Below are 40,634 nucleotides of genomic sequence, written 5' to 3'. Positions count from 1 at the left end.
GTTAATATTTAATTAGATTTTTGTTTGACAGAATAAGACATAAGCGCTACGGCTACTATGTGAACAATAAGAAGCTGCCATCGGCATAAATGATGAAAGGTTTAAAGCATATTCAACACCTGGGAGTAAAGGACGGTTTTCTTTTACCAAATCGATAACATGGTCGGTAATTCTCTGTTCCACGTCTGATTTTGATGCCCCTTGCCAGGGAGAAGCCTGATACCAAAGTTCCACAACTTGGTCAATTCGCAATCCAAGAGTATCTGGTAGTTTTTCTGCTAAAGAGAAATCCAGACCTAATTCACTAAATACTTCTTTTTCTCCTTGGGTCCAATAGGGTTCAGAGTCAATCAGTAAGCCGTCCATATCGAAAATGGCCGCTTTTATTGGTAAATGAAAAGACATTTAAGTATCTCTCTCTGGTCAGACAGTTAGCGAAAGCTGATTGTAACAATCTCAGTAGGTGAAATCTTTTCCTGATCGGGAACATGGTAAGAAATGCTTAGTTAATTAAATATAAAGTTAAATTTGGTGATTGATGGGCTATGATTAGCCGAAAATAAAATCTGCTTATTGTTATGAGGGATATCGATGACTTACCAAAAAGCCGGATACATCGCTATTATTAAGCGAGTTTTAGGTTGGGTGATTTTTGTTCCGGCACTTTTATCGACCACTGTTTCTGTGATTAACCTTGCCTGGCTGCACGGTATTAAGGGTGATGGTATCAATGCTGTTTTGGATGATTTCCTGAAAATGATGGCTGAAATGGTGCGTTTTAATACCCCATTTCTGGATTTCTTCTGGAAAAACTCACCAACACCTGATCGTCTGGCTGGTTTTACCGGATCAACGCTTGGTTTCCTGATTATCTATTTTCTTATTTTTTTCGGCCTTGCTATGAGTGCGTCAGGTCAACGGATATACAGACAAGTGAAGTTTATACGAGAAAACATTGAAGATCAGCTTATTATTGAAAAAGCTAAAGGCAATGATGGCCTGACGAGAGAACAGATTGAATTAAAAATTAAACTTCCTCGTCATACGCTGTTCAGTCAGATTTATACCTTATATATTTCACCGGTAATTATCGGTGCAATTTTTTATTTTCTATTGAAAATCTTAGGCTGGTAGATTCTCCGGTTGTCTATAGCTGCGGAATAAGTATTTTCGCAGCCTGATTACCATCTATTGGCTATTTTCAGTCAAAATATTATCGAGAATATTTTGAACCGCAATAAGATTATCACCACCAAAGAGATTACACCGGTTAAGCAAATAATAGAGCTGATACACAGGCTGCCGTTCAATAAAGTTGGCAGGGAGTGGCCATATGCTCTGATAGCCATCAAAAATTTGCATGGGTAAGTCAGGGTATAACGGTAACATAGCGAAATCACATTCACGATCTCCCCAATAACAGGCTGGGTCGAAGGCAACGGCTTGGTCATCTAGCGAAGCACAATTAGCTGGCCAGAGATCGCCATGTAACAGAGAGGGTTGTGGCTGATGGTGTTGAAGTTTGTTACTTATAGCTTGAACGATATTATCAATATCACCAAATATCATGTTTTTTTCTGCTGCGATTTGTAATTGCCAACCAACCCGCTTTTCCGCATAAAATTGGTGCCAACGTCGTTGCCAGCCATTAGGTTGTGGAGTTGTTGCCAGCATATTGTCAAAGTCAAAGCCGAATTGAGGTTGCTCACTCCATTGATGAAGTTTTGCCAGTTGTTGACCGAAGCAATAGGCACTGTGAGGGTCAAAAGATTTTAAAGGCAGAAATTCAAGCAATAGAAAGCTATGGTCACGGGCATTGCCAATGCCATAAACAGTTGGAACACGGATAGTTTGGCTGCGAGCCAGGAGTTCAAGCTGTTCTGATTCTGCTTTGAAGACAGGGAGCATCTCGCGCAGATTTGATTTGACAAAAACTTGTCGTTTTCCATGAGTGACTCGCCAAGCTTGGTGGATGTCCCCTCCGGCTAACTCAGTTTTATCGTGAATTTCAGCAACACCGAAATGTTCGTTTAACAAACGATTTACTGTTTGCCACATGGTTCACCTCTCTATGTCGTCAATTACTTTATGAACAATTATAGTCAGAGAAAACATATGATCAGGTAAAAAAGATGATTAACAGGGTTATACCCGTCATCTTTCAAGTTGCCTCTTTGTTGGCTGCACTCACTCACCCCGGTCACATCGTTATCTATGCTCCCGGGGATTCGCTCCCTTGCCGTCGCGATCCATCTTGAAATCCATAGGGTATATATTTCAAAACAGATATAACCCTTTTTGTTATTGATTGGGTTCGTTAGAGATTTGTAGGGCTGATTGATATGTTTTACGTTTGGATTTTGTTCTTACAAGTTTTATCTGACTGTAAGTCAGTGCCAGTGTAAAGAAAATAGCCTGAACAATAACAATGCATGGCCCCGTTGCACCATCAATGTGGAAACTGACCAGAGTACCCAGGACACAGGAACTGACTGATGCAATGATAGCGACAATTAACATTCGGTCAAAACTGCGGCATAACATGAAAGCGATGATTCCCGGTGATATCAACATTGCGATAACTAAAATCATTCCCACGGCTTGCAGGGAAGCGACAATGGTCATTGACAATAGACAAAGTAAACCGTAATGCAAAAGCTTAACAGGTAATCCCACTACACGTGCTTGGTTTGGATCGAAGCAGTAAAGCATGAAGTCTTTGCGCTTTAGCAGTACTACCACCATAGTGATACAGGTAATCCATAATGTTTGATTCAACTCATCTTTAGTGATCCCTAGAATATTTCCGAACAAAATATGAGTGAGATGTTGGTCAGTGTCTATTCGGGCAAAAAGAACTAAACCAAAGGCAAACATGCCTGAAAAGACAATTCCCATGACAGTATCTTCTTTTATCCGGCTATGTTCTTTCAGATATCCTGTTGCAAAAGCACAAAAAATACCGGAAAGGAATGCGCCAATAGCCAGCGGTATACCAGCAGCGAAAGCTAGCACAATGCCTGGCAATACAGCGTGAGAGATGGCATCACCCATTAACGACCAGCCCTTAAGAACCAGATAACAAGAGAGTATTGCACATACTGCACCTGTTACAATAGCAGCAAATACCGCCCGTTGCATAAATGGAAACATAAACGGCTCAGTGAGTAATTGTGTCAACTCATTCATAATTGTGTTGTCTCCTGAGCCAAGGCTGAGGATTCTTTTCTGGCACGTATACGTGAAGCGAATAGCCCATGCTTTGGTGCAAAGAAGAATGCGAGTAGGAAAATAACGGTTTGCAGCGTGACAATGACACCACCAGTAGCGCCGTTAAGGAAAAAGCTTAGGTAAGCGCCAAATGCACTGGTCAGGGAACCAATAGTAACGGCAATGATCAGCAGGTGCTTAAAACGATCTGTTAATAAGTAAGCTGTTGCGCCTGGAGTGACAACCATTGCAATCACCAGAATAGCGCCGACAGTTTGTAAGGCTGCGACAGTACAAGCACTCAACAAAGTAAAAAAAATGATTTTCATCCGCAAGGGAGATAAACCGATAGAGCGAGCATGTGTTTCATCAAAAAATACAATTAGCAAATCTTTCCAGATAAACATGAGCACGATAAATGAAATCGCAATAATGATTTCAACTTGGAGAACATCTTCATCAGCGATGCCAAGGATATTGCCGAAAATAATGGTTTGTACGTTAACCGATGTAGGATTGAGGGAAACGATTAATAAGCCGACCGCAAAGAAAGTGGAAAAAATGAACCCGATTACTGCATCTTCACGTAAGCGAGTGATATGACGAACTAAAGTCATAGACAGAGCTGCCAGCATTCCGGTAAAAAAAGCACCACCTGCATAAGGAAGACCCAGCGCATAAGCACCAGCGACGCCAGGCACAACTGAGTGAGAGAGCGCGTCTCCCATCAATGACCAGCCTTTTAACATCAGGTAGGAAGAAAGAAAGGCACAGACAGCACCGACGATGGCGCTAACCCAGATGGCTTTTACCATGTAATTATAGTGAAAAGGTTGCAGCAAAAGCTCTGTCATGATTGACGCTTCTCCTTATGCTGACCCTGCCTTGGCGGAACATGATGATCATGACCATAAAATACGGCTGCGCGTTCATCATCAGTAATAACAGTCAAGGAGCGTGGATCATCATCATCATGTAATTCCGGACCAGATAGATTAATATGACGAAGTACTCCACCAAAAGTCATCTCTAAATTTTTTTGGGTGAACGTTGTTTCTGTTGGGCCACTTGCTAGAACAGTTCGGTTGATTAGGATAACATGATCGCAGAATTCAGGCACGCTACCGAGGTTATGTGTAGAAACCAGAACCAGATGGCCCTCATCACGTAAATCACACAACAGGTCAATGATGGCATTCTCTGTTTTTACATCAACACCAGTAAAAGGTTCATCTAGTAATAGAACTTTACCTTCCTGAGCTAGAGCTCTTGCAAGAAAAACCCGTTTTTTCTGCCCGCCCGAGAGTTCGCCAATCTGTCGGTTGCGTAGGGCCGTTAAGCCGACACGTTCAAGTGCTTTATCAACAGCTTGGTGATCTCTTTTACTTGGGATTCTCAGGAATCCCATTTTCCCATAGCGGCCCATCATAACGACATCAGAAACCAATACTGGAAAGTTCCAGTCGACTTCTTCTGTTTGAGGGACATATGCAATAATATTTTTCTTCAAAGCATTTTTGACTGGCATATCACTCAGAGTTACTTTTCCCTGAGATGGGCTTACCAGTCCCATGATAGTCTTAAACAATGTGGATTTACCGCTACCGTTAATGCCCACCAACGCACAAATAGTTCCACCGGTGATAGAAAAACTTGCATCATAAATAGCTGTGTGACCATTGTTATAAGTCACAGTGGCGTCATCAACGACTAAATGAGGACGTTCAAACAGTATATTGCTATTCATTGATTAAATCCTTTTGCGATTGTATCTACAGTTTTGTTCAGTAAATCAATGTAAGTTGGTACCGGGCCAGTACTGCCGGAGAGTGAATCTACATAAAGAACGCCACCATAACGGGCGTCTGTTTCTTTACTGACTTGTTTAGCGGGTTTATCTGAAATTGTACTTTCGCTAAATACAACTGGGATTTTGTTTGCTCTTACAGTATCAATGACATGACGAACTTGTTGTGGTGAACCTTGTTCTTCCGCATTAATTGGCCATAGATAAACTTCCTTGAATTGGTAATCTTTAGCTAAATAGCTAAAAGCCCCTTCACTGGTGACTAACCAACGTTGATCCTGTGGAATACGGGAAAGACGTTTTCTCAGTGGAGAATCCAGTTGTGCGATTTTTTCAGCATAGGCTTTGGCATTCTTATTATAAATTTCTGTATTTTCAGGATCGTATTTCACAAATGCTTGGCGAATATTCTCAATATAGATTAAAGCATTTGTGGGTGACATCCAAGCATGAGGATTAGGGTTCCCGTTGTAAGGCCCTTCACGGATAGGTAGTGGTTCAATGCCGTCAGTAATGACAACGGCAGGTACATCTTTAAGGTTTTCAAAGAAGCGTTCAAACCAGCGTTCTAGATTTAGCCCATTCCAAAGGATCAAATCAGCATGTTGAGATTTTATAATATCTTTGGGGGTGGGTTGGTAATCATGGATTTCGGCACCAGGTTTAGTAATTGATTCAACAATCGCCGCATCACCTGCTACGTTTTGTGCGATATCTTGGATAATAGTAAAGGTCGTGACAACTTTAAATTGTTTGGCGGCGGATACCTGATGACTAAATAGAATTACAGATAAGAGAATCAACATAATTCCCAGAACAGGAGGAGAAAGTAAAAGCAGAGAAAGTTTTTTCTTCATAAAATTCAAACCTTACTTGTTATAAGTATATGATAACGATTATCAATATCATTTAAGTAAAGTCAAGATGATAAAATTTGGAAATAGCAATTGTTGCAATAGTCATTCCATATGATATGAACACGAATACAGTGAAAAGTTAAGTAAAAATATTTTTAGATTGTAAACGAAATTGTATATGCTGCGCTGTAGCAAAATTTGATCCGGAGGATTATAGGGTGAAATTAAGACTGAGCTTTGTGGCACTGGTCGTGCTGTTAGTCGGTTGTGCTGAGAGAAATGTTCAGCAAACAAATGTTGGTAAACAGTCCGGTCAGCAACGTATGCTTAGCAATACTTCCAACGCAGCTAGAATTTCTTCTTTTCCGCCGACGCCTTTTGATACCTTTATTCAACAGGCATCCAATCGGTACGGCGTTGATGAAACTCTGATCAGAGCGATTATTCAAGTTGAATCCGGTTTTCGTCCTAATGTAGTCAGTAAATCGAATGCAATTGGTCTTATGCAAATTAAAGCATCGACAGCAGGGCGGGATGTGTATCGACAGAAAGGGCGTTCTGGTCAGCCAACAACTCGTGAGTTGAAAGATCCTAAAACTAATATTGATCTTGGCACTGCTTATATCAGTATCCTGAAGGAGCAACATCTGGTAGGTATTGATAACCCTGAGACTCTCTACTACGCCACTATCGTTGCCTACGTAAATGGTGCGGGTGCTCTTTTGCGTACTTTTAATGCAGATCGTCAATTAGCCGTCAATAAAATAAACAGCATGACGCCGGATGAGTTTTATCGGTATGTTCAGGATAATCATCCAGCACCTCAGGCTCCACGCTATTTGTGGAAGGTGAAAAAGGCTTATCGTTAACAACAAGCCGCCCGTGGCAATTTGCGTCGCGAGTTCGCCGGAGCGGATAGCAACCCGCAAATTAGACGGATTCGACTAATAAATGCAAATGATTTTACCCATACTAAACATCGCCGTGACCTGACTGGTTGTTGATGGTATATTTTCGCGGTGTTTCGGTATTGAAGGTAATCACTTTTTACATTGTGTACCAATTTTAGTACCAAACTTTAATGGATTGACGAGATAATAATTTAAATCGTTATTTTAGTTGAATATCAAACTCCTTCAAGTGACCTTTCGTGTGGGTCACCACTGTAGATAAGGATTTTAAATGCCTGTTGTTACTCTTCCTGACGGTAGCCAACGCCAGTTTGACCATGCCGTTTCTGTAATGGATGTTGCCTGTGATATTGGTCCAGGTTTAGCGAAAGCATGTATTGCTGGCCGCGTAAATGGTGAGCTAGTGGATGCTTGTGAATTAATCGATTCAGATGCCAATCTTGCCATCATCACCAGTAAAGATGATGCAGGGCTGGAAATTATCCGCCATTCATGCGCTCATCTGTTAGGCCATGCAATTAAACAATTATGGCCAGATACTAAAATGGCTATCGGTCCAATTATTGATAATGGTTTTTACTATGATGTTGATCTTGGCCGTGCTCTGACGCAGGAAGATATTGAACTGCTTGAAAAGCGGATGTTGGAACTTGCCAAAAAAGACTATGACGTCATCAAGAAAAAAGTGAACTGGCAAGAAGCTCGTGATACCTTCGTTGCTCGTGGTGAGGATTATAAAGTCCAAATTTTGGATGAAAACATCAGTCGAGATGATCGTCCTGGTCTCTATAATCATGAAGAATATATTGACATGTGCCGTGGCCCACATGTGCCAAATATGCGTTTCTGCCATCATTTTAAATTGCAGAAAGTCGCAGGGGCATATTGGCGTGGGGATAGCAACAATAAAATGTTGCAACGAATATACGGTACCGCGTGGGCTGATAAGAAACAGCTCAATACTTATCTGCAACGTTTGGAAGAAGCAGCCAAACGTGACCATCGTAAGATTGGTAAACAATTAGATCTATACCACATGCAGGAAGAAGCTCCAGGTATGGCATTCTGGCATAATGATGGTTGGACTATTTTTCGTGAGCTGGAAACTTTTGTCCGGACCAAACTGAAAGAATATCAATATCAGGAAGTTAAAGGTCCGTTTATGATGGACCGTGTCATGTGGGAAAGAACGGGTCACTGGGAAAACTACGGTGAGCATATGTTTACCACTTCTTCAGAGAACCGTGAATATTGCGTTAAACCGATGAACTGCCCAGGGCATATTCAGATTTTTAACCAAGGCTTAAAATCTTACCGTGATTTACCGTTACGTATGGCTGAATTCGGTAGTTGTCACCGTAATGAACCATCAGGGGCATTACATGGTTTGATGCGGGTTCGTGGTTTTACTCAGGATGATGCTCATATCTTCTGTACAGAAGAGCAAATTCACCGGGAAGTTAGCAATTGCATTAAGATGGTGTATGACGTTTACAGCACTTTTGGTTTTGAAAAGATCATGGTTAAGCTGTCAACCCGCCCGGAAAAGCGCATTGGTACTGAAGAACAATGGAATCAAGCGGAAGAAGCTTTGGCGGCAGCACTACAAGAAAATGGTGTTCAATTTGAATATCAACCAGGTGAAGGTGCCTTCTACGGACCGAAAATTGAATTTACTTTGCATGATTGTTTGGATCGTGCGTGGCAATGTGGTACTGTGCAGCTCGACTTTTCACTACCAGGTCGTTTGAATGCGTCCTACGTAGGTGAAAATAATGAACGTAAGGTTCCTGTAATGATTCACCGTGCGGTTCTGGGTTCACTGGAACGGTTTATCGGTATCCTAACTGAGGAGTATGCGGGTTTCTTCCCAACATGGATTGCTCCACAGCAGATAGTGGTGATGAATATCACCGATAGCCAGGCTGATTATGTACAGGAATTAGTAAAAAAGCTTCAAGATGCTGGCATTCGTGCAAAAGCAGACTTGAGAAACGAGAAGATTGGCTTTAAAATCCGTGAACACACTCTACGTCGTGTTCCCTACATGCTTGTCTGTGGTGAAAAAGAGGTCGAATCAGGGAAAGTTTCCGTTCGTACCCGCCGTGGTAAAGATTTAGGTAGCATTGATGTTAACGAGTTCATCGAAAAACTGCTTGTAGAAATACGCAGTCGTAATCTTCATCAATTGGAGGAATAAGGTATTAAAGGCGGAAAAAGAATTCAAACAGCGCGTCCTAATCGCATTAACGGAGAAATTCGCGCTTCTGAAGTTCGTTTAACAGGTTTAGATGGCGAACAGATTGGCATTGTCAGTCTGAGGGAAGCTCTTGAAAAAGCTGAGGAAGCGGGTGTTGATTTAGTTGAAATCAGCCCGAATGCCGAGCCGCCGGTTTGCCGTATTATGGATTACGGCAAGTTCCTCTATGAGAAGAGTAAGTCGATCAAAGAGCAGAAGAAAAAACAAAAAGTTATTCAGGTTAAGGAAATTAAATTCCGTCCTGGTACAGATGAAGGCGACTATCAGGTCAAACTACGCAACCTGGTTCGTTTTCTGGAAGATGGCGATAAAGCCAAAATCACCCTGCGTTTCCGTGGGCGTGAAATGGCACACCAACAGATTGGTATCGAAATGCTTAACCGCATTCGCGACGATCTGGATGAATTGGCGGTAGTCGAATCCTTCCCTTCGAAGATTGAAGGCCGTCAGATGATAATGGTGCTCGCTCCTAAGAAGAAATAGTTAGGCAATCAAGTAATAAGCTCCAGTCGGTTCATCTGGTTGGGGCTTATTCGCCTGATTAATTCGTTGTAATTCACAATGCGAAGTGGAAATTAAAATGCCAAAGATTAAAACAGTACGCGGCGCCGCTAAACGTTTTAAAAAAACTGCAAGTGGCGGTTTTAAGCGTAAGCGCGCTAACCTTCGTCACATTCTGACTAAGAAATCAACCAAGCGTAAACGTCATTTACGTCCAAAGGGCATGGTCTCCAAAGGTGATCTGGGCCTGGTTGTTGCTTGCTTGCCGTACGCATAAGCAATTTTTAGATTAGAATTCAGAGACGATAGGAGAAGTATATGGCTCGCGTAAAACGTGGTGTTGTCGCCCGTGCACGTCACAAGAAAATTTTAAAGCAAGCGAAAGGTTACTACGGTGCCCGTTCGCGCGTTTACCGTGTTGCCTTCCAGGCAGTAATTAAAGCAGGGCAGTACGCTTACCGTGACCGTCGTCAGCGTAAACGTCAGTTCCGTCAACTGTGGATTGCACGTATCAACGCTGCTGCACGTCAGAATGGTTTGTCTTACAGCCGTTTCATCGATGGTCTGAAAAAAGCCTCTATTGAAATCGACCGTAAGATCCTGGCTGACATCGCTGTGTTTGACAAAGTGGCATTTGCTGCTTTAGTTGAAAAAGCGAAGAGCGCTCTGGCATAAGTTAGGGTAGTAAGAGGGGGGCATGCTCCCTCTTTTACTTTGTTGTCAGATGTAGCTTACGAGAGAGAGTCGTTGTCAAAAAAGAGTTTTACTCTGAGAGAACTAACATTATGTCTTTAGCTTTTTTTCGCATCTTTTTTTACTTTAGCACCTGAATTCAGGGGGCTTTGCGCGTAAGAAAAGAAACGAAAAGTAGCGCCTGAGCCTCCGTTGTGGAGGCTTTTTTGTTTTTATGACAGTAAGGCCGTTAGGCCGAAGGAAGAGGAAAACGATGCCACATCTCGCTGAACTGGTTGCAAACGCAAGAGCAGCCATAGAAGATGCCCAGGATGTTGCTGCGTTGGATTTGGTGCGTGTTGAATATTTAGGCAAAAAAGGCCATTTAACTCTCCAAATGTCATCGCTGCGTGATCTGCCGGTCGAAGAACGTCCAGCAGCAGGGGCGGTTATTAATCAGGTTAAGCAAGAAGTCCAGGAAGCTCTGAATATCCGTAAAGAAAAACTGGAGACTGACCTTTTGAACTTCCGTTTAGCAGCGGAAAAAATTGATGTATCATTGCCGGGTCGCCGTATGGAAAATGGTGGACTACATCCGGTTAACCGCACAATAGAGCGTATTGAGACTTTCTTTGGTGAATTAGGGTTTTCTATAGAATCAGGCCCTGAGATTGAAGATGATTATCATAATTTCGATGCGTTGAATATTCCTGCTCACCATCCTGCACGTGCTGATCATGATACTTTCTGGTTTGATGCCAAACGTCTGTTGCGTACTCAGACTTCAGGTGTTCAGGTTAGAACTATGCACAGTCAACAGCCGCCAATTCGCGTCATTGCACCGGGTCGCGTGTATCGTAATGACTACGATCAGACACACACGCCCATGTTCCATCAGGTAGAAGGTTTGATTATTGATCGTGATATCAGTTTTACCAACCTGAAAGGAACGTTGCACGATTTCCTGACTAACTTTTTTGAAGAAGATTTGCAGGTTCGTTTCCGACCTTCTTACTTTCCATTTACAGAACCTTCGGCGGAAGTTGATGTAATGGGTAAAAACGGCAAATGGCTGGAAGTGTTGGGTTGCGGTATGGTTCATCCTAATGTATTGCATAATGTTGGTCTTGATCCTGAAATTTATTCTGGTTTTGCTTTCGGCATGGGAGTGGAACGCCTGACAATGTTACGTTACGGTGTAACTGATTTGCGTGCGTTCTTCGAAAATGATCTGCGTTTTCTCAAACAGTTTAAATAAGGGCGGGAATATCTCATGAAATTCAGTGAACTCTGGTTACGCGAATGGGTAAATCCAGCCATTAGCAGTGAAACATTATCTGATCAAATTACCATGATAGGTCTGGAAGTTGATGGCGTTGAAGCTGTTGCTGGTCAATTTCATGGTGTGGTTGTCGGTGAAGTTGTTCAATGTGCTCAGCATCCAAATGCAGATAAGCTACGGGTAACAAAAGTGAATGTAGGCGGTGAACGACTGCTGGACATTGTTTGTGGTGCACCAAATTGCCGCTTGGGGTTGAAAGTTGCAGTAGCAACCGTGGGTGCTGTATTACCGGGTGATTTCAAAATCAAGGCGGCAAAACTGCGAGGTGAGCCTTCTGAAGGGATGCTATGTTCTTTTTCTGAACTGGGTATTTCTGAGGATCACGACGGTATTATTGAATTGCCAATTGATGCTCCTTTAGGTGTTGATCTGCGTGAATATCTGAAGCTGGATGATAAGGTCATTGAAATTAGTATTACGCCTAATCGCGCTGATTGCCTAAGTATTATAGGGGTTGCGCGTGATGTGGCGGTCGCTAATAAAATGCCACTATCTGAGCCACAAATTGAGGCAGTAAAACCGACAACAGATGCTATTTTCCCTATTCGTGTTGAAGCAACAGAAGCTTGTCCACGTTACCTTGGACGGGTAATTAAAAACATTAATGTGAAAGCGGCAACACCCCAATGGATGCGTGAAAAATTACGTCGTGGTGGTATCCGTTCCATCGACCCGATTGTCGATGTGACTAACTATGTATTGCTTGAATTAGGCCAACCATTGCATGCGTTTGATTTGGAGCGTTTGAATGGCTCAATCACTGTGCGCATGGCGAAGCAGGATGAAAAATTGGTGCTGCTGGATGGTACAGAAGCCAATCTTTCTACTGATACCCTAGTTATTTCTGATGAAAAACAAGCTGTTGCAATGGCTGGTATTTTTGGCGGTGAACATTCAGGTGTGAATGAAGAAACGCAAAATATTTTACTTGAGTGCGCATTTTTTGCTCCTTTAGCGATTGCTGGCCGTGCTCGTCGTTATGGTTTACACACTGATGCTTCTCATCGTTATGAACGTGGAGTTGATCCTCAGTTACAACACAAAGCAATAGAGAGAACAACTCAATTATTGATTGATATTTGTGGTGGTGAAGCTGGCCCGATTATTGATGTTACTGATGAATCTCAATTGCCTCAATCTGCGACAATCACATTGCGTCGTGAAAAACTGGATCGTTTGATTGGTCACTATATACCTGATGAACAGGTTGGTGACATCCTGACCCACTTAGGTTGCAAAGTCACTATTCAGGAAAATTGTTGGCAAGCGGTTGCACCAAGCTGGCGTTTTGATGTGGAGATTGAAGAAGATTTGGTGGAAGAGGTTGCCCGTATCTACGGTTACAACAATATTCCAGATGTACCGATTCGCGCAGATCTTATCATGAAAAAACATCGTGAAACGGATCTTTCCCTGCAACGTGTTAAAACGGTGCTCGTTGATAGAGGTTATCAAGAAGCGATTACTTATAGCTTTGTTGATCCCAAAATTCAGGCGCTGTTACATCCACAGCAACAAGCGTTGATGCTGCCTAACCCAATTTCAGCGGATATGTCAGCAATGCGTTTATCTCTGCTGACTGGTTTGTTAACAACGGTGGTATATAACCAGAACCGCCAGCAAAACCGTGTGCGCTTGTTTGAAACTGGCTTGCGTTTTGTTCCTGATGAAAATGCCGATCAGGGGATTCGTCAGGAGCTGATGCTAGGGGGGGTTATTACAGGAAATCGCTTTGAAGAGCATTGGTCACTGGAAAAACAGTCCGTTGATTTCTTCGATATGAAAGGCGATTTGGAAGCCGTTCTAGAGTTAACTGGAAAATTATCTACGATTTCTTTTAGAGCAGATGTAAATCCGGCGTTGCACCCAGGTCAAAGCGCCGGGATTTATTTGGAAAATGAATACATCGGATATATTGGTGTGGTTCACCCAGAATTGGAACGCAAACTTGATTTAAATGGCCGCACCGTGGTATTCGAAGTACTCTGGAACAAGCTGGCAAGCCGCGTGGTTCCTGATGCGAAAGAGATTTCACGTTTCCCGTCAAACCGTCGTGATATTGCGATCGTGGTGCCTGAAAATGTTGCTGTAGAAGATGTTTTGGCTGAATGCAAGAAAGTTGGCGTAAATCATATAGTTGGCATAAACTTGTTTGACGTGTATTGTGGTAAAGGTGTAGCAGAGGGTCATAAGAGCCTTGCTATAAGTTTTATCTTGCAGGATACCGCGCGTACACTGGAAGAAGAAGAGATTGCTGCGACGATTAATAAATGTGTTGCAGTGCTGAAACAGCGATTCCAAGCATCCTTGAGGGACTGAACTTATGGCGCTTACTAAAGCTGAAATGTCAGAAAATCTGTTTGAGAAACTGGGAATTAGCAAGCGTGATGCTAAAGATCTGGTTGAATTATTCTTTGAAGAAGTGCGTCGTTCTTTGGAGAATGGTGAGCAGGTAAAATTGTCTGGATTTGGCAACTTTGATTTACGGGATAAAAACCAACGTCCGGGACGTAACCCTAAGACTGGTGAGGACATTCCGATTACAGCTCGCCGAGTAGTGACATTCCGTCCTGGTCAGAAGTTAAAAAGCAGGGTTGAGAAAGCCACACCTAAAGAATAATCAAAAAGGCCGCATCAATAGCGGCCTTTTTCTTAAATGATCCTCCCTCATGAGCTTGATTTACCATGCAATCCACTCATTCTATCGCTGAATTAGTGACTCGTCAGAAAAGACATGATTATCGTTTTCTGGCAATTCTCACGTGTTTATTTTTACTCGTTTTTTTTCTCTCGCTTTGTGCTGGGGAAAATTGGATCTGGCCTAATAAATGGTTTTCTGAAACAGGTCAATTGTTTGTGTGGCAGTTACGTTTTCCTCGTGTATTAGCTGTCGTTGCTGTAGGTGCGAGCCTGACTGTGGCGGGTGCAGTAATGCAGGCACTGTTTGAAAATCCGTTGGCGGAACCTGGGCTATTGGGGGTCAGTAATGGTGCTGGCGTGGTGGTGGTGTTTTTGGTGTTGATGTTTCATGGCATTGCGCCGTTCTGGTTATTAAGTATTGGCGCTGTGCTCGGTGCGCTGACCGTCACAATGATATTGCTGACCTTTTCAAGAAATCGTTATCTGAATAACGCCCGTTTGTTGTTGGTAGGGGTTGCTTTTGGTGTTGCCTCTGGTGCGTTAATGACCTGGATGGTTTATTTTAGTACTAGCCTGGACTTGCGTCAGCTAATGTATTGGATGATGGGGAGTTTTAGTGGAATAGACTGGCGGCATCAATGGTTGGTAGTCGCTTTGTTTCCTTTGATTATTTGGTTGAGCAGACAAGGAAAAGTACTTAATTTTCTTTCACTGGGAGAAACACAGGCCCAACAGCTAGGTATCTCACTTTATTATTGGCGTAATTTATTTGTCTTTGCTGTTGGGTTGTTGGTAGGGTTAAGTGTTGCACTTGCTGGAACAATTAGCTTTATTGGTTTGGTTATTCCACATATTTTGCGTTTATGCGGCCTAACAGATTATAAAACTCTACTGCCTGCCTGTGTTCTATCCGGCGGTTATGGATTATTGCTGGCTGATCTGCTATCTCGTCTTAGCTTGAATAATGCAGAAGTACCGATTGGTGTTGTAACTGCAACATTGGGTGCGCCAGTCTTCATTTGGTTATTATTGAGGGTTAGAGACTGGAGTTAAAAAGTGAATAATGTGCAAGTGACTAATCAGTTGATGGCTCTCAATCAGGTATCAGTACGAAACCGATTAATGCCGCTGACAGCGTTGGTACAACAAGGTGAACAGATACATATCATTGGGCCGAATGGTTCAGGAAAAAGTACACTATTAGCCTGTATGGCCGGTATTTTACCCTATAGTGGTGCAATCGATTTGCAACAAAAGTGCCTTAGTCAATATAGTCACTGCCAATTAGCACGCTACAGAGCATGGCTTAGCCAGCAAATTTCTTCTGTGCCAATAATGCCGGTTTTTCAATATTTGCAACTGCATTTAGCAGCTCATCTTGTTAATTGTGACGGTGTGTTGTCAGAACTCTGTTCCTTTTTTAAGTTGGGAAAGTTTCTAGAGACACCTGTAGGCAATCTATCTGGTGGTGAATGGCAAAGGGTGCGATTAACCGGAGTTTTTTTACAAGTCTGGCCATCAATCAATTTGGAAGGCAAATTATTGCTCTTGGATGAGCCTACGAATAATCTTGATATCACTCAGGTCGCGGCACTTGATCTGTTGATAAAGAAATTCTGTGAACTCGGTGGAACCGTAGTCATGAGTGGTCATGATCTCAATCATAGCTATGATAAAGCTGATCGGATCTGGTTGCTTGCTGATGGATCACTGGTTGCGAATGGAAAGCCGGATGAGGTAATGAAAGAAAATACGCTCTCCAGAGTTTTTGCCGCTGATATCAAATGCGTGCCAGAAAAGACAGATAAATATTGGCGGGTTTTCTTACCATAATTACAGTCCAGGCTTATGTATGTGCCTGCCGTGAATCTGTACGTATCGTGGATCGATAGTAATTTCCACTTAATTTGCTAAATCATACCTGTGTTTACGATTCGTTCAAATATAGTCATCTAATATATCGTTATATTATGAATGAATTGGACTGTGTTTTATGGATAGCTTTCTTCCATTTTCTCGTCCTGCAATCGGTGATGAAGAAATTCAGGCAGTAGAGAAGGTTCTTCGTTCGGGGTGGATTACAACAGGCCCGCAAAATCATCAATTGGAACAGGACTTTTGCCGCATGTTTGGTTGCAAACATGCGGTTGCTTTGGCCTCGGCAACGGCGGGTATGCATCTGACACTAATGGCACTGGGAATTGGCCCTGGTGACGAAGTGATTACACCGTCTCAAACTTGGGTTTCCACAATAAATATGATCTGCTTGCTTGGTGCTGAACCAATCATGATTGATGTTGATCGTCATACTTTAATGGTCGACGCGCAGACAGTGAAAAAAGCGATTACTTCCAGAACCAAAGCGATTATTCCGGTTCACTATGCCGGTGCGCCTTGTGATTTAGATATATTGCGTGGAATTGCTCAGGAGGCGGGTATTCCCTTGATTGAAGACGCCGCTCATGCATTAGGAACCCGTTATAAGAATGAATGGATTGGTGAGCATGGCACAGCGATTTTCTCTTTTCATGCCATAAAAAATGCCACTTGTGCAGAAGGGGGGTTAATTGCTACTGATAACAATGAACTTGTTGAACGAATTCGATGTCTAAAGTTTCATGGATTGGGTATTGATGCTTTTGATCGTCAGATTCAAGGCAGGAGACCACAGGCGGAAGTTGTAGAACCGGGTTACAAATATAATTTATCTGATATTCACGCTGCGATTGCTGTTGTGCAATTAAGTAAATTGGAATCAATGAATATTCGCCGTCGGCAAATTGTCGCCCGTTATTCAACGGCATTAAAAGATTCGCCTTTGCAGATGTTAAGTGTGCCCGATTATGAGCATATTCATGCACATCATCTATTTATGGTGCGGGTTAATAAGGATGTTTGTGGCATTGATCGCGACACATTAATGGAACGTTTGAAAAACAAGAATATTGGCACAGGTTTGCATTTCAGAGCTGCACATACACAAAAATATTATCGGGATCGGTATCCGCAGTTGTCATTACCTGAATCAGAATGGAATTCAGTAACACTCTGTTCATTGCCACTCTTTCCTGATATGAGTGATGATGATGTAGATCGTGTCACTGATGCTTTACAAGAAATTATTTCGGAGCACAGATAAGTGTCATTTGAACAAATTAAAAAAGTTTCTGTTGTTATTCCAATTTATAACGAAGAAGAAAGTTTGCCTCTTTTATTGGAAAGAACCTTAGCAGCCTGTAAACAATTGACTCAGGAATATGAGCTTATTCTTGTCGATGATGGTAGTAGTGATAAATCTGCGGAAATTCTGATTCAGGCCGCGGAACAACCTGAAAATCATATTATCGCAATTTTACTTAATCGTAATTATGGTCAGCATTCAGCGATTATGGCGGGGTTTAATCAGGTCAATGGTGATTTAATTATTACGCTTGATGCTGATTTACAGAATCCGCCAGAAGAGATCCCCCGTCTTGTGAAAACAGCTGAACAAGGTTATGACGTTGTGGGTACTCGCCGAGCTAATCGGCAGGATTCTCTGTTCCGTAAAACAGCTTCAAAAATCATCAATGCGATGATTACTAAGGCAACAGGCCGTTCTATGGGCGATTATGGCTGTATGCTCCGTGCCTATCGTCGCCATATTGTTGAAGCCATGTTGCAGTGCCATGAGCGCAGCACCTTTATTCCTATTCTGGCAAACACTTTTGCCCGTAAAACCATTGAGATTGATGTCGCTCATGCAGAGCGTGAATTTGGTGATTCCAAATATAGCTTCATGAAGCTGATTAATCTGATGTATGACTTGCTAACCTGCCTGACAACAGCACCTTTGCGTTTACTGAGTGTGGTAGGAAGCGTGATTGCAGTTTCTGGTTTTTTGCTGGCTGTATTATTGATGGTTTTACGTCTGATTTTCGGTGCCATATGGGCAGCAGAAGGGGTATTTACCCTGTTTGCTCTCCTTTTCATATTTATTGGCGCGCAGTTCGTCGCGATGGGCTTATTAGGTGAATACATAGGCCGTATCTATAACGATGTTCGTGCACGCCCACGTTATTTTATTCAAAAAGTGGTCGGAGATAACAAGACCAACGACAACCAGGAAGAGTACTAAATGAAAGCAATTGTATTTGCCTATCATGATATCGGCTGTGTCGGGATCAATGCTTTAACCAAAGCTGGTTTTGATATTCAGGCGGTATTTACCCATACAGATGATCCTAATGAAAACCATTTTTTCTCTTCTGTTGCCCGTTTAAGTGCAGATTTGGCGCTGCCGGTTTTTGCGCCAGAAAATGTTAATCATCCTCTTTGGATTGAACGTATCCGGGAACTGAAACCTGATGTGATTTTCTCTTTTTATTACCGAGATATGTTGAGTGAAGATATTTTATCGCTGGCGAGTACAGGTGCATTCAATCTGCACGGTTCACTGTTGCCAAAATACCGTGGTCGTGCCCCGATTAACTGGGCGATTTTGAATGGTGAAGTGGAAACAGGTGTAACCCTGCATAAAATGGTGTTGAAACCTGATGCAGGGGATATTATTGCTCAGTATAAGGTTGCTATTGCAGAGACAGATACCGCGTTGACTTTGCACGGTAAAATTCGTGAAGCAGCGGAAAAACTGTTTGATCAAGTATTACCCCAGATCAAAGCGGGAATTTATCCTGCCATACCTCAAGATGAAAGTCAGGCAACTTACTTTGGGCGTCGTACTGCCGTGGATGGTGAGATTGACTGGCACAAATCAGCTACTGAAATTAACAATCTTGTCAGGGCAGTAACTGAGCCATATCCTGGGGCATTTACTTTCTTAGGTGAGCGTAAGATTACTATCTGGCGTGCCTGCCCGTTGAATGAGACGCATGACAAACAGCCGGGAACAGTATTATCGGTAGATCCGTTAATTATTGCCTGTGGAAAAGGCACGTTAGAAATTATCAATGGGCAAAGTGAATCGGGTTTGTATGTTCAGGGCCACCGCCTGGCAGTAGATATGAGCATGGTGACTGATGTACGTGTTGGCCCAAAGGCAACTACTCAAATTAACCACCGGAAACGTGTATTAATTCTCGGTGTGAATGGCTTCATCGGTAATCATCTAACAGAACGTCTATTACGTGATGGCAACTATGATATTTATGGTATGGATATCGGTTCTTCCGCCATTGAGCGTTTTATTAGTAATCCGCGTTTTCACTTCATTGAAGGTGATATCAATATCCATACTGAATGGATCGAATATCACATTAAAAAGTGTGATGTCGTTTTGCCATTGGTAGCCATTGCGACTCCAATTGAATATACCCGTAATCCGCTGCGTGTATTTGAATTGGATTTTGAAGAGAATCTAAAGATTGTCCGTTATTGCGTTAAATACAATAAACGAATTATATTCCCGTCCACATCAGAAGTTTATGGAATGTGTGATGATAAAGAATTTGATGAAGATGACTCTCGTCTGATTGTTGGTCCAATCAATAAACAGCGTTGGATCTATTCTGTATCTAAGCAATTGTTAGATCGTGTTATCTGGGCATATGGCGAGAAAGAAGGACTCAAATTCACACTATTTCGTCCATTTAACTGGATGGGGCCACGTTTGGATAATTTGAACTCCGCACGTATTGGCAGTTCCAGAGCGATCACACAATTAATATTGAACTTAGTTGAAGGTTCACCGATCAAACTAGTAGACGGTGGCGAACAGAAACGCTGTTTTACTGATATTAATGATGGTATTGAGGCGCTGTTTCGTATTATTGAAAACCGAGAGGGGCTATGTGACGGTCAAATTATCAATATTGGTAATCCAACTAATGAAGCCAGTATTCGCCAATTGGCAGAAATATTACTTGATAGCTTTGAAGACCATGAATTGAGAGATCATTTTCCTCCATTTGCTGGATTTAAAAAGGTTGAAAGTGGCAGTTACTACGGTAAAGGTTATCAGGATGTTGAACACCGTAAGCCAAGTATTAAAAATGCGGAGCGGTTACTAGGTTGGAAACCAACCATTGACATGAAACAGACGATAAATGAAACACTGGATTTCTTCTTGCGTGGCGCCGTGGAAGAATTAGGGAAAAATTAATGAAACAAATTGGCTTGAGAGTTGATGTGGATACTTATCGAGGAACCGTTGAAGGAGTACCGAAGCTGCTCAAAATTTTGGCAAAACATCAGATTCAGGCCAGTTTTTTCTTTAGTGTTGGGCCGGATAATATGGGGCGCCATTTGTGGCGTCTTTTACGGCCAAAATTCTTATGGAAAATGTTGAGGTCAAATGCAGCATCTCTGTATGGTCTTGATATTTTACTGGCGGGGACTGCATGGCCGGGTAAGAAGATTGCTAAAGATTTAGGCTACTTGATGAAACAAACGCTGAATGCAGGCCATGAAGTGGGTCTGCATGCCTGGGATCATCAGCGTTGGCAGGCGAAAGTTGGCCGTTGGTCTGAAGCTCAGTTAACAGAGCAGGTTAAATTGGGCGTGGATGCATTGGTACAGGCAATTGGTCAACGGGTAACGTGTTCTGCTGTTGCGGGTTGGCGGGCTGATGAACGCGTACTCGCGGTAAAGCAACAGTTTGGTTTTGATTACAACAGCGATTGTCGGGGAACTCATCCATTCAGGCCCATCTTGCCTGATGGTACTCTTGGTACCGTGCAAATTCCGGTGACGTTGCCAACTTATGACGAAGTGATAGGCATTCAGGTTAAAGATGAAGATTTTAACCAGTTTATCTTGGATAAGATGAAAAACAGCCAGGGAGTTCCGGTATATACCATCCATACGGAAGTTGAAGGGATGTCCAAGTCCACAGAGTTTGCAACACTGTTGGAAATGGTTCATCAGGAAAACATACAATTTTGTGCATTGAGCCATCTACTACCTGAAAATATACAAAGACTACCTGTCGGGAGAATTGTTCGTTCTGAATTTCCCGGTAGAGAAGGGTGGTTAGGATGCCAACAAGAGGCTTAACTTATCTATGTTGAATAACCGGGCGTGTAAGGTTGGGGCCTTTTTGATGGCTCTTTTTTTTGTCCTTACCTATTTATTACCCCTGAATGGCCGCCTATTATGGCAGCCTGATGAAACTCGTTATGCAGAAATCAGTCGTGAAATGCTGCAACGAGGAGACTGGATTGTTCCGTATTTGCTGGATATTCGTTATTTTGAAAAGCCTGTAGCGGGTTATTGGATCAATAATATTAGCCAATGGATTTTTGGTGATAATAATTTTGCTGTCCGTTTTGGATCGGTTTTCTGTATTTTTATCAGCGCAATTTTATTATATCGACTTGCTATGATGATGTGGCATAACCGGCATATTGCTTTTGCCACTAGCCTTATCTACATCTCAATGTTTCTGGTATTTGCCATTGGCACTTATAGCGTACTCGATCCGATGTTTTCTTTGTGGGTAACGGCTGCCATGATGTGTAGCTTCTGGGGGCTAAAAACAGACTGTACCAGACGGCGGATAATGGCATATTTGGTGCTCGGTTTGTGCTGTGGTATGGGTTTTATGACTAAAGGGTTTCTGGCATTGGCTGTTCCGGTCATTGTGATGTTGCCCATTGTCATTTATCAGAAGCGGGTCCTGCAAATAGTCTGCTTTGGCCCACTTGCCATTATTTCGGCGATAGCAATCAGTTTACCGTGGGTGATTGCAATTGCCCTACGTGAGCCTGATTATTGGCACTATTTCTTCTGGGTTGAACATATTAAGCGTTTTTCTTCCGATGATGCACAGCATATTGCACCGTTCTGGTATTACATACCCATTCTTATTCTTGGTGTGATCCCGTGGTTGGGATTATTACCTGGGGCAGTGATGAAAAGTTGGAAAGAAAGAAAATCCAATCCTGAAATGTTTTTTCTACTTTGCTGGTTTGTCGTGCCATTGTTATTTTTCAGTATTGCGAAGGGAAAATTGCCAACTTATATCCTGCCCTGTATGGCGCCATTGGCAATGATGATGGCTAAATTTGGTGCCGATTGCGTTAAAAATGGCAAGATGGAGTTACTTAAGATCAATGGAATGGTTAACGTATTTCTTGGTCTGCTGGCGGTAATAGTTCTGTTTGCTATGGAAGTAGTGACAAAACACGCTTTATATCAGCCATCAGAATGGCTTAAATGGGTTTTAGCGATTGTTGCTTTTGGTATTTGGGGAATTATCGGTTATCTGTGTTTTGCGTTGAATGGGAAATACTGGTTATTGGCGGCATTTTGCTCCATTGTTGTCAGTTTAGTGATAGGTCATGCTTTGCCTGAAAATACCGTTAATTCCAAATTACCGCAGAACTTTATTAAGTTACACCATCAGGAACTTGCAGGCAGTCGCTATATCCTGTCGGAAAGTGTTGGTCTTGCGACCAGTGTCGCTTGGGAGATGAAGCGTAGTGATATTTATATGTTTGAACGTTGGGGAGAACTGGAATATGGGTTGAATTATCCAGATAGACGATATCGATATATCAGCTATAAAGATTTTCCGCAATGGTTAGCGAAAGCACGTAAAGAAGGGCGGGTATCAGTACTCTTTCATTTATATAAAGATGAAAAATTACCTGATTTGCCAAAGGCAGATCAAATTAGTCGCAATTATCGCTTTGCTATTTTGGTTTATGAGAAGCAACCATGATAAGTTTCTCTTTATTGTTGCTGATTAGCTTGCTGACATGTGCTGGTCAGTTATGTCAGAAGCAGGCTGTGATGTGTTGGCGCAGTGATGTTTATCAGCGGGCATCTGCGCTGAAATGGTTAATAGGGGCTGTGATTCTATTGGCTGTTGGCATGTTATTTTGGCTTCGTTTATTACAGATATTGCCGTTAGGAATTGCTTATCCAATGTTGAGTATAAATTTTATTATGGTCACTTTGGCGGGGAAATTTTTCTATCAGGAAAAAGCGGGCATAAAACATTGGAGTGGGGTTGTGTTTATCATGTTGGGAATTTTGCTGATGAGCTTGAATGAATGAAAGGTTATATTTGGGGATTAATTAGTGTATTACTGGTGACAATAGCCCAGTTATTACTGAAATGGGGTGTTGTCAATTTGCCAGCGTTGAATCTTGGTTTGCATTGGTTTGATATTGAGTGGCTATGGAGTCATCGCCATTCTCTGGTGGCGGTAATGGCTGGTCTGGCTGGATATCTATTATCTATGTTGTGTTGGTTATTTACGCTAAAATATTTACCATTAAATAAAGCTTATCCATTAATAAGCTTAAGTTATGTCTTTGTCTATTTAATGGTGGCTTTATTGCCTTGGTTTAATGAAACCATCACATTATTGAAAACTGCGGGCGTGATTTTTATTTTGTATGGTGTCTGGTTGATTAGCCGTCCAGAATGAAGAAGGAAATAACTATTTAACTGTTTTACTTAAAGTACAGACTTGTTTTTTTATTGAGTTCTGGATAGAGTCACCTTGCTTTGCTGATTTTATGAGGAGGGGTTAATGATAATAAGAATAAAAGAGTTACTCTTATTGTTCAGTCTGTTACTTATTGGCTGTTCCAGTCATGCCCCCAGGACTCCGGCTCCTGTGTTAAAGACGGCGCTTTCTGATCCAATCATGGTGATTGCTCAGCTTAAGGAGCAGCTTAATCAATGGCGTGGTACACCATATCATTATGGTGGAATGGATCGCCGGGGGGTAGATTGTTCTGGTTTTGTTTACCGTACTTTCAGTGATCGGTTTGATATTCAATTACCTCGTACTACCGGTGGGCAAATAAAATTAGGGACCCGTATTGATAAAAGCGATTTAATGCCGGGTGATTTGGTCTTTTTCAGAACAGCTAGTGGCGAACATGGGTTACATGTTGGCATTTATGACGCCAATAACCAGTTTATTCATGCATCAACCCATAAAGGTGTTACTCGTTCATCTATGAATAATGTTTACTGGAAGAAAGCTTTTTGGCAAGCCCGGAGAATTTAAGTCCGTTTTTATCCGCGAATTGTAAAAATTATTCTTATTAAGATAGCATTTTTATTTAAATCTCAGTAATTATTATCAGTAATTCTAATTTTATTAATTGCATTTTAACCATCTAAAACAATAATTATTTTATGACAGTAAATAAATTATCCATATTGCATTTAACTTGGTCAGGTAATATCTGATTTTGTTTTAAGGTATATTAGTTAAAAAAGTTTAAAAATAAATAACCAGTTCCTTAATATACAATGAGCTGGTTATAATGTTTATTATTTTGTTATTTATAGTGTGCCGCTATTATAATTTTTAGGGATGCGTAATTTATTTATTTATTTATTTATTTATTTATTTATTTATTTATTTATTTATTTATTTATTTATTTATTTATTGTATGAATTACTGGATTAATGTTTTTATAGTTTATAACTATATTTTTAAATGTAGCAATATATTATTTGCATATTTTCAATAAATTTTTTTTCAGAAATAAAATCTTATTTTATGACGGAAAACTTAAACATTATTTATTAAATCGACTTGTTTTTATGAGTTGTGTTTTTATTTGCCAGATTAGACTAATAGGTGTATTTTCATGAGGATTATACCCGTTATCTTTCAAGTTGCCTCTTTGTTGGCTGCACTCACTCACCCCGGTCACATAGTTATCTATGCTCCCGGGGATTCGCTCCCTTGCCGCCGCGATGCATCTCGAAATCCATAGGGTATAGATCAGTTGCTATATTTCAGCATCTTTTTTGCCAAAGGGGAATACATCGTGAAATATTAACAATTAACCTATGAAGAACAATATTAGATTTATATTTTAAAGAAAAAAGTAAGAACATAATAATCTGATATTAATAATGGCTAATCAGGGATTTATTTATTTTATTTTAAAACAGTTTTACATTCTCGCACCATAAATATGATTGATTAGCCAAATAATTTTTATCTTCCATAAATTAATTATACTTTGGCGAAGAGAATAGACCTAATAACTTAAATCATATCAAGAGGAAAACTGATGACAGATAAACAACCTTATTTTCCAGAAATAAAATATTCTCCGTGGGGACCTAATGATGCCCCATTATTTATCATCCTTGGGCAATCAAATAGTTATGGTCATGGAACACAATTACCACAAGATGAAGAAATTACACAAGGTTTAAAAAACGTATTCACATTATCTCTGCCAGAAGTTTACAGCGTTGACTTTCCCGCAATCAACTGGACAGGGCTGACTAGCTTTGGTAATGCCAATATTGGTGCTCCTGTTGGTTTACTTCGTGGCAATCAAAATCACTCCGTCAATGCTGCCAACCGTTTTGCTAAACTTTGGCAAGACCATATAAATCAGGGGAATGCGCTTAATTTGCCTGATCTTTATGTCATTTTGATGGGCTGGGGTGGTCAGGGTATGTATCTGGATAATCCACCAGATAATCGTTGGGCGCCTGAGCGTGATCCCTGCGATGTGGAATCACTCTATCCCCGCGCGGTCAGAACTTTGCGCATGGCAGTCGAATCACTGTGTAAGCTAGGCAAAAATCCTCGCATTTTGGCTGTCCATTGGAACCAATGGGAAGCAGAAACCGAAAGTTTATTGGCGGCACAGATATCAGAGTGGAATTTTACCCGTATCATTACTGGTATCAGTGATGCTTTGGGTTCTCGCAGTATACCGTGGAGATTGTATTATCCACTTTCAGTTGCGTTTGATCCCATCAACACCCGCTATGTGCTCAAGGCAATCAATAATGTTATCGCTGATGATCCCCAATATCGAACGCTAATTGATGCACGGAATTCACCCGACTATACCGGAAAGGCGACTGAGTTTGGTGTTTTTCTACCTGATAGTCTTCATTATGATGGCAAAGCCCAGACATGGTTTGCCCAACGGGAATGGGAGTTGATTTTATCTGGTTATAAGGGGGTTGAACTGCCATAGGATTAAATAGGATTAACCATCCAAGAGATACCAAGATGGCGGCTAGAGCCGTCATCTTATCGGTAGGAATAATATATCCTTGAGTATCTATGTATGCCTTTTCGGCATACATATGGATAAACGTCTATTTTGTATGCCATAATGGCACCATGTTTATATGGACTAAAAATGCAGATGAAATCATGGCTACTAATACAGAACGTAAAGAGACCCGTTTAGTTGCAAGAACTTCCATAGAGATTCAAGAGATCATACAAAGGGCGGCTGATTACTCCGGCGCAACACTTTCACAGTTTCTTATTGAATCGGCAATGGAGAGAGCGCGTAACGTGATTGAACGAACTGAAACCTTACATCTTTCGATAGAGGGGGCTGATGCTTTGCTGGCAGCTTTGGAAAACCCGCCAAAAGCAAATGCTAAACTACTTAAAGCCGCAAAGCACTATAAGGATACAGTGAATGTCGGTAATCATTAAAGAAATCACCCAGCAACATGGTCGTAAAGCGTTTGATTGTGGTGTCAGTGAATTAAATAAGTTCTTACAACAGCAAGCTCGGCAGAAAACCGTAAAGCATATTTCAAAAACTTATGTGGCCTGCCGAGATTCCGTGCCCACGATTATAATCGGATATCACACACTTACCGGATATTCGGTGACAACTCCGCTTGCCTATAGGGATTACAAAAAATATCCTCATCCACTTAGTGCGGTAAAATTGGCCCGACTTGCTGTGGATTGTTCACATCAGGGGCAAAGGATAGGTGAACAGCTATTGATTGATGCCATTTATCGGACAGTGTTGGTCGCACAGCAAGTTTCAGCGATTGGGCTGTTTGTTGATCCTATGACCTCAGAAGTTATTCCGTTTTATCAGCAATATGGATTTTTGCCAGCCGATCCTAACGATAATTCACGTCTCGAAATGTGGCTACCCATCAAAACTTGTATAGAAGTCACGAGTACCTTCAAAATAAGTCAGAATTGCCGCCTATCATGCTGACGGCAATCTTTGGCGAGTTATACCCGTCATCTTTCAAGCTGCCTCTTTGTTGGCTGCACTCACTCACCTCGGCCACATCGTTATCTATGCTCCCGGGGATTCGTTCCCTTGCCGTCGCGATGCAACTTGAAATCCATAGGGTATATTGAAGTGTTATTGCCAACTGACAGTAATTTCTCCGGTTTGACCTGCTATCGGCATAACGTTACCGTTTCCAACCTTTAAGGCGAAAAGGAACTGTTGTGCCGGGCTTCTCTTATTAAATGCGTCTGTCGACATTCTTCGTGTGCGTGATATATCTATGCAACTGCTGGTATCTCCCTGACAAAGATAAACCGATAAATTCTGAGGCCATCCAACAACATTCCAAGTCCAAGATACATTGTTAATCTTTCCTGTTGCAGGAGGAGAACCGACAATAGGAACGTTAACAGTTTCTAAGAAATTTTTAGAATATAGTGTGGGCAAAACAACTGAAGAGTGATAGCTGCCACTTGCCGCAGGTACTGTCTGTGAGAATATAGTTAACAATAAAGCGCCACCAATACCAAATATTTTTTTTAATTTCATAGCCATTACCCCAATACCTGATAATTTTCTATTGCGAGAACTTAGATATACATTTTGATCTCGCGCCGTGTATCTCCTGAATTTTTATAAAAGCATGTACGCAATACCAAAGTAGGCAGGAGTAATTTGGGTGGATTAACACCAAAAAGCAATGGGGAATTTGAATTTATGTTAAGTTAATCTAATATATTTTGCTATTCGATGCTTTTGCCAGTCACTTAGACCGTAATCTTTTACAACAGGATTTCCCCATGATATAAAACCTGCTAAACAATCAAGTGGAGTCAGCGATACGTTTAATGGATGTTAAAAACGATGAATAAATTAGACATGACAATCACCACTTCCCCATGTCAGGAAGCCCTGATTTACATGGAAAATATTTGTCGATCTTATCGTATGGGGAAAAAATATTACCCAGTACTTGATGAAATATCATTCACCATCATGCGCGGACAAAGTTGTGCTATTGTCGGTGCTTCCGGTTCGGGTAAAAGTACTTTACTCAATATTCTTGGTTTACTGGATCAACCCTCTTCTGGATATTTTCAGTTTAGTGGCGTTAATATAACAAATGTTACTCCTAATGAACGGGCGAGAATAAGAAATCAGGAAATTGGTTTCGTGTTTCAGAGTTTTAATTTACTTCCCAGAATGCAGGCGTTGGATAATGTAGCGCTACCATTGTTATATCGTGGATATTCTCGTTCTCTAGCTCGGCAGGAAGCGAAATACCAGCTTGAGTTGGTTGGTCTGGCGGGTCGTATTTACCATCGTCCGGCTGATCTCTCCGGGGGACAGCGGCAACGTGTTGCCATTGCCAGAGCCTTGGTTGGTAAGCCTTCTTTGATTCTGGCAGATGAGCCGACAGGCAATCTCGATAGTGCTACAGCACGTGATATTATGGCACTTCTTCTGTCATTGAACCGTGAGCAAGGCGTTACGCTCGTCATGGTTACACATGATGAAGCCATAGCCAAAAATATGCAGCGCTGCCTCTATGTTAATGGTGGGCGGCTTTCCGAAACTGATCTGTGGCTGGATAGCCTCGATGCTTAATGTGAATTCTGGTCGCTACGGTTTTTCCTTCGCGCAGGCCCTGTGTGAATCACTGGGTAGTCTGCGTCTGCTAGGAAGGCGCTCCTTGCTTGCTTTGCTTGGTATTGCAGTTGGGTGTGCTTCTGTCATTGCACTTTTAAACATCGGTCATAATGCTGTTAATGAAGCTATCAGCACTTTTAAAAGTATGGGAAGCAATATTTTAGTTGCTCATTTCAGTTTTACTCCAGGTACCGATGTCAAACCCGCGCCATCTACGCTGGATACTCAGGCGCTGACTCGTACAATACCGACTATCACACATGCTGCGCCCCTCACATTGCACTCAACCCGTATACGCTTTCAAGGACAAGGGATCGATACGAATATTACCGGTACATCCTCTGATCTGGCTGCGGTGTTGGATTTACAAATCGAGCAGGGGCGTTTTCTATCGGACTATGATCGCCAAACGACCTATGCCGTGCTCGGAGCGAATATTGCCAAACAATTAAAAGTCGCTAATCAACCTATTCGGATAGGTAATCAATTGCAGATTGGGGAATATCTGTTTGAAGTGATAGGAATTCTCGCTGTTCAGGGACCGAACCCTTTACTCCCCGGTTCTATTGATGATTCCGTCATACTGCCTATCGAAGCAATGCGGCGGTTGCGGCCTGCGCCAGAAATTGGAAGCGTTATTGCCAGAGCACGTGACACAACAACGCTAAACAGTGACGCGGTGTCGTTACGTGACTATCTTGTCTCATTATCAAAAGGTCGTCAGGTTGAAGTTGATATCCCGAAACAATTGCTTGATGGATTGACGCGTCAGGCAAGAACATTTTCCTATTTGCTCGCGGGCTTAGGGGGAATTTCGTTGCTGGTGGGAGGTGTGGGCGTGATGAATGTCATGCTGATGAATGTTTCGGAACGTAGGCGTGAAATTGGTGTTCGTATGGCTTTGGGAGCTCGGCCTATGGATATTGGTATACTGTTTATGTTGGAGGCTGCCATTCTGGCAATTGCTGGTGCAATGGTTGGTTCATTATTGGGGGTAGTGGCGGGATACCTATTTGTAAAATTTTCGGGTTGGGTATTTACGTTATCCCTATTCTCTTTGCCTCTGGGTATTGCTAGTTCATTAGTGATTGGTCTATTTTTCGGTATCAATCCGGCATTAGCGGCTGCCAGATTACAACCTGTAGAGGCACTTCGTGATGATTAGCCAAGTTTTTCAACGTGCTATTGGCATCATCATTGCCTTGATAATAGTTGCATCTGTCAAACCAGCGTTAGCGGAGCCGTTGAATCCATCACAGGCAACCATGCCTGCAACGGATACAATTTCGCTTAATCAGAAAACTATTGGTCTGACACTCAGCGATGCAATCTATTTAGGGTTACGAAATAATCGTTCGATTCGCAGTGCTTATCTGGATCGAATTGCACAGAAATTCGATTTACGCGTTGCTGAAGATCGTTTTACGCCAAAATTACTGATTAATAGCCGTTATATTGCTGCTCGTAATCAAAGCGAACGCTATCGCCAGAGCGAGATTACACCCACATCTACGCTGCTTGGAGAATATGGTACTCGATTCAGTCTATCTTGGACGAATCGGACGACATGGGCAGACAATGCAGGTCGTAGCCGTAATGATGGTGTTTCATTCTCAGTTATTCAGCCTTTGTTGCGTGGTGCCGGCAAAGATGTGGCCACAGCACCTGTACGTCTTGCTCAATTGATGGAGCAAACAAATCGTTTGAACCTAAAAGCGACGGTATCCCAGACTATCACGCAAGTTATTATGGCTTATCGTGGATTGTTGCGTGCTCAAGAACAATTACAAATCGCACGTGATGCTCTTGAACGTTCGCGTCAACTGCTGGAGGTTAACAAGGCTATGATTTCCGCAGGCAGAATGGCAGCTTTTGAGATTGTCCAGACGGAGGCTGATGTTGCAATGCAGGAGCTGGCTGCGGAGGAAGCGGCTAATCAATTGGATACCAGTCGTTTAGAATTGCTGCGATTGCTCGCCTTAGACTTACAAACTCAGGTAAAGGCTACTGACAGATTGGAAGCTAAGCGCGTAGATATTAACCTGCTCCAAGCGCAACATTTGGCACAAGAGCAACAGCCATCGTATCTCACTCAATTGATTACGGCGGAGCAGGCTGCAATTAACCTGACCGTTGCCCGTAACGAACGTTTATGGGATGTCTCTTTAGTGGGTGGTGCTAGTCAGGTACGTGATCGAACAGGATCAAACCGTTCTCGTAATTGGGAAAATTACGCCGGTGTTCAGGTAGAGATACCCATTGGCGATTTGAGTCAGCGCCAGGCGGAAGTGCGGGCGCGGGTTGATGTTCAGAACCAGGACATTCGTCTTGCTGAGGCGAAACAGTCACTAGAACGTAATGTGGGTAATGCGGTACGCGATATTGGTACGCGTTGGCGTCAATATGAGATCGCCCAGCGTGCCAGGGATCTATCTCTGCGCAAGCTGGAGATTGAACGTGAAAAATTGACGGTGGGCCGCTCCAGTAACTTTCAAGTCTTGAGTTTTGAAACCGATTTGCGTAATGCAGAGAATGTTCGTCTCAATGCGTTGATCACTTACTTAAATGCACAAGCGGAGTTGGACGAAACGTTGGGTACTACGTTAGGGAGTTGGGATATTGCACTTAATGACTAAGATCAGGGGACTTGCCCGTTTCAGATATAAGACTCGTTGGCTCGTGACACTTGCTGTTGCATTAGTCATTGGGGCTACCATTGCTTATGTTTTGTTTTCTTCTTCAATTGATACATCATCACCGCAACGGTGGGTGCATGTTGAACCTCAACGACTCGAAAATCGTCTTGGGTTAGTTGGCCGTATTCAGGCGGCAACCAGTTTGACGATTGCCGCGCCATTTGATGGTGTTATTGCTGAAGTGATGGTAACTGAAGGCCAGCGCGTTAAGCGTGGGCAACCCCTGTTGAGCCTTGATACGACACAATTGGACATTCAGTTGCGGCAGGCGCTCACGGAACTGTTGAAAGCCCAAAAAACCGTACAAGATTTGGTGGGGTGGGAGAACAGTCAGGATGTCGCTAGGGTACGTAGAGCTTTAACGAATGCTCAGTTAAGTTTGAGCGATACCGAACGTAAGCTAACCGATACCCGGGCTTTGTTCGAGCGTGGCATTGTTCCCCGTATGGAGGTTGATACACTGGAGCAGCAGGTCAGAGTTCAACAGCTCGATCTTGCCGCCGCTAAGGCGGAACTGAGTGTTGCTCTCGATAAAGGCACAGGGGAGAATCGCCAGATTGCTGATATGGAATTAGCTAATGCTCAATCGCGTTATCAGGCGCTTCAGATCCAGCAAGCCCAACGTGAATTGGTTTCTCCTTTTGATGGCATTGTTATTCGCCCTCAGGTACCGGAATCAGATAAGGGGGTATTTATTCAAAAGGGGACACGTGTCACTCAGGGAACACCTCTGTTAGGGGTAATCAATTTGGAGCAAATCCAGGCGGTAGCGCGTATTGAAGAGGCTGACCTTTATCAGGTGTATGAAGGAATGCCGGTTGAGATCACTGGGGATGGTTTTGCCGGGCTATCTCTACGGGGGCAAATTAAGACAATTGGTGTACAAGGGAGTTCAAAGGAGATGCAGGGAGCGGGTGTAACCTATGATCTATTAGTGGCAATTGATCCTCTTACTCCCGAACAGCGGCAGCGTATCCGGCTGAGTATGAGTGCGAAACTGGCTATTGTCACCTATCGCAATGAACGTGGATTGGCCTTGCCAGCCGAGGCATTACATACCGGCCCTGATGGACGAACTTTCGTCACTTATCGCCGTGAATTAAACGCACAAACCCAGCAGATTGTCGTGACACCGGGGCATGCCGTTCTTCAAGGTGTGGAGGTGATCGGGTTGGAGGCAGGCTATGTTGAAGTTCCTGCGCGGAAATAACTGACGCAACCTCATTGATTTTTTGCGACACCCTCGCATTGAGCGAGGGTTTACGGCAGTTTTTGCTAATTTTGGTGCAATATCTCACCGTGAAAATGCGTATATTGGAAGTTCATTTGCAGTCATATTTAAATTTTTCGTGTCTGCAATGACATTCGACAATAGCGCCAGATCAGATGCCACATGTTCAATATTATTTACTGCAACTAATTTGCTGTTATATATGAAGCGGAAATTTCCTTTATTTTGATCAATCTGTAATGTCATTATTTCTCCGACAATTGCATGTTCCTGTATGGCATTTTTGTTCGTTAGATCTTCACTGTAACCAGAGATGACAGAAATACCAATCGGCCACGGACGGTTGTTATGTAATAGATTGATTGCGCGTAATACTGGCTGTCTGGAGACCATATCGCGGGGATAAACTCTATGTTGTTCAAGCAATTGCTGTTCAGACGATATTGAATTTAAAATCTCTGTAAGACGTTGTTGTAAATTGATATGGACCTCCATTGGGACGATCATGGCGAAAAAGGAGGACCATTTTGAAGAATGAACAGCATCTCCTGCTTGCGCCCATCCGACTTGAAATTGAGTATCATTTGATGTGTGAGCCAAATAGATAAACCAAGCGCATATAATATGTTGAACGAGCTCAGTTGAAATAAAAGAACTATGATTGAGTACTGTTTTCCATTCAGACACATGCCAATCCGGTATTTTATCTATCGTTGCCCGCAATTTAAAAGGCAGCATTGGTGTTGAAAAACGCTCTAGTCTTTTTTGCCAAAATAGCTCTTGTTCGGTAAGTTGTTCATGTATATCTGTTAACGTCTTAATATTTGATCTTTCAATTGTGGGGAGTTGATCACCAATGTCAAGTTTGCATTGATTGGCTAAGGTGAGTGCATTTATTGGGTTGCCACGGCTATTAACAAACGAAATACGTATATCTTCACTACTTGTAGTCATTAGCCAATGGTCCTCGCTAATACCCAACAATGTACCTGGTTTATGATCGGAACGTGTATACATCACTTGTAGTGTGCTTATCGATACCAGGCGATCTCTCAGCAGAACTTTAGGTAATGTGAGTGGATTAGGATAGTAAACTCCGAAAGTTAAAGATCTGACCAAAGATGACAATTCCTGAGCTTTTTTATTCCACAATAGACAGCCAGCAGCGTCTGGCCGGCGACGTCTTGAGAAAAAATTGCGGTTATCAGGATCTTGTTGTCGGCGGGGTATATCACCGTTCTCTAGGTTGTTTAATAGTTCGGTAAATCCTTCGGCAGCAGCCTGATAACATTTAAGATTCAGTGAAAGTGCGGTGTCGGTATTTTTAATATCAACATGACGCTGCACAACAATATCGCCGCTATCGACCATAGATCCGATTAAATGCCAGGTAATAGCATACTGAGACTCACCGGCAAGGATAGCCCAAGAAGTGGCATGGCTGCCGGCATAGCGTGGTAGAGGGGCGTCGTGGTAGTTGAAAGCACCTTGAGAGAACTGATTGATTAATAGAGTAGGGAGAATAACTGGATTGACTATGGAAAAAAGCCAGCATATTGACTCAGTTTTGGAGAGCGTCAAGAGATCTTCTAGTGCTTCAACACAGTGTATATTTTGAGAAGTTGCCCATTCGAAAAACAGAGATTCCGTGGGAAAAATAGCCACAATTATGTATCCGGCCGCTTGAAGTTGTTGGGTACAACGTATCGCAAGTGTTGTACCACCGATGACGACACAAGATCGAGCTTTTCTAGTGGAGTGGTTTACAATTTTGCACTTTTCAACTTTTAGTGTGTTATCGGTTAGTGTGTTATCAGTGCTATTTTTTTTCTCTTGCGTTGAAGATGTGAATTCGCCGGGCATGTTATCCCCTTTATCGTTATTGAGTGAAGGGATTTGTTTGAGAGTAAGTAAAGTTCATAGGCTTAGTTGCCTTGAACTGCATTTAAACACAGACAAACCCCGATATTGCTCACTTACCTTTGATTCCTTTATGAGGGAAGCCATAGTTGCCTGAATTCCAGACGATCAACAAAGCTAGCACTAACAGAACAAGTAAGGTCCACGGGAACGAGCTGGCACCAAGTGTTTCAAGTAATATCCCGCCAATAATGCCCCCGGCTGCAATGGCTAAATTCCATAAGGTAACAAGAATCGACTGAGCAACGTCTGCACCTTCCCCGGCAGATTCGGCCAATGCAGTTTGAAGTAGGGCAGCGGCACCGCCGAAGGTTAGCCCCCATAAGATCACGGCAAGAAAAACAAAGACAGGAAGAGTACCGATAACACCAAGTATGAGAGAGGCGAATGTAAATAGGGCAAGACTTATCAGTACCAACGAACGTAACATTTTGTCAATTAACAGCCCTGTCATCCATATTCCAAGCAACGACGCCACACCAAAGGCTAACAACACAAGATCAATCCTGGTAGCAAGCCCCGCCTGTGTCACAAAAGGCAATACATAGGTATAAAGAATACTGTGAGCCAGTACCCAACAAACAAGAACGCTTAATACCGGTCGTACTCCTGGGATCATGATAACTTTTTTGATCGGTATACGTTTTTCGGCAGTCCGTCCTGGGTAGTCAGGGACTTTCAACATGACCCATGCGATAACGACCAATGTTAGAATAGACATCAAACCAAAAGTTGTACGCCAGCCAACAATTCCACCAATGAACGTTCCTAATGGCACGCCAAGAGAGAGTGCCAGTGGTGCCCCGACACCGGCTACAGCCAATGCACGTCCTTTTAAATGATCGGGTACCATCCGTCGGGCATAGCCGACCAACATTCCCCAGATTAAGCCGCCTGCCATGCCTGAAAGAAGTCTGGCCGCAAGTGCCACTATATAGTTAGACGTTAACGCGGTGAGCGTATTAAAGACTAACAAACCCGTAAGTGCCATCAAGAGTAATCGGCGACGGCGCCAACCTTGTGTTGCTGTCGTCAGTGGAATCGCAGCGACAAGTGAGCCAATTGCGTAGAGTGTAACGAATTGACCAGCTAATGCTTCAGAAACGGCCAAGCTGTCACTTATTTGGGATAGAATGCCCGCCGGGAATGTCTCTGTGAGAAGTGCAAGGAATCCCGTCATTGCTAACGCGAGTAGAGCAACGAAAGGAAAATTGGTACTGCCCGCATGAGTGGCAGTTTTTTCTTTAATCATGGAACCCCCCTTAAATAATTTTCATTGTGTTGTTTGCAGAAGCAATCAACTCAAGAATCGAGCTAATTCGTTAACACCTGATTCCTTAAGTACCTCGAAATGATCAACGTTAAGATTGATATTTTCTGGGGGATGTTTTAGGTAGGGTGTTGCTTCTTCGATAAAAGAAACGGCATCGTCACGTGCATTAAACACCGTAATTGGCGCCTTGATTATTCGTTCTTGCAGTTCTGTTGCTGAATATTTCTGTCCGTAGGTTTGAATAACTATCCTGGCAATTCGAACAATTAACGTAGGGGCCAGAGTTGGGTAGTGCTTATGAACAAAAGAGACAAAGCTTTGCTCATCGATAACGTTAGCCAGGCATTCATTCAACGCTGAACTGTGAGAAGTGCCCGCAAATACAGAGAATAATAGTGATATCAACTCATTGTTTTGGTAAGTAGACCCGTTTTCTGTTCCCGTGGAATTAACGTGATATTTTATCTTCGAGAGCCCTGGAGCGATTAGAACCACCTTTTCGACATGTTCTCCGGCTCGTTCTAATTGGTAAGCCGCTTCGAAAGCCAATACAGAGCCAAAAGAATATCCCCATAGCGTGTATGGGCCAGTAGGTTGTAATTTTTTGATTTCTGTTATGTCTTGAATCACCATTTCGGCTATGGTGGAGTATGGAACCTCTCCTTCATTAATTCCGTAAGCTTGGATGCCATAAAATGATCGATCAGTGCAGATCTGTGTAGCCAGCAGGTGTAAATTCATTGGGTATCCACCCAATCCTGGCCAGCAAAAGACAGGTAATCCAGCATCTTTTTCCTGTAAACAGGCCAATCGTGAAGATAATCTGGTTACTTCACCTTCAACGATTTTTGCCAATTGTTTAACCGTTGCGGCCTCAAATAGAGTATGGAGAGGTAGCGATAACGCAAATTCTTCATTTAAACGTTGTATCAGATGGACGGCTATCAGAGAATTGCCACCTAAAGCAAAGAAGTCATCTTCGGTAGATATGCTTTCTCGCGTTAGCACTTCTTCCCATATCTTTACGATCTGTGTTTCTGTCGAGGTGCTTGGGAGTACCTGTGGACTGTGTGATACTGTGCTGACCAGTACTTGTAATGTGTCGAAATCGATTTTTCCACTGGAAGTTAGCGGCATGGTATCCAGGAACAAAAATCTGTCAGGTAACATATAGTCCGGTAATGTTTTGCTAAGTTCACTCCGCAGAATTGAAGTAATGTCATACTTTGCTTGCTGGCGTATTGTTTCATCGGCTAATTCAATACAGGCGGTTAATCGTGTCGAACGGTGTTGAGGGTCTTTTTCTGCCAAAATTGCAGCGTGTTTCACTTGATCGATAACCTCTATTGCATTTTTTATTTCTTCTAATTCGACCCGCATCCCTCTCACTTTAATTTGATTATCTTTCCGACCAGCAAAGTGGGCATTACCCTCTTTATCCCAATAAGCCAGGTCTCCGGTTCTATAAAGCCGGATTTTTTGCGTATTTGGTGGTATTGCAATTTCAAGAAAGTGCTTTTCTGTGAGATCCTGACGATTCAGATATCCTCTTGCGACTTGAGTGCCCGCAATATAAATCTCTCCAATTTCATATTCTGAGGCGAGCTGATAGTGGTGATCGAGAATAAAAAATTCCGTATTGGATACCGGCTTACCAATAGGGACTGAATTAACTTCGTCAGATATTGGGTAGTGATTAACAAGGAAAACTGAAGCATTAATTGTACATTCCGCCGGGCCATACATATTAATCAGTAGACAGTTTGGTAGTGTATGGATACATTGAGTGGCGAGTTTTCTTGATAGGCTCTCTGCTCCGATGAATATTTGCCGAAGGGTGTGGCATTCCCGGAATTGATGATTATCGATCAGTGCTTGTAATAGCGTGGGAACACACTGTAACGTGGTCACATTGTGGCGAATAATCAGGTCAATGAGTTGGGGAATATTCCTGTGTGTTCCAGATGAGCTAATAACAACCCGACTACCACAACTGACTGATAATATTTCCCATTGAGCAGCATCAAAGCTGATGGGCGTTTTCTGAATAATTGTTTTTTCAATATTTAAATCGCATTTTTCATTTAACCAACACATTTGGTTAACGATACTGCGGTGCTCAATCATTACACCTTTCGGTTTCCCTGTACTTCCAGAGGTATAAATGACATAAGCCAAGTTATCCGGGCTAAGGTAGTCATGGAGGGTGTTGTTGGTAATGGCACTGGATTCAAATGATTTCTCTACGTCTTCAAGAGTCACGATATGGATATTTTCTGCAACCAACCTGACCAATTTTTCCTTTAATTTTTCTTGGGTAAATATCATTTTCAGATTGCTATCGTGGATCATGTAACGAAGTCGTTCCTCTGGATAATCATGAGACAATGGCAGATATGCACCACCGGCAAAAAGAGTTCCCCAAACTCCGATCATCTGCTCAATCGACGGTTCAACAAATATACCGACGCAATCACCCGCTAAACATCCCAGGTTTTGCAGATAGCAGGCCAGATGTACACTGCCAATTGCCATTTCCAAATAACTGAGTCGCTCTTCACCGTGAATGACTGCTGTAGCCCAGGGAGTTGATCTGACGTGTGAAAAGAGTAATCCCGGTAGGCACTCTTTTCGTTGAAAACTCGCTGGTAACTTAATGTTGTTTAACGTTATCCAATTTTCATTTGCCGGTTGAGCGCTGGAGATATCGTATTTTCGATACTGTCCTGTTTTTAATATATTGCGCCATTTTATTATTGGGAGAGTTGATTGCATCTTATTTTATACCTTTATTTAAGGAGAGAAGCCAAAAGGAGAGCGTATTGGCTTCTTCTTTAACTAGCTGATATTCCTGTGGAATAAAATTAAAATATTCCAACTTAGGAAAATCATTTCCTGGTCTTATAAATCCTTCCTTTAAGAAGGGGCTATTCAATATTATTAACTATCATGTTTGTTCTTTTTCCACTCTGACGTTTATTTATTAAATACTTGGGATAAATTATCTTTATCGACTTGATGATTCTTGTATTTAGCAAACCTGAGTTATCTGTTTTTTTATTAATAAATATGTAGATATAAGATAATTTCTCCTAACGCCTATACTACTTGCTACCATAGACCAGTGAACAGTAGGATGATGTTCAAAACACTTATGACCAATCTGTCAGCAATGGGGGAAATATGGATAGTTTGGGGTCATTGAACGTGTTCGTTCGGGCTGCTGATGCCCGTAGCTTCACAGTTGCAGGTCAACAACTTGGCATCTCTTCGTCGGCGGTTAGTAAGGCTATTGTTCGGTTAGAAGAGCGTCTGGGAATACGCCTTTTCCATCGATCTACGCGAACCGTCACATTAACGCCTGAAGGGACATTATTCTTTGAACGGTGCAAGCGAATCCTTGATGAGGTTGAGGCTGCTGAAACTGAACTATCCCAGATGCAGAAAATGCCAAGTGGAAAGTTAAAGATTAGCCTACCGTCAGTTGGTATGCTGTTTATGCCGAAATTTGCTGCTTTTAATCGCCTTTATCCAGAGATTAAACTTGATATAAGTTGCTCAGATCGAATAGTGGATGTTATTGAAGAGGGATTTGATGCTGTACTCCGAACCGGTGATCCACGTGATTCCAGATTAATGTCTAGGATGCTAGGTTCTTACCGTCAGGTTATTGTCGGCTCTCCTGCCTATTTTGCGGCCGCAGGTTTTCCAGAAGAACCCGAAGATCTTGTTAGCCATCCGTGCTTATTATATCGCTTTCCAACAAATGGGAAATTAAACGCATGGCCTTTGAATCGTGATGGTAAGAAAATTGAGCTTAACTTACCGTGCAATATGGTGACGGATAGTTTAGAACCGCAAGTCTGTTTTGCCGAGCATGGTCTTGGGATAGCTTGTGTACCGAATATTGCTGTTTACCGACAGTTGAAAGAAGGTTCTTTGGTCACTGTTTTGGATAAATATAACGAAAGTTCCACAATTTTTCGTATACTTTGGCCATCAAGTCGTCATTTATCCCCTAAGGTCAGAGTATTTGTAGATTTTATGGCGGAGAACCTCTTACCTTTTTAAATAAGTTCTGCAAAGTGGTCTAGTATTATAGATACGTAAAGTGAAAATTTACTTTTGGGATTGGCGCATATATCGTGCGCTCCAATAACGTTATAGAAGAAAAAGATAGAAGAGAAAGTTGTATTAAAACGCAGTAAGCCATCTTAAACAACATAAGGAGAGTATCTAACATGTTAGTGCGTAAATCGTTGTTGGCCCTGTTTGCAACTACTTCCCTAACTGCCGCAGGTATTGCTTATGCAGGCCCGCCTGTAACAGTTACATTTAAGCATCTTGGTGCGTCTGGCAGCGCGGATGCTGTTTATACCATGATTACTAACAATGAATCCGGTACATACGTAAATGCAACACCTAAACCTAGTTCAAGCGTAGGGCCAGGGGGCGTCGATAATTATCAGGTTCAAAGCCCGCTTTCACCTGACGTAAACTATGCGATGGTGCGATATAAGATAGGGTTTAAAACCTGCGAATTTATGACCACTTTTGTGAACGCATATTCTAATGGCATTAAAATTCCGAAGTGGAATAAGGGAGCAACGCCGAGTGGTGGTGCTGTTTGTAATGCAACCATCACCTATACTAATTATGTGACCTACGCATGGTCAGTTGAATTTACTATGAAGTAGTGAACAGTGAGTCAGATTATT

The 40,634-nt window shown here is 42.3% G+C and carries 39 protein-coding genes, 1 pseudogene and 1 other annotated feature; of the genes and pseudogenes, 28 read left to right on the top strand and 12 right to left on the bottom strand.

Annotated features, from left to right (window positions below; translation table 11 throughout):
- Window positions 1–54: 54 nt before the first annotated feature.
- Window positions 55–405: pseudogene (locus LGZ98_RS16420) on the bottom strand (HAD hydrolase-like protein); the annotation flags it as partial.
- A 186-nt stretch (window positions 406–591) separates the two neighbouring features.
- On the opposite strand from LGZ98_RS16420, the gene LGZ98_RS16415 reads away from it, so the two are divergent.
- Window positions 592–1,134 (top strand): YniB family protein, encoded by a 543-nt coding sequence (locus tag LGZ98_RS16415; protein ID WP_113041002.1) that lies wholly within the window; start codon window positions 592–594, stop codon window positions 1,132–1,134.
- A 54-nt stretch (window positions 1,135–1,188) separates the two neighbouring features.
- Here LGZ98_RS16415 and LGZ98_RS16410 read toward each other — a convergent pair whose 3' ends face one another.
- The 5 genes from LGZ98_RS16410 to LGZ98_RS16390 form a co-directional block, all read right to left on the bottom strand.
- Complete coding sequence (locus LGZ98_RS16410) at window positions 1,189–2,058, bottom strand: fructosamine kinase family protein (protein ID WP_113041001.1); 870 nt, start codon at window positions 2,056–2,058, stop codon at window positions 1,189–1,191.
- Window positions 2,059–2,301: 243 nt separating this feature from the next.
- Window positions 2,302–3,189: a metal ABC transporter permease gene (locus LGZ98_RS16405; protein WP_262978293.1), complete on the bottom strand. Its 888-nt coding sequence runs from the start codon at window positions 3,187–3,189 to the stop codon at window positions 2,302–2,304.
- Entirely contained in the window at window positions 3,186–4,064 is an 879-nt protein-coding gene (locus tag LGZ98_RS16400) for a metal ABC transporter permease (protein ID WP_112875720.1), read from the bottom strand. The genes LGZ98_RS16405 and LGZ98_RS16400 overlap by 4 nt, the downstream gene beginning before the upstream one ends.
- Entirely contained in the window at window positions 4,061–4,957 is an 897-nt protein-coding gene (locus tag LGZ98_RS16395; RefSeq protein WP_112893985.1) for a manganese/iron ABC transporter ATP-binding protein, read from the bottom strand. The genes LGZ98_RS16400 and LGZ98_RS16395 overlap by 4 nt, the downstream gene beginning before the upstream one ends.
- A complete protein-coding gene (locus LGZ98_RS16390) occupies window positions 4,954–5,874 on the bottom strand; it encodes a metal ABC transporter substrate-binding protein (RefSeq protein WP_271858569.1) in 921 nt (306 codons plus the stop codon). Before LGZ98_RS16390 ends, LGZ98_RS16395 begins: the two co-directional genes overlap by 4 nt.
- 218 nt (window positions 5,875–6,092) lie before the next feature.
- Between LGZ98_RS16390 and LGZ98_RS16385 the strand changes: the two genes are divergently transcribed.
- The 18 genes from LGZ98_RS16385 to LGZ98_RS16300 all read left to right on the top strand — a co-directional run bounded on the left by LGZ98_RS16385 (window position 6,093) and on the right by LGZ98_RS16300 (window position 24,168).
- Window positions 6,093–6,743 carry a transglycosylase SLT domain-containing protein gene (locus LGZ98_RS16385; RefSeq protein WP_262978292.1) on the top strand — a complete coding sequence of 217 codons (651 nt, stop codon included), beginning with the start codon at window positions 6,093–6,095 and terminating at the stop codon, window positions 6,741–6,743.
- A gap of 313 nt (window positions 6,744–7,056) precedes the next feature.
- The gene (gene thrS, locus LGZ98_RS16380) at window positions 7,057–8,985 is read left to right on the top strand and encodes a threonine--tRNA ligase (protein ID WP_262978291.1); all 1,929 of its coding nucleotides are present in this window, start codon (window positions 7,057–7,059) and stop codon (window positions 8,983–8,985) included.
- Window positions 8,986–8,988: 3 nt separating this feature from the next.
- Window positions 8,989–9,528, top strand: a complete 540-nt coding sequence (gene infC / locus LGZ98_RS16375) for a translation initiation factor IF-3 (protein ID WP_112875725.1) — start codon at window positions 8,989–8,991, stop codon at window positions 9,526–9,528.
- Window positions 9,529–9,625: 97 nt separating this feature from the next.
- Entirely contained in the window at window positions 9,626–9,823 is a 198-nt protein-coding gene (gene rpmI / locus LGZ98_RS16370; RefSeq protein ID WP_011146889.1) for a 50S ribosomal protein L35, read from the top strand.
- A 41-nt stretch (window positions 9,824–9,864) separates the two neighbouring features.
- A complete protein-coding gene (rplT, locus tag LGZ98_RS16365) occupies window positions 9,865–10,221 on the top strand; it encodes a 50S ribosomal protein L20 (RefSeq protein ID WP_011146888.1) in 357 nt (118 codons plus the stop codon).
- Between the two features lie 104 nt (window positions 10,222–10,325).
- Window positions 10,326–10,450: a sequence feature (Phe leader region), on the top strand.
- 42 nt (window positions 10,451–10,492) lie between these two features.
- Window positions 10,493–11,476 (top strand): phenylalanine--tRNA ligase subunit alpha, encoded by a 984-nt coding sequence (pheS, locus tag LGZ98_RS16360; protein ID WP_113040996.1) that lies wholly within the window; start codon window positions 10,493–10,495, stop codon window positions 11,474–11,476.
- A 15-nt stretch (window positions 11,477–11,491) separates the two neighbouring features.
- The gene (gene pheT, locus LGZ98_RS16355) at window positions 11,492–13,879 is read left to right on the top strand and encodes a phenylalanine--tRNA ligase subunit beta (protein ID WP_262978290.1); all 2,388 of its coding nucleotides are present in this window, start codon (window positions 11,492–11,494) and stop codon (window positions 13,877–13,879) included.
- A gap of 4 nt (window positions 13,880–13,883) precedes the next feature.
- On the top strand, window positions 13,884–14,180 hold the full coding sequence (gene ihfA, locus LGZ98_RS16350; protein WP_011146885.1) for an integration host factor subunit alpha: 297 nt from the start codon (window positions 13,884–13,886) through the stop codon (window positions 14,178–14,180).
- Between the two features lie 65 nt (window positions 14,181–14,245).
- Window positions 14,246–15,253, top strand: a complete 1,008-nt coding sequence (gene btuC, locus LGZ98_RS16345; protein WP_011146884.1) for a vitamin B12 ABC transporter permease BtuC — start codon at window positions 14,246–14,248, stop codon at window positions 15,251–15,253.
- Window positions 15,254–15,286: 33 nt separating this feature from the next.
- Window positions 15,287–16,033 (top strand): vitamin B12 ABC transporter ATP-binding protein BtuD, encoded by a 747-nt coding sequence (btuD, locus tag LGZ98_RS16340; RefSeq protein ID WP_041380894.1) that lies wholly within the window; start codon window positions 15,287–15,289, stop codon window positions 16,031–16,033.
- A 160-nt stretch (window positions 16,034–16,193) separates the two neighbouring features.
- Window positions 16,194–17,339 carry a UDP-4-amino-4-deoxy-L-arabinose aminotransferase gene (gene arnB / locus LGZ98_RS16335; protein ID WP_011146882.1) on the top strand — a complete coding sequence of 382 codons (1,146 nt, stop codon included), beginning with the start codon at window positions 16,194–16,196 and terminating at the stop codon, window positions 17,337–17,339.
- Window positions 17,340–18,317: an undecaprenyl-phosphate 4-deoxy-4-formamido-L-arabinose transferase gene (gene arnC / locus LGZ98_RS16330; protein WP_011146881.1), complete on the top strand. Its 978-nt coding sequence runs from the start codon at window positions 17,340–17,342 to the stop codon at window positions 18,315–18,317. It begins immediately after the preceding gene.
- The gene (gene arnA / locus LGZ98_RS16325; protein ID WP_113040994.1) at window positions 18,318–20,300 is read left to right on the top strand and encodes a bifunctional UDP-4-amino-4-deoxy-L-arabinose formyltransferase/UDP-glucuronic acid oxidase ArnA; all 1,983 of its coding nucleotides are present in this window, start codon (window positions 18,318–18,320) and stop codon (window positions 20,298–20,300) included.
- The gene (gene arnD / locus LGZ98_RS16320) at window positions 20,300–21,193 is read left to right on the top strand and encodes a 4-deoxy-4-formamido-L-arabinose-phosphoundecaprenol deformylase (RefSeq protein WP_011146879.1); all 894 of its coding nucleotides are present in this window, start codon (window positions 20,300–20,302) and stop codon (window positions 21,191–21,193) included. Before arnA ends, arnD begins: the two co-directional genes overlap by 1 nt.
- A 7-nt stretch (window positions 21,194–21,200) precedes the next feature.
- Entirely contained in the window at window positions 21,201–22,862 is a 1,662-nt protein-coding gene (arnT, locus tag LGZ98_RS16315) for a lipid IV(A) 4-amino-4-deoxy-L-arabinosyltransferase (RefSeq protein WP_113040993.1), read from the top strand.
- Window positions 22,859–23,200 (top strand): 4-amino-4-deoxy-L-arabinose-phosphoundecaprenol flippase subunit ArnE, encoded by a 342-nt coding sequence (gene arnE, locus LGZ98_RS16310; protein ID WP_011146877.1) that lies wholly within the window; start codon window positions 22,859–22,861, stop codon window positions 23,198–23,200. The genes arnT and arnE overlap by 4 nt, the downstream gene beginning before the upstream one ends.
- Window positions 23,197–23,577, top strand: coding sequence for a 4-amino-4-deoxy-L-arabinose-phosphoundecaprenol flippase subunit ArnF (arnF, locus tag LGZ98_RS16305; protein WP_011146876.1), 381 nt, complete (start codon window positions 23,197–23,199; stop codon window positions 23,575–23,577). Before arnE ends, arnF begins: the two co-directional genes overlap by 4 nt.
- 105 nt (window positions 23,578–23,682) lie before the next feature.
- Window positions 23,683–24,168: a C40 family peptidase gene (locus LGZ98_RS16300; protein ID WP_011146875.1), complete on the top strand. Its 486-nt coding sequence runs from the start codon at window positions 23,683–23,685 to the stop codon at window positions 24,166–24,168.
- A gap of 521 nt (window positions 24,169–24,689) precedes the next feature.
- Here LGZ98_RS16300 and LGZ98_RS16295 read toward each other — a convergent pair.
- On the bottom strand, window positions 24,690–24,827 hold the full coding sequence (locus LGZ98_RS16295; RefSeq protein ID WP_158536476.1) for a hypothetical protein: 138 nt from the start codon (window positions 24,825–24,827) through the stop codon (window positions 24,690–24,692).
- A 366-nt stretch (window positions 24,828–25,193) separates the two neighbouring features.
- On the opposite strand from LGZ98_RS16295, the gene LGZ98_RS16290 reads away from it, so the two are divergent.
- From LGZ98_RS16290 to LGZ98_RS16280, 3 genes are all read left to right on the top strand, one after another.
- Window positions 25,194–26,123 (top strand): hypothetical protein, encoded by a 930-nt coding sequence (locus LGZ98_RS16290; protein WP_113040991.1) that lies wholly within the window; start codon window positions 25,194–25,196, stop codon window positions 26,121–26,123.
- A 182-nt stretch (window positions 26,124–26,305) separates the two neighbouring features.
- Entirely contained in the window at window positions 26,306–26,599 is a 294-nt protein-coding gene (locus tag LGZ98_RS16285; protein ID WP_041380892.1) for a type II toxin-antitoxin system TacA family antitoxin, read from the top strand.
- Window positions 26,583–27,125 (top strand): GNAT family N-acetyltransferase, encoded by a 543-nt coding sequence (locus tag LGZ98_RS16280; protein WP_011146872.1) that lies wholly within the window; start codon window positions 26,583–26,585, stop codon window positions 27,123–27,125. The genes LGZ98_RS16285 and LGZ98_RS16280 overlap by 17 nt, the downstream gene beginning before the upstream one ends.
- Here LGZ98_RS16280 and LGZ98_RS16275 read toward each other — a convergent pair.
- On the bottom strand, window positions 27,091–27,288 hold the full coding sequence (locus LGZ98_RS16275) for a hypothetical protein (protein WP_125043772.1): 198 nt from the start codon (window positions 27,286–27,288) through the stop codon (window positions 27,091–27,093). The genes LGZ98_RS16280 and LGZ98_RS16275 overlap by 35 nt on opposite strands.
- The gene (locus LGZ98_RS16270) at window positions 27,279–27,701 is read right to left on the bottom strand and encodes a flagellar protein FlhE (RefSeq protein WP_011146871.1); all 423 of its coding nucleotides are present in this window, start codon (window positions 27,699–27,701) and stop codon (window positions 27,279–27,281) included. Before LGZ98_RS16270 ends, LGZ98_RS16275 begins: the two co-directional genes overlap by 10 nt.
- Before the next feature lie 309 nt (window positions 27,702–28,010).
- On the opposite strand from LGZ98_RS16270, the gene LGZ98_RS16265 reads away from it, so the two are divergent.
- The 4 genes from LGZ98_RS16265 to LGZ98_RS16250 are packed head-to-tail and all read left to right on the top strand — an operon-like array spanning window position 28,011 to window position 32,702.
- Complete coding sequence (locus LGZ98_RS16265) at window positions 28,011–28,754, top strand: ABC transporter ATP-binding protein (protein ID WP_228902390.1); 744 nt, start codon at window positions 28,011–28,013, stop codon at window positions 28,752–28,754.
- Window positions 28,747–29,961, top strand: a complete 1,215-nt coding sequence (locus tag LGZ98_RS16260; RefSeq protein WP_041380106.1) for an ABC transporter permease — start codon at window positions 28,747–28,749, stop codon at window positions 29,959–29,961. Before LGZ98_RS16265 ends, LGZ98_RS16260 begins: the two co-directional genes overlap by 8 nt.
- On the top strand, window positions 29,954–31,432 hold the full coding sequence (locus LGZ98_RS16255) for a TolC family protein (protein ID WP_228902388.1): 1,479 nt from the start codon (window positions 29,954–29,956) through the stop codon (window positions 31,430–31,432). Before LGZ98_RS16260 ends, LGZ98_RS16255 begins: the two co-directional genes overlap by 8 nt.
- Window positions 31,425–32,702, top strand: a complete 1,278-nt coding sequence (locus LGZ98_RS16250) for an HlyD family secretion protein (protein WP_113040990.1) — start codon at window positions 31,425–31,427, stop codon at window positions 32,700–32,702. The genes LGZ98_RS16255 and LGZ98_RS16250 overlap by 8 nt, the downstream gene beginning before the upstream one ends.
- A gap of 84 nt (window positions 32,703–32,786) precedes the next feature.
- Here LGZ98_RS16250 and LGZ98_RS16245 read toward each other — a convergent pair whose 3' ends face one another.
- From LGZ98_RS16245 to LGZ98_RS16235, 3 genes are all read right to left on the bottom strand, one after another.
- A complete protein-coding gene (locus LGZ98_RS16245; RefSeq protein ID WP_262978289.1) occupies window positions 32,787–34,586 on the bottom strand; it encodes a formyltransferase family protein in 1,800 nt (599 codons plus the stop codon).
- 109 nt (window positions 34,587–34,695) lie between these two features.
- Complete coding sequence (locus LGZ98_RS16240; protein WP_011146865.1) at window positions 34,696–35,895, bottom strand: MFS transporter; 1,200 nt, start codon at window positions 35,893–35,895, stop codon at window positions 34,696–34,698.
- 45 nt (window positions 35,896–35,940) lie between these two features.
- A complete protein-coding gene (locus LGZ98_RS16235; protein WP_113040988.1) occupies window positions 35,941–38,691 on the bottom strand; it encodes an amino acid adenylation domain-containing protein in 2,751 nt (916 codons plus the stop codon).
- 408 nt (window positions 38,692–39,099) lie between these two features.
- Between LGZ98_RS16235 and LGZ98_RS16230 the strand changes: the two genes are divergently transcribed.
- Window positions 39,100–39,987, top strand: a complete 888-nt coding sequence (locus LGZ98_RS16230) for a LysR family transcriptional regulator (protein WP_113040987.1) — start codon at window positions 39,100–39,102, stop codon at window positions 39,985–39,987.
- A 170-nt stretch (window positions 39,988–40,157) separates the two neighbouring features.
- Window positions 40,158–40,613, top strand: coding sequence for a hypothetical protein (locus LGZ98_RS16225; protein ID WP_113025418.1), 456 nt, complete (start codon window positions 40,158–40,160; stop codon window positions 40,611–40,613).
- Window positions 40,614–40,634: the final 21 nt, after the last annotated feature.

This window comes from Photorhabdus kayaii, assembly GCF_025384895.1.
In the GTDB taxonomy this organism is placed as follows: Bacteria; Pseudomonadota; Gammaproteobacteria; order Enterobacterales; family Enterobacteriaceae; genus Photorhabdus; species Photorhabdus kayaii.
This window is presented reverse-complemented; position numbering and strand designations above follow the sequence as displayed.

Bases quoted from the DNA above. Each gene is read 5' to 3' on its own strand.
- LGZ98_RS16415 (WP_113041002.1), top strand. From the start codon at position 592: ATGACTTACCAAAAAGCCGGATACATCGCTATTATTAAGCGAGTTTTA.
- LGZ98_RS16410 (WP_113041001.1), bottom strand. From the start codon at position 2,058: ATGTGGCAAACAGTAAATCGTTTGTTAAACGAACATTTCGGTGTTGCT.
- LGZ98_RS16405 (WP_262978293.1), bottom strand. From the start codon at position 3,189: ATGAATGAGTTGACACAATTACTCACTGAGCCGTTTATGTTTCCATTT.
- LGZ98_RS16400 (WP_112875720.1), bottom strand. From the start codon at position 4,064: ATGACAGAGCTTTTGCTGCAACCTTTTCACTATAATTACATGGTAAAA.
- LGZ98_RS16395 (WP_112893985.1), bottom strand. From the start codon at position 4,957: ATGAATAGCAATATACTGTTTGAACGTCCTCATTTAGTCGTTGATGAC.
- LGZ98_RS16390 (WP_271858569.1), bottom strand. From the start codon at position 5,874: ATGAAGAAAAAACTTTCTCTGCTTTTACTTTCTCCTCCTGTTCTGGGA.
- thrS (WP_262978291.1), top strand. From the start codon at position 7,057: ATGCCTGTTGTTACTCTTCCTGACGGTAGCCAACGCCAGTTTGACCAT.
- rpmI (WP_011146889.1), top strand. From the start codon at position 9,626: ATGCCAAAGATTAAAACAGTACGCGGCGCCGCTAAACGTTTTAAAAAA.
- rplT (WP_011146888.1), top strand. From the start codon at position 9,865: ATGGCTCGCGTAAAACGTGGTGTTGTCGCCCGTGCACGTCACAAGAAA.
- pheS (WP_113040996.1), top strand. From the start codon at position 10,493: ATGCCACATCTCGCTGAACTGGTTGCAAACGCAAGAGCAGCCATAGAA.
- pheT (WP_262978290.1), top strand. From the start codon at position 11,492: ATGAAATTCAGTGAACTCTGGTTACGCGAATGGGTAAATCCAGCCATT.
- ihfA (WP_011146885.1), top strand. From the start codon at position 13,884: ATGGCGCTTACTAAAGCTGAAATGTCAGAAAATCTGTTTGAGAAACTG.
- btuC (WP_011146884.1), top strand. From the start codon at position 14,246: ATGCAATCCACTCATTCTATCGCTGAATTAGTGACTCGTCAGAAAAGA.
- btuD (WP_041380894.1), top strand. From the start codon at position 15,287: ATGGCTCTCAATCAGGTATCAGTACGAAACCGATTAATGCCGCTGACA.
- arnB (WP_011146882.1), top strand. From the start codon at position 16,194: ATGGATAGCTTTCTTCCATTTTCTCGTCCTGCAATCGGTGATGAAGAA.
- arnA (WP_113040994.1), top strand. From the start codon at position 18,318: ATGAAAGCAATTGTATTTGCCTATCATGATATCGGCTGTGTCGGGATC.
- arnD (WP_011146879.1), top strand. From the start codon at position 20,300: ATGAAACAAATTGGCTTGAGAGTTGATGTGGATACTTATCGAGGAACC.
- arnT (WP_113040993.1), top strand. From the start codon at position 21,201: ATGTTGAATAACCGGGCGTGTAAGGTTGGGGCCTTTTTGATGGCTCTT.
- arnE (WP_011146877.1), top strand. From the start codon at position 22,859: ATGATAAGTTTCTCTTTATTGTTGCTGATTAGCTTGCTGACATGTGCT.
- arnF (WP_011146876.1), top strand. From the start codon at position 23,197: ATGAAAGGTTATATTTGGGGATTAATTAGTGTATTACTGGTGACAATA.
- LGZ98_RS16300 (WP_011146875.1), top strand. From the start codon at position 23,683: ATGATAATAAGAATAAAAGAGTTACTCTTATTGTTCAGTCTGTTACTT.
- LGZ98_RS16290 (WP_113040991.1), top strand. From the start codon at position 25,194: ATGACAGATAAACAACCTTATTTTCCAGAAATAAAATATTCTCCGTGG.
- LGZ98_RS16285 (WP_041380892.1), top strand. From the start codon at position 26,306: ATGGCTACTAATACAGAACGTAAAGAGACCCGTTTAGTTGCAAGAACT.
- LGZ98_RS16280 (WP_011146872.1), top strand. From the start codon at position 26,583: ATGTCGGTAATCATTAAAGAAATCACCCAGCAACATGGTCGTAAAGCG.
- LGZ98_RS16270 (WP_011146871.1), bottom strand. From the start codon at position 27,701: ATGGCTATGAAATTAAAAAAAATATTTGGTATTGGTGGCGCTTTATTG.
- LGZ98_RS16265 (WP_228902390.1), top strand. From the start codon at position 28,011: ATGAATAAATTAGACATGACAATCACCACTTCCCCATGTCAGGAAGCC.
- LGZ98_RS16260 (WP_041380106.1), top strand. From the start codon at position 28,747: ATGCTTAATGTGAATTCTGGTCGCTACGGTTTTTCCTTCGCGCAGGCC.
- LGZ98_RS16255 (WP_228902388.1), top strand. From the start codon at position 29,954: ATGATTAGCCAAGTTTTTCAACGTGCTATTGGCATCATCATTGCCTTG.
- LGZ98_RS16250 (WP_113040990.1), top strand. From the start codon at position 31,425: ATGACTAAGATCAGGGGACTTGCCCGTTTCAGATATAAGACTCGTTGG.
- LGZ98_RS16245 (WP_262978289.1), bottom strand. From the start codon at position 34,586: ATGCCCGGCGAATTCACATCTTCAACGCAAGAGAAAAAAAATAGCACT.
- LGZ98_RS16240 (WP_011146865.1), bottom strand. From the start codon at position 35,895: ATGATTAAAGAAAAAACTGCCACTCATGCGGGCAGTACCAATTTTCCT.
- LGZ98_RS16235 (WP_113040988.1), bottom strand. From the start codon at position 38,691: ATGCAATCAACTCTCCCAATAATAAAATGGCGCAATATATTAAAAACA.
- LGZ98_RS16230 (WP_113040987.1), top strand. From the start codon at position 39,100: ATGGATAGTTTGGGGTCATTGAACGTGTTCGTTCGGGCTGCTGATGCC.
- LGZ98_RS16225 (WP_113025418.1), top strand. From the start codon at position 40,158: ATGTTAGTGCGTAAATCGTTGTTGGCCCTGTTTGCAACTACTTCCCTA.